At 49.5% G+C, this 57671-nt stretch carries 52 protein-coding genes and 1 other annotated feature (2 of these 53 only partly in view); of the genes, 42 read left to right on the top strand and 10 right to left on the bottom strand.

Annotated features, from left to right (window positions below; all coding sequences use genetic code 11):
• From aspS to QOR60_RS03345, 4 genes are all read left to right on the top strand, one after another.
• Window positions 1-357, top strand: the 3' end of a protein-coding gene (aspS, locus tag QOR60_RS03360; protein WP_283581942.1) for an aspartate--tRNA ligase. Its footprint begins 1407 nt before the window's first position; 357 of the gene's 1764 nt are visible here — the last part of the coding sequence; its start codon lies off the left edge, out of view; it ends in the stop codon at window positions 355-357.
• A 183-nt stretch (window positions 358-540) separates the two neighbouring features.
• Window positions 541-1413 (top strand): YitT family protein, encoded by an 873-nt coding sequence (locus QOR60_RS03355; RefSeq protein WP_283581941.1) that lies wholly within the window; start codon window positions 541-543, stop codon window positions 1411-1413.
• 11 nt (window positions 1414-1424) lie between these two features.
• Window positions 1425-2597 carry a CDP-glycerol glycerophosphotransferase family protein gene (locus QOR60_RS03350; protein WP_283581940.1) on the top strand — a complete coding sequence of 391 codons (1173 nt, stop codon included), beginning with the start codon at window positions 1425-1427 and terminating at the stop codon, window positions 2595-2597.
• Window positions 2598-2607: 10 nt separating this feature from the next.
• On the top strand, window positions 2608-3516 hold the full coding sequence (locus QOR60_RS03345) for a deoxyribonuclease IV (RefSeq protein WP_283581939.1): 909 nt from the start codon (window positions 2608-2610) through the stop codon (window positions 3514-3516).
• Between the two features lie 98 nt (window positions 3517-3614).
• Here the strand turns inward: QOR60_RS03345 and QOR60_RS03340 are convergent, their stop codons facing one another.
• Window positions 3615-5006: an amino acid permease gene (locus QOR60_RS03340; RefSeq protein ID WP_283581938.1), complete on the bottom strand. Its 1392-nt coding sequence runs from the start codon at window positions 5004-5006 to the stop codon at window positions 3615-3617.
• Window positions 5007-5261: 255 nt separating this feature from the next.
• Window positions 5262-6080 (bottom strand): pyruvate, water dikinase regulatory protein, encoded by an 819-nt coding sequence (locus QOR60_RS03335; protein ID WP_283581937.1) that lies wholly within the window; start codon window positions 6078-6080, stop codon window positions 5262-5264.
• A 192-nt stretch (window positions 6081-6272) separates the two neighbouring features.
• On the opposite strand from QOR60_RS03335, the gene rpsU reads away from it, so the two are divergent.
• The 7 genes from rpsU to recO all read left to right on the top strand — a co-directional run bounded on the left by rpsU (window position 6273) and on the right by recO (window position 10641).
• Window positions 6273-6458 (top strand): 30S ribosomal protein S21, encoded by a 186-nt coding sequence (gene rpsU, locus QOR60_RS03330; RefSeq protein ID WP_283581936.1) that lies wholly within the window; start codon window positions 6273-6275, stop codon window positions 6456-6458.
• A 21-nt stretch (window positions 6459-6479) separates the two neighbouring features.
• A complete protein-coding gene (locus QOR60_RS03325) occupies window positions 6480-6926 on the top strand; it encodes a GatB/YqeY domain-containing protein (RefSeq protein ID WP_283581935.1) in 447 nt (148 codons plus the stop codon).
• Between the two features lie 139 nt (window positions 6927-7065).
• A complete protein-coding gene (locus QOR60_RS03320; protein ID WP_283581934.1) occupies window positions 7066-8043 on the top strand; it encodes a PhoH family protein in 978 nt (325 codons plus the stop codon).
• Window positions 8043-8513 (top strand): rRNA maturation RNase YbeY, encoded by a 471-nt coding sequence (gene ybeY, locus QOR60_RS03315; protein ID WP_283581933.1) that lies wholly within the window; start codon window positions 8043-8045, stop codon window positions 8511-8513. Before QOR60_RS03320 ends, ybeY begins: the two co-directional genes overlap by 1 nt.
• Window positions 8503-8898, top strand: a complete 396-nt coding sequence (locus QOR60_RS03310; protein WP_408612544.1) for a diacylglycerol kinase family protein — start codon at window positions 8503-8505, stop codon at window positions 8896-8898. The genes ybeY and QOR60_RS03310 overlap by 11 nt, the downstream gene beginning before the upstream one ends.
• Window positions 8899-8916: 18 nt before the next feature.
• Entirely contained in the window at window positions 8917-9822 is a 906-nt protein-coding gene (era, locus tag QOR60_RS03305; protein ID WP_283581931.1) for a GTPase Era, read from the top strand.
• Between the two features lie 12 nt (window positions 9823-9834).
• Window positions 9835-10641 (top strand): DNA repair protein RecO, encoded by an 807-nt coding sequence (gene recO, locus QOR60_RS03300; protein ID WP_283581930.1) that lies wholly within the window; start codon window positions 9835-9837, stop codon window positions 10639-10641.
• Between the two features lie 8 nt (window positions 10642-10649).
• Here the strand turns inward: recO and QOR60_RS03295 are convergent, their stop codons facing one another.
• The 3 genes from QOR60_RS03295 to QOR60_RS03285 form a co-directional block, all read right to left on the bottom strand.
• Window positions 10650-11462 carry a DUF975 family protein gene (locus QOR60_RS03295; RefSeq protein ID WP_283581929.1) on the bottom strand — a complete coding sequence of 271 codons (813 nt, stop codon included), beginning with the start codon at window positions 11460-11462 and terminating at the stop codon, window positions 10650-10652.
• Between the two features lie 116 nt (window positions 11463-11578).
• Window positions 11579-12340, bottom strand: coding sequence for a DUF975 family protein (locus tag QOR60_RS03290; protein ID WP_283581928.1), 762 nt, complete (start codon window positions 12338-12340; stop codon window positions 11579-11581).
• An 80-nt stretch (window positions 12341-12420) separates the two neighbouring features.
• Window positions 12421-13071, bottom strand: coding sequence for a DUF975 family protein (locus QOR60_RS03285; protein ID WP_283581927.1), 651 nt, complete (start codon window positions 13069-13071; stop codon window positions 12421-12423).
• Between the two features lie 359 nt (window positions 13072-13430).
• Between QOR60_RS03285 and glyQ the strand changes: the two genes are divergently transcribed.
• The 9 genes from glyQ to QOR60_RS03240 all read left to right on the top strand — a co-directional run bounded on the left by glyQ (window position 13431) and on the right by QOR60_RS03240 (window position 23432).
• On the top strand, window positions 13431-14351 hold the full coding sequence (gene glyQ / locus QOR60_RS03280) for a glycine--tRNA ligase subunit alpha (RefSeq protein ID WP_283581926.1): 921 nt from the start codon (window positions 13431-13433) through the stop codon (window positions 14349-14351).
• Window positions 14351-16429: a glycine--tRNA ligase subunit beta gene (glyS, locus tag QOR60_RS03275; protein WP_283581925.1), complete on the top strand. Its 2079-nt coding sequence runs from the start codon at window positions 14351-14353 to the stop codon at window positions 16427-16429. The genes glyQ and glyS overlap by 1 nt, the downstream gene beginning before the upstream one ends.
• 112 nt (window positions 16430-16541) lie before the next feature.
• The gene (gene dnaG / locus QOR60_RS03270; protein WP_283581924.1) at window positions 16542-18386 is read left to right on the top strand and encodes a DNA primase; all 1845 of its coding nucleotides are present in this window, start codon (window positions 16542-16544) and stop codon (window positions 18384-18386) included.
• Window positions 18387-18400: 14 nt separating this feature from the next.
• Window positions 18401-19525, top strand: a complete 1125-nt coding sequence (rpoD, locus tag QOR60_RS03265) for an RNA polymerase sigma factor RpoD (RefSeq protein ID WP_283581923.1) — start codon at window positions 18401-18403, stop codon at window positions 19523-19525.
• A gap of 74 nt (window positions 19526-19599) precedes the next feature.
• Window positions 19600-20310: a tRNA (adenine(22)-N(1))-methyltransferase gene (locus QOR60_RS03260; RefSeq protein WP_283581922.1), complete on the top strand. Its 711-nt coding sequence runs from the start codon at window positions 19600-19602 to the stop codon at window positions 20308-20310.
• Window positions 20294-21130 (top strand): Nif3-like dinuclear metal center hexameric protein, encoded by an 837-nt coding sequence (locus QOR60_RS03255; RefSeq protein WP_283581921.1) that lies wholly within the window; start codon window positions 20294-20296, stop codon window positions 21128-21130. The genes QOR60_RS03260 and QOR60_RS03255 overlap by 17 nt, the downstream gene beginning before the upstream one ends.
• Before the next feature lie 24 nt (window positions 21131-21154).
• On the top strand, window positions 21155-22399 hold the full coding sequence (pepT, locus tag QOR60_RS03250) for a peptidase T (protein WP_283581920.1): 1245 nt from the start codon (window positions 21155-21157) through the stop codon (window positions 22397-22399).
• A gap of 126 nt (window positions 22400-22525) precedes the next feature.
• Complete coding sequence (gene yihA, locus QOR60_RS03245) at window positions 22526-23131, top strand: ribosome biogenesis GTP-binding protein YihA/YsxC (RefSeq protein ID WP_283581919.1); 606 nt, start codon at window positions 22526-22528, stop codon at window positions 23129-23131.
• Window position 23132: 1 nt separating this feature from the next.
• Window positions 23133-23432, top strand: a complete 300-nt coding sequence (locus QOR60_RS03240) for a nucleoside triphosphate pyrophosphohydrolase family protein (protein WP_283581918.1) — start codon at window positions 23133-23135, stop codon at window positions 23430-23432.
• Between the two features lie 48 nt (window positions 23433-23480).
• On the opposite strand, the gene QOR60_RS03235 is transcribed toward QOR60_RS03240, so the two are convergent.
• Window positions 23481-23624 (bottom strand): SPJ_0845 family protein, encoded by a 144-nt coding sequence (locus QOR60_RS03235; RefSeq protein ID WP_283581917.1) that lies wholly within the window; start codon window positions 23622-23624, stop codon window positions 23481-23483.
• A gap of 138 nt (window positions 23625-23762) precedes the next feature.
• Here QOR60_RS03235 and uvrC point away from each other — a divergent pair, with 138 nt between their 5' ends.
• The 3 genes from uvrC (at window position 23763) to QOR60_RS03220 (ending at window position 29081) form a co-directional block, all read left to right on the top strand.
• Complete coding sequence (gene uvrC / locus QOR60_RS03230) at window positions 23763-25541, top strand: excinuclease ABC subunit UvrC (RefSeq protein WP_283581916.1); 1779 nt, start codon at window positions 23763-23765, stop codon at window positions 25539-25541.
• A gap of 62 nt (window positions 25542-25603) precedes the next feature.
• Window positions 25604-26905: a GTPase ObgE gene (gene obgE, locus QOR60_RS03225; RefSeq protein ID WP_283582015.1), complete on the top strand. Its 1302-nt coding sequence runs from the start codon at window positions 25604-25606 to the stop codon at window positions 26903-26905.
• 304 nt (window positions 26906-27209) lie between these two features.
• The gene (locus QOR60_RS03220) at window positions 27210-29081 is read left to right on the top strand and encodes an acyltransferase family protein (protein WP_283581915.1); all 1872 of its coding nucleotides are present in this window, start codon (window positions 27210-27212) and stop codon (window positions 29079-29081) included.
• A gap of 109 nt (window positions 29082-29190) precedes the next feature.
• Here QOR60_RS03220 and QOR60_RS03215 read toward each other — a convergent pair whose 3' ends face one another.
• The gene (locus tag QOR60_RS03215; RefSeq protein WP_283581914.1) at window positions 29191-29469 is read right to left on the bottom strand and encodes a hypothetical protein; all 279 of its coding nucleotides are present in this window, start codon (window positions 29467-29469) and stop codon (window positions 29191-29193) included.
• A gap of 136 nt (window positions 29470-29605) precedes the next feature.
• Between QOR60_RS03215 and QOR60_RS03210 the strand changes: the two genes are divergently transcribed.
• From QOR60_RS03210 to QOR60_RS03185, 6 genes are all read left to right on the top strand, one after another.
• Entirely contained in the window at window positions 29606-31066 is a 1461-nt protein-coding gene (locus QOR60_RS03210) for an NCS2 family permease (protein ID WP_283581913.1), read from the top strand.
• 167 nt (window positions 31067-31233) lie between these two features.
• Window positions 31234-32181 carry a ribonuclease Z gene (rnz, locus tag QOR60_RS03205; RefSeq protein WP_283581912.1) on the top strand — a complete coding sequence of 316 codons (948 nt, stop codon included), beginning with the start codon at window positions 31234-31236 and terminating at the stop codon, window positions 32179-32181.
• A gap of 10 nt (window positions 32182-32191) precedes the next feature.
• A complete protein-coding gene (locus tag QOR60_RS03200) occupies window positions 32192-33001 on the top strand; it encodes an SDR family NAD(P)-dependent oxidoreductase (protein WP_283581911.1) in 810 nt (269 codons plus the stop codon).
• A 10-nt stretch (window positions 33002-33011) separates the two neighbouring features.
• Complete coding sequence (locus tag QOR60_RS03195; protein ID WP_283581910.1) at window positions 33012-33269, top strand: LapA family protein; 258 nt, start codon at window positions 33012-33014, stop codon at window positions 33267-33269.
• A gap of 10 nt (window positions 33270-33279) precedes the next feature.
• Window positions 33280-35610 carry a single-stranded-DNA-specific exonuclease RecJ gene (gene recJ / locus QOR60_RS03190; RefSeq protein ID WP_283581909.1) on the top strand — a complete coding sequence of 777 codons (2331 nt, stop codon included), beginning with the start codon at window positions 33280-33282 and terminating at the stop codon, window positions 35608-35610.
• 15 nt (window positions 35611-35625) lie between these two features.
• Entirely contained in the window at window positions 35626-36153 is a 528-nt protein-coding gene (locus tag QOR60_RS03185) for an adenine phosphoribosyltransferase (protein ID WP_283581908.1), read from the top strand.
• A gap of 83 nt (window positions 36154-36236) precedes the next feature.
• Here QOR60_RS03185 and QOR60_RS03180 read toward each other — a convergent pair whose 3' ends face one another.
• Window positions 36237-38819 carry a YfhO family protein gene (locus QOR60_RS03180; RefSeq protein WP_283581907.1) on the bottom strand — a complete coding sequence of 861 codons (2583 nt, stop codon included), beginning with the start codon at window positions 38817-38819 and terminating at the stop codon, window positions 36237-36239.
• A gap of 262 nt (window positions 38820-39081) precedes the next feature.
• Between QOR60_RS03180 and QOR60_RS03175 the strand changes: the two genes are divergently transcribed.
• Window positions 39082-41166, top strand: coding sequence for a peptidoglycan D,D-transpeptidase FtsI family protein (locus QOR60_RS03175; RefSeq protein WP_283581906.1), 2085 nt, complete (start codon window positions 39082-39084; stop codon window positions 41164-41166).
• Window positions 41167-41234: 68 nt separating this feature from the next.
• Here the strand turns inward: QOR60_RS03175 and QOR60_RS03170 are convergent, their stop codons facing one another.
• Window positions 41235-42200, bottom strand: coding sequence for a hypothetical protein (locus QOR60_RS03170; protein WP_408612543.1), 966 nt, complete (start codon window positions 42198-42200; stop codon window positions 41235-41237).
• Between the two features lie 526 nt (window positions 42201-42726).
• Here QOR60_RS03170 and QOR60_RS03165 point away from each other — a divergent pair.
• From QOR60_RS03165 to QOR60_RS03110, 12 genes are all read left to right on the top strand, one after another.
• Window positions 42727-43989: a peptidoglycan bridge formation glycyltransferase FemA/FemB family protein gene (locus QOR60_RS03165; protein WP_283581905.1), complete on the top strand. Its 1263-nt coding sequence runs from the start codon at window positions 42727-42729 to the stop codon at window positions 43987-43989.
• Window positions 43990-44003: 14 nt separating this feature from the next.
• Complete coding sequence (locus QOR60_RS03160) at window positions 44004-45269, top strand: peptidoglycan bridge formation glycyltransferase FemA/FemB family protein (RefSeq protein WP_283581904.1); 1266 nt, start codon at window positions 44004-44006, stop codon at window positions 45267-45269.
• A gap of 15 nt (window positions 45270-45284) precedes the next feature.
• Complete coding sequence (locus QOR60_RS03155) at window positions 45285-46544, top strand: peptidoglycan bridge formation glycyltransferase FemA/FemB family protein (RefSeq protein ID WP_283581903.1); 1260 nt, start codon at window positions 45285-45287, stop codon at window positions 46542-46544.
• Window positions 46545-46664: 120 nt separating this feature from the next.
• Entirely contained in the window at window positions 46665-48398 is a 1734-nt protein-coding gene (locus QOR60_RS03150) for a CAP domain-containing protein (RefSeq protein ID WP_283581902.1), read from the top strand.
• 141 nt (window positions 48399-48539) lie between these two features.
• Entirely contained in the window at window positions 48540-50375 is a 1836-nt protein-coding gene (gene lepA / locus QOR60_RS03145; RefSeq protein ID WP_283581901.1) for a translation elongation factor 4, read from the top strand.
• 13 nt (window positions 50376-50388) lie between these two features.
• Complete coding sequence (locus tag QOR60_RS03140) at window positions 50389-50763, top strand: hypothetical protein (protein ID WP_283581900.1); 375 nt, start codon at window positions 50389-50391, stop codon at window positions 50761-50763.
• Window positions 50764-50790: 27 nt separating this feature from the next.
• The gene (locus QOR60_RS03135) at window positions 50791-51570 is read left to right on the top strand and encodes a TrmH family RNA methyltransferase (protein ID WP_283581899.1); all 780 of its coding nucleotides are present in this window, start codon (window positions 50791-50793) and stop codon (window positions 51568-51570) included.
• Between the two features lie 98 nt (window positions 51571-51668).
• Window positions 51669-52166: an HD domain-containing protein gene (locus QOR60_RS03130; RefSeq protein ID WP_283581898.1), complete on the top strand. Its 498-nt coding sequence runs from the start codon at window positions 51669-51671 to the stop codon at window positions 52164-52166.
• Between the two features lie 17 nt (window positions 52167-52183).
• Window positions 52184-52513, top strand: coding sequence for a winged helix-turn-helix transcriptional regulator (locus QOR60_RS03125; RefSeq protein WP_283581897.1), 330 nt, complete (start codon window positions 52184-52186; stop codon window positions 52511-52513).
• A gap of 44 nt (window positions 52514-52557) precedes the next feature.
• Window positions 52558-52771 (top strand) — a binding site (T-box leader).
• 47 nt (window positions 52772-52818) lie between these two features.
• Window positions 52819-53865: a phenylalanine--tRNA ligase subunit alpha gene (gene pheS / locus QOR60_RS03120; protein ID WP_283581896.1), complete on the top strand. Its 1047-nt coding sequence runs from the start codon at window positions 52819-52821 to the stop codon at window positions 53863-53865.
• 4 nt (window positions 53866-53869) lie between these two features.
• Window positions 53870-56281 carry a phenylalanine--tRNA ligase subunit beta gene (gene pheT, locus QOR60_RS03115; RefSeq protein WP_283581895.1) on the top strand — a complete coding sequence of 804 codons (2412 nt, stop codon included), beginning with the start codon at window positions 53870-53872 and terminating at the stop codon, window positions 56279-56281.
• Window positions 56282-56363: 82 nt separating this feature from the next.
• Entirely contained in the window at window positions 56364-57257 is an 894-nt protein-coding gene (locus QOR60_RS03110; protein ID WP_283581894.1) for an EamA family transporter, read from the top strand.
• A 61-nt stretch (window positions 57258-57318) separates the two neighbouring features.
• Here the strand turns inward: QOR60_RS03110 and QOR60_RS03105 are convergent, their stop codons facing one another.
• On the bottom strand, window positions 57319-57671 hold the end of the coding sequence (locus tag QOR60_RS03105) for a transglycosylase domain-containing protein (protein WP_283581893.1). 1852 nt of this gene lie beyond the right edge of the window; only the last 353 of its 2205 coding nucleotides appear in the window; its start codon lies beyond the right edge, outside the window; the stop codon is at window positions 57319-57321.

Raw genomic sequence — 57671 nt, 5'->3', positions numbered from 1 at the left:
AAGGCGCATGCCCAGAGTTATGATATCGTGCTGAACGGTTACGAGCTTGGTGGGGGGTCAATCCGGATTCACCAGCGGGACGTGCAGGAGAAGATGTTTAAGGCGTTAGGGTTCACGCCGGAACGGGCGGAGGCCCAGTTTGGTTGGTTCATGGACGCTTTAGACTACGGCTTCCCACCGCATGGCGGCTTAGCACTGGGATTGGACCGGTTCGCAATGCTTCTTGCTAAGCGGGATAATATCCGGGAAGTAATTGCGTTCCCGAAGAACTCCAAGGCGGTTGACCCGTTGACGAACGCGCCGCGGCCGGTGGCCCAGAAGCAGTTGGATGAGTTACACCTCGAGACAGAAGAATAATTACCGGTGATTTAACGGGGGACTGTGACGATGAGTTGCAGTCCTTTCGTTATTTTCGGAAGCTTTAAGGTGAACCGCCTAGGCCGCAACCGGAGTGGAATTAATAAATTTTGACCGGGTGGCTTGTCGGGGTGCTGGTTGTGCGTTATCCTAACGACAGCAAAAGATGAAGGAGTCCCCAACGTGAACGAATTACAAAAAATTTGGAAGCGCCATGCTTACATTTCACGGGCATCGACGGCGTTTATCTATGGTATCTTGGTGTCAGTCGCAATGAATTTCTTCTGGACCCCCGGAAAGATTTATTCGTCGGGGGTGACGGGGGCGGCCCAGCTGGTTGCATCCCTCACCGCACACTGGCAGCACCCGTTGTCTGCGGCTTTAATGTTGTTTGTCCTCAACGTTCCGTTATTTGGGCTCGCCTGGAAGGAAATTGGACACCGGTTTACGGTCTTTACGTTCATTGCGGTTGTTTGTTCAAGTGTCATGATTAAGGTGATTAAGCCCGTGACACTGACGACCGACCCGATTATTTGCTCAATTTTTGGGGCGGTCATCAACGGCTTTGGGACCGGGTTAGCACTGAAAAACGGGATTTCAACGGGGGGATTGGACATTTTAGGATTGACCCTTCGGAAACTAACCGGGAAAAACATCGGGACGTTTAACCTGTTATTTAATGCCTTGATTGTGTTTGCGGCCGGGGCGGTTTATGGTTGGCCGTATGCGTTCTATTCAGCGATGGGCTTGTTCGTCAACGCCCGCGTAATGGACATGGTCTACACCCGCCAGCAAAAAATGCAGGTGATGATCGTGACGACCAAGCCGAAGAGCGTAATTGACTGTATTCAAAACCACCTGCGACGGGGAATTACGATTGTCCACGGTGCTGAGGGAGCGTACAAGCACGATGAGAAGACGATTCTCTTTACCGTTATTTCCCGGTATGAACAACCGGAACTTAAAATGGCGATGGAGGAGTCGGACCCGCACGCCTTTGTTAGCATTGCGGATAACGTCCACATTATGGGGCACTTCTACGAACCGGAACCATAGGGGGCTTCCTGATGAAAAAGATAATTTATTTATGGCTGGTGCGGCTGGTAGCTGGGATGGTTAGAAACCGGACGCCCCGAGAAATCGTGTATGTCATGAGTTTCGGGAATAACCAGGAGTTTATCCGGGCATTGGCACAGCGAGCCCGGCAGTGTGGAACTCCGGTCACCGTGTTATACCGCCCAAATTGTGCGGCAGCGGCGCGGCAGTTAGCCGCTGACGGAATTAGGGCGCAGGTCTTTACGGATGGGTTGCGGTTCCTGGGCCGTCCGTTACGGCTAATCATGAACGCGCGGCTACTGTTTTGTGATAATTACTACGCCTTCTTGGCGGGCTGCCCGTTTAACCACCAGGAAACCACGGTCATCCAGGTGTGGCACGCAAACGGGGCGGTTAAATCCTTTGGATGGGAAGAACCACGGACGCAGCACCGCTCCCGGGCGGATAGGCGCCGGTTTCAGCGGGTATACAATCAGTTTGATGAATACGTTGTTGGTTCTACCCAGATGGCCCGGGTGTTTGCGCAAAGTTACCACGTCCCGGAATCACGGATGCGGGTATTAGGGTACCCGCGCAGCGACCGGTTGTTTGACCGAACATGGCGGCAGCAAACCCCTGCCCGGATATATGACCAATATCCCGAACTCCGGGAAAAGGAAGTTATTCTGTATGCGCCAACGTACCGGGAAGATGCGGCGGGGAAGCCAGCCTTTCAGGTCCCTAACGATTTTGAACAGATTGTGGCGGCACTATCACCCAAACAACGGTTGGTCATTAAGTTACACCCCCACGTTCAGGCTATGGAGCAGGCGTTTGTAAAGCGGTTTGGCCAACAAGTAATGCTGATTCCTGACTTTACTACGGAGGACCTCCTGACGGTCACCGATTGTTTGATTACTGATTATTCGTCGGTGATTTTTGATTATGCGGTGCTTCCTAATGCGGGGCGGATGATTTTTTACTGGTATGATGAAGCTGCGTACCAGCAGCAAGTTGGCCTGCAGCCTGATATGAAGACGTGGCTACCAGGCCCCGTCTGTCAGACTGCGCAGGAGGTCAGCGCGGCGCTTCAGTCCCCAAGTAACCAGGCTAATTTAGCCACGTTTAACGCTCAGTGGAATACAATGAATGACGGAGAGGCAACCAGGCGGGTACTTGATACGTACCTCCCGGTCAATAAATGAGGTGAGAAGAATGTTAATTGGATCACACGTTAAGATGCGCGGGAAGGACATGTTTTTAGGATCAGCGAAGGAGGCGGCCGGGTATCGCGCCACCACAATGATGGTATATACGGGTGCCCCGCAAAATACCCGGCGGAAACCGCTCGAAGAGATGAACATCCCAGCTGGGAAACAGTTTATGCAGGAGCACGGCATTCACGATATCGTTGTGCATGCACCGTACATTGTCAACCTGGGAAACGCCGATCCGCATAAGTTTGCGTTTGCCGTTGAGTTTTTACAAAAAGAAGTGACGCGGGCAGATGCACTCGGGGCACCGCAAATGACCCTGCATCCGGGAGCACATGTCGGTGCCGGTGCCGAAGCGGGGATTGCCAGCATTGCCCGGGGACTTAACGAGGTGTTATCCCGGGAGCAGCACGTTCAAATTGCCCTGGAAACAATGGCGGGAAAGGGGACTGAGGTTGGCCGGACCTTTGAGGAACTGGCCGCGATTATTGACAAGGTGACCTTAAACGACCGCCTTTCGGTCACACTGGACACGTGTCACACAAGCGATGCGGGGTACGCCATTAAGGATGACTTTGATGGTGTTCTCAACGAGTTTGACCACATTATTGGGCTTGACCGGTTAAAGGTGATTCACCTGAATGATTCAAAGAACCCGCAGGGAAGCCATAAGGACCGGCACGAGAATATTGGGTGTGGCACGATTGGCTTTGATGCACTGAACTACGTTGCCCACCATCCGCAACTAACGGATGTGCCGAAGATTTTGGAGACGCCGTACGTTGGCCCGGATAAAAACCATAAGTACGCCCCGTACGGGTTTGAAATTCAGATGCTGACAGCGAATAAGTTTGATCCGGATGTGCAGGAGCATATCCTGGCGGCGAAGGGCAAGTTACTAGAAGAGTAGCTGACCGGTTGAAAATTAGGAGAAAAGATTATAAAAGAAGTAACCCTGGTGGAGGTTTATGCCTTTCACTAGGGTTACTTCTTTGAATTATCACGTTTTTAGTATTTATAATCGGTCCGTTTTCCTAGGCCGTGCCGAACAATGTATACGATGATAAGCGCTGCCAGGATGATCGCCCCCACGCTGACCGAAACGCGGGTGTCAGGATTAATAAACATGAAGATGATAATCACGGCCATAAAGGCGAGCGCCAGGTAATTAGACCACGGGTAAAGTGGCAACTTAAACGGATGACCAGCCATGATTTCCGGATTGTTCTTCCGGAACCGGAGTTCGGCCAAAAGAATTACTAACCACGGAATCATCCCCGGTAACACACTCGAACTAAAGACGACCACAAACAGGTTAGCGGTTGATTTACTGAACGCTGACGACACGAGGTCAAGGATAAAGCCAAGGAGAATCCCGCCTGAAATAGCGAGGATGGCGTTATTCGGAACGAGGCGCTTGGAAAGTTTTCCTAGTTTCTTCGGTGCATCGTTTTCGTGGGCCAGCATGTAGAGCATCCGGCTAGAACTGTAAATTCCTGAGTTTGCACCGGAAAGGGCGGCCGTAAGGACCACAAAGTTAATAATTCCGGCGGCACTCGTAATCCCAATCTTCGCAAACGTCTGGACAAACGGAGAACCGATCGTTCCAAGCTTGTTCCACGGGTAAATGGTAACAATCACCCCGATTGCGCCCACGTAGAAGATTAAGATCCGCCAAATGACGGACTTAACTGACTTAACAACGGCGTGCTTCGGGTCCTTCGCTTCTCCGGCAGAGATCCCGAGAAGTTCAATTCCCTGATATGACCCAACAATAATGGACATTGAAAAGATGAAGCCTTTGACGCCACCGGTGAAGAAACCACCGTGGGCCCACAGGTTACTGAACCCAACGGGATGCCAGTGATTACCAAAGCCCAGAACGATGATAAGTGCTCCGAGAATAATCATGAGGATGATGGTGACAACCTTAATCATGGAGAAATAGAACTCCAGGGTCCCGTATGATTTCGCCGATAGTAGGTTAGTAAGCGTTAAAAACGCGATGACGACTAGTCCTGACACCCAGGCGGGCAGGTGGGGCCACCAGTAGTTCAGGTATTCTGTAGCCGCGATAACTTCGGACATCCCGACAACAATATACTCACAAACATTGGCCCACTTAGCGAGGTAGCCCGCGAGTGGGTGAATGTATTCGGTCGCAAACTGGGCAAAGGAACCCGTTCCGGGGTTGACGTATAGCATTTCTCCCAGTGCCCGCATAATGATATATAGGATTACCCCTACCAGGGCATATCCGAGGATAACGGACGGCCCCGTCCACTTAATGGTTGATGTCGATCCCATAAACAGGCCGACCCCAATCGCACCACCAAGGGAAATCATTTCCAGCTGACCAGGTGATAGGGACCGCTTTAGTTTACGCTTCTCCGTCGCCATAAATTCTCCTCCTCACGCATTGAAAAAGTTAATTCCATTTTACTACAAGTGAATTGAAAAAGAACAATTAAAATGAGATTTCTTTCATTTTATCATCATTTTATTCTTAGATAAAGGTGGAATATGGCCATTAAAAAACGAGCGTGGTAAAAACGCCAAGCTAGACATGTCATAATCTGTCAGCTTTTAGGGTTTATCACGCTCGTTTGGGCACATATAAGGCCAGCAGCGGGAAGAAACTGGAACGTCCCCCAATTATTCATCCTTCGCCGGAAGACTTTCCATAATAAGGGTGGCCGTTTCTTCGATGGACTTGTGGGCAACGTTAATCACGAGACATCCAAGTTCACGGTAGAGGTTGTTGGCGTACTCCAGTTCCTTTGTGATATTGTCCGTGTTGGAGTAGGTCGTTTCAGGATCAAGCCCATACGCAATCATGCGCTCCCGCCGGATGTTATTCAGGACGTCCGGGTCGTTCGTCAACCCGAAGATCTTATCCTTATCTACCCGGTAAATTTCTTCGGGAATTTGTGCTTGGGGGACAAGCGGCAGGTTGGCGACCTTGTAGCCCTGGTTTGCCAGGTAAAGTGATAGTGGCGTTTTGGATGTCCGGGAAATTCCTAATAAGACGATGTCGGCTTTAAGAAAACCGCTCGGATCCTTACCATCATCGTACGTAACCGCAAATTCAATCGCCTTAATCCGGTCGAAGTAGTTTTTATCCGTGGTGTGGTTCATGCTGATTCCGTGGGCGGCGTGCTGGCCCGTCCGGTGTTCGAGCTTTGCCATCAAGGGTGACATGGTATCAAAGTAGTCCAGGTCGTTCTCTTCGCAAAACGTGTTTACGTGGTGGGCGAGTTCGGGATCAACGAGGGTGTGGATGATAAAGGCGTTTGCCCGTTTTGCCCGGTTTAGAATGCCATCGATCATTGATGTTGTCCGGGAAAACGGAAATTTCTCCACCGTAAAGTTGCTATCAGGGAACTGGACAAGGGCCGAATCAACGACGTGCTTAGCAGTTTCACCGAGTGAGTCCGAGATAACGTATACCGGAATTGAATTGTTAGTTGTCATGAAAATCCTCTCCTAAATAAAGCGCTTTTATCCGTGAATATTATACCAAAAAGAAAGCGGTTAGCGTGGGGTGAAAAGGCGGAAAAGATTGTTGACTGGCGTGCATTAACGGGAGTACAATGTAAAAGAACTGTTTAAGTTGGTCGTATGTACAACAACGGTTACATTTAAGCTCGGAGGGAGGGAAACACCATGTCAAAGACAGTTGTTCGTAAGAACGAATCTATTGATGACGCTCTTCGTCGCTTCAAACGTTCCGTTTCAAAAACAGGTACTCTGCAAGAATACCGTAAGCGTGAATTCTACGAGAAACCTAGTGTTCGGCGGAAGAAGAAGTCTGAAGCTGCACGTAAGCGGAAGAATAAGCGGCGCTTCTAGTCGCTCTGGGAGGTTGGCTTAATGAGTTTACTTGATTCATTAAACAAGGATATGGTTGCTGCCATGAAGAGCCACGACAAGGCAACGTTAGGAACGGTGCGGATGTTGAAGGCGGCGGTAGCAAACGAAAAGATTAACCTTGGTCACGACCTCACGCCGGACGAAGAACTGGCAGTCTTGTCCCGGGAATTGAAGCAGCGGAAGGATTCCATTAAGGAATACGAGGAAGCTGGCCGGGATGATACGGTTGCCCAGTTAAAGCAGGAAATTAAGATTGTTCAGGGCTACATGCCTGAGCAGTTGAGCACGGATGAGGTCCGCGCGCTTGTTAGCCAGGCCATTACGGAAGTAGGCGCCACCTCGAAGGCCGACTTTGGGAAGGTAATGAAGGCGGTTATGCCGAAGCTGAAGGGTCAGGCTGACGGAAAGCTGGTCAATCAGTTAGTTAACGAACAGTTAAATAAGTAGATCAGTGTTTGAGGCCACTACCGTAACTGTGAGGGTTGCGGTAGTGGTTTTTTATTCTCCAGCGTCATTGGCCGGATAGGATGATGCGATGTGCTATAATTACGCTGGAATAAATAATGAAGTAAGGGAGATTTTGTGGGTGACGAACACGACGGTTATCGAACGGGAATACCGGCTCGCTAATCCTAAGATTGCGGGGCCATTATTTGGGATTAACGACGAATTTTTGCACCTAATTGAGGAAGGGCAAAAGGTGACGCTTAATCCGACGGGCGAGGCCGTTAAGATTACTGGTTCAGCCGAGGCGGTCCAACGGGTAAAGGCGATTTTCGATGCACTGATTAAGATTCTTAACCAGGGAATTCGGCTGGGGGGACCAGACATTGTGTCGGCAATGACGATGGCCGAGCATCACCGGTTGGAGTACTTCCCCGACTTATATACAACCATTCTCCTTAAGGACGCAAAGGGCCGCCCGATTCGGGTAAAGAATTACGGGCAGCGCCAGTACGTGCAAGCCGTTAAGCATAACGACCTTACGTTTGGGATTGGCCCGGCGGGGACCGGGAAAACGTTTCTGGCGGTTGTCATGGCCGTCGCAGCGCTCAAGCGGAAAGAGGTTGAACGCCTTATCCTGACCCGGCCGGCGGTTGAGGCGGGCGAATCTTTGGGGTTCCTTCCGGGGGACCTCAAGGAAAAGGTGGACCCGTACCTCCGGCCACTGTATGATGCACTGCACGCAATTTTTGGCACTGATCATACCGACCGTTTGATTGAGCGCGGCGTGATTGAAATCGCACCGTTGGCTTATATGCGGGGGCGGACGCTCGATAATGCGTTTGTTATTCTGGATGAAGCCCAGAACACCACGCGCCAACAGATGAAAATGTTTCTAACCCGCCTTGGGTTTGGTTCAAAGATGATCGTTAATGGCGATGAAACGCAGATTGATTTGCCACAGGGACACCGCGCCAGTGGATTAGTAGATGCCCGGCGTGTTTTACGTAACCAACCGCACATTGGGTTTGTTACGTTTGACCAGGCTGACGTGGTGCGGCACCCGGTTGTTTCAGAAATTATTAATGCGTACGCCCAGGCCGCAAAGGAGGAGCAGTAGTGGACTTAGAGATTTATGATGAAACTAAAAAAGTTAGTGCTGAGCGGATTCAGTTAATTAATGACATCCTAAACTTTGCGGGAAAGGCGATTGACCTGCCGGATAATACGGAGATGTCGGTGACACTCGTGGATAACGACCGAATTCACGCGATTAATAAGAAGTACCGGGGCGTGGATAAGCCAACCGACGTCATTAGTTTTGCGATTGAGGATGATCCGGAGGATGATGTGATTATCATGCCGGAAGGGGAGGAACTTCCCCGGAACATCGGCGATATTTTCATTTCAATGGAAAAGGTGGCGGAACAGGCCGCCTACCTGGGGCATTCCGAAGAACGGGAGCTCGGTTTCCTGGCTTTGCACGGGTTCTTACACCTTAACGGGTACGATCACATGAAACCGGAAGACGAAGAAGAAATGTTTGGCTTACAGCGAAAGATTTTGGGGGACTTTGGGCTTGAACGCTAATCAAAACCAAAATAAGTGGAAGAACCACCACTTTATTCAGGCGCTGCGTCACGCCCTTGACGGGGTACGCACAGCGTTTCGGGAAGAGCGGAACCTCCGCTTTCACTGTTGTGCTGCCGTGGGCGTGATTGTCTGCGGTTTTCTTTTCCGGCTAACGTGCTCGGAGTGGCTGTGGCTGCTTGCGGCGGTTACACTCGTGGTAGTAAGTGAACTATGGAATACCGTTGCGGAGAACCTGGCTGACTTGGCCAGTCACCTGCAGCGGGATGAGCTTGCGAAGAAGGCTAAGGACATTGCGGCGGGAGCAGTGCTGGTGGCAGCGGGGTTTGCGGTGCTGGTGGCGGTGTTTGTCTTTGGTCCGCACATTCTGGCACTGGTGAAGTAGCGCTGAAAGGAGAAACTGATGCAGGAAAACTTTCATTCGGGGTTTGTTGCCATCTTAGGGCGGCCTAACGTTGGGAAATCCACCTTTTTAAACCGGGTCGTGGGCCAGAAAATTGCGATTATGAGTGATAAGGCGCAAACAACCCGGAATAAAATTCAGGGGATCTATACGACGGATGGCGCCCAAATTGTTTTCATTGACACGCCGGGGATTCATAAACCGCACAGTCGGCTGGGGGATTTCATGGTGGACACTGCGCTTTCCACCCTTAATGAGGTGGATGCGGTGCTCTTCATGGTAAACGCCACCCAAAAACGGGGGCGGGGCGACGACTTCATTATTAACCGCCTTAAACAGGTGCACCAGCCGATTTACCTGGTGGTTAATAAGATTGATAAGGTCCACCCGAACCAGCTGCCGGAGATTGTGGCGGCCTACCAGAACAGCTTAGATTTTGCGGGGGTGTTCCCAATTTCAGCCCTTGAGGGGAATAACTGTCCCCAGCTGGTGGATGAATTGGTTCACCGGTTACCAGAAGGGCCCCAGTACTATCCGGCCGACCAAATCACCGACCACCCGGAACGGTTTGTGATTAGCGAGTTAATCAGGGAAAAGGTACTGCAGTTGACGCGGGAAGAGGTGCCGCACTCCGTGGCGGTGGTTACCGAGCGGGTTCAGCGCAAGGACGATGAAAAGGTGCTGGTGCAGGCCACCATCGTTGTCGAGCGGAAGAGCCAGAAGGGCATTATCATCGGCAAGGGCGGCAAGATGCTTAAGCAGATTGGTGTCCGGGCCCGGAAGGACATTGAACGGATGCTGGGTGACCGCGTTTACCTGGAGTTATGGGTGCGGGTGCAGCCTAACTGGAAGGACCGGCAGGTTGACCTGCGGGAACTTGGTTACCGGGCAGAAGATTATAAGTAGTGGAGGGTAGGCATGACCATCTACCGGGCAGTTGAATTTCAAGGTATGGTTGTTTCCAGGCGGGACTACAAGGAACGGGACATGCTGGTAACGATGTATACCGACCGGTTCGGTTACCGGACCTTTTACGTGCGGGGAGCGCATAAGCGGGGCTTTCGGCTCGCCGCAGCGATTCTTCCGTTTACGTGGGGCACCTACGTCGGTAACGTCAATGATGATGGGCTATCGTACATCAATGCGGCCAAAAACCTGCAGCAGTGGGCCGGGTTGTACCAGGATATTATGTTAAACGCCTACGGTACGTACCTCCTTGAGCTGACGCAGCATGCGGTGCGGGGCGATTTAGCCCTTGCACAGCAGTGGTTTTCCCGGATTCGCCGGGCGTTAGCCATGATTGACGATGGTTTGGACCCGCAGGTGGTAACAAACATTGTTGAAGTGCAGCTGTGGCGGTGCTTTGGGGTGATGCCGCACCTGACTGATTGTGTGGTGTGCCACGAGCAAACGCCGCCGTTTGATTTTTCCTTGGAAATGGGAGGATTATTGTGTCGTCAACACTGGTCCCGGGATCCCCAGCGGTTGTGCCTCGATGCCCACACAATATATTTTTTGCGGCAGTTTACGGTACTAAACCTCGAGCGGGTAAACCAGATTGACATCCGCCCGGCAACGAAGCGCAACCTACAACTGGTGATTGACCGCGTCTATGACCACTACGTTGACTTGCAGCTCCGTTCGCGGGAGTTTTTACGCAAGATGATGGTGGCGCCAGACTTGCAGGTGCGGCGAAAAGGCGCAAATTCAAATCAGAAAAAATAGGCTGAGGATTAGACTTCCTCAGCCTGTTTTAGAATGATAAACTGCTTCACGGAAAAGCTAGCCGTTGTGTGAACCTGTGCATTAGTTAATCCGGTTTGGTGCTGTTTGTTGTAATCTGCCATCACGTACTTATGGTATTCAGCCATGGTGGTAAACATATACGGTAACGTCCAGAAGAAACCAATGCCGTAGGTGATAATGCTTAGAACAAGCCATCCGAAGAATGACAACATTAACCCCAATAATTCCCATTTATGACCGTCCATTACTTTGCGGCTTAGGGCGATTGCTTCGTTAGCTGTCATGGGTGTTTTATCGTCTACGGCGTCTTGCATAATATAAAGTGCTTGGGAATAAGCAAGGCCCTTAATTAATCCGGGAATGAAAAGAAGAAGGGACCAAAGAATACAACGAACTGTAAATAAAAACCAAGTGGTGATAAAATATCCGCTACGATTATTTTTGAATTGACTGAAAGCAGCCCCCCAAGCATTGTTTGTTTTTTTACCGTTAATTAAATCATAAGTAGCCGCCACAAGTCCTGTTAGAAGAAAGGTTTGAGCAAAGATTGCGGTGATGATTCGCCCATTTGAAATCGAGATATAGTATAGTACTATGCTTATATCATTGAAGATATTATTTGAAGAAAGGGGAGTAGTACAAAACGCGAAACAAAATATGCCAAATATTAAAAAAGCTATAGTAGATAATGACAATATGACGAAAGCAGAGAGAATGTTTATAAGAATAATTTGTAATCCCCAGACCCAGCTTCCCTTTAATTTTTTTCGTGCGGCTAATTTAAGTTTTGCTCTTATCATGTGTTATCCCCCGTTTGTTAATTTATAGTAGTTTTGAAACTGTTTTAATGTTATTAAAAATAAACTGTGAACAGCAAAGTCGTTATAAATGAGTAAATTCTACGGTGAATGACAATTTAGACGGAATAGCTAGCCGTTGTACGTGCTTTTGAACTGATTAGTCCGTTCTGATGATGCTTAGTGTAATCTGCCATCACGTACTTGTGGTATTCAGCCATGGTGGTAAACATGTACGGCAACGTCCAGAAGAAACCAATGCCGTAGGTGATAATACTTAGAACAAGCCATCCAAAGAATGACAACATTAACCCCAACAATTCCCATTTATGGCCGTCCATTACTTTGCGGCTTAGGGTGATTGCTTCCCGGGCCGTCATGGGTGTCCCGTTATCGATGGCATCCTGGATGATGTAGAGGGACTGGGAGTAGGCCAACGCCTTAATCCAGCCGGGAATAAAGAAAAGCAGGAACCAGAGAATATTAAAGACTGTGGATAAAAGCCATGTCTTAAAGAAGCGCCAGCCCCGGTGGTGAATAAATTGGCTAAAGGTGGCCGCAAAAACGTTCTCCGTTTTTTTACCATTAACAAGATCATAGGTGGCAGCTTGCATGCCCGTTTGAAGGAATAGTTGGACGCAGGTGATAATAAATAAAAGAATGGCTGCAATGATCATGAAGATACCAAGAAAGGCATATAGGCCACCATTATCAGGATTAAAAACAAATATGGCAGGGAACGATGTAATTAATAATAATACATAGCCAGCAGCTACCATGATGTTACTTGCGATTCCAAAAATAAGAACGGTGAGGGCGCCCCAGCCCCAGTTTCCCCGTAACTTCTCCTTGGCCGCAGTTTTTAATTCTTTCCATAACATAAAATTCACTCCCCATATGTACTAAACAAAACCTGTTCCAGGAAGCTCCAGAACAGGTTTTATTATAGTATATTAAATCACTAGGCGTTAAAACTGGCCGTTTGCTGACCATCAGTTGATGTCTGCCCCTGCCGCTTTGCGTAATCGTCCATCACGTACTTGTGGTATTCAGCAAGCGTGGTTTGCATGTAAGGAATCAGCCATAGAAAACCAATGAAAAGGGTACAGAATGATAAAATTCCCCATCCTAGGAATGAAAGGCCAAGTACAAAAAATTCCCATTTGTGACCGTCCATTACTTTCCGGCTAAGGGTGATAGCTTCAGTGGCTGTCATTGTTTCCCCTGCATCGGCAGCATCCTGGGCGATATAAATTGCTTGGGAATAAGCAATCCCTTTAATAATTCCAGGAATAACAAGTAGAAACATCCATAAGGTCTGGAAGATACAACTCAATATCCAAGTACTAAAAATCAGCCCAGATCGTTGCCCCTTAACCTGACTAAACGTGGCCATGAAGACGTTATCCGTTTTCTTATCGTTTACTAGGTCGTACGTCGCAGATAACAACCCTAAGCTTAAAAAGGCTGTGATAAGACTAACAACTATCTTGACCCGAAAAACAGGTAGGAATGCGCAGATTACCAAATAAATCAGTGTCACTAACGCACCCCAACCCCAGTTTCCACGCAACTTTTCCTTGGCAGCGGCCTTTAAATCAGCACGTGTCATCAATCAACAACTCCTTTTATGTAATTGAAACGTTAGTAATCCTATCAAATAAAGTGGGGGGGGTCAAGGGCCACCTCCTGATAAACGTTGACATTGCACCGTTTTTTTACTATTCTAGGCGATGGAAAAGTTTAGTGACGACGGATGAGGATGAGCGGTGTCAGCCGTACAGCGAGCCCCGGAAGTGTGAGGGGGCCGGTGAGCCGTTCGGGGCGCTTCCCGAACTAAATTAATTAAGTGCTAACGAAGATAGTTCGCTAGAAATAGGGTGGAACCGCGGTGAAAATCGTCCCTATGTGCCTGCAAAGGGCTCATGGATGATTGGGCTGCGGGTTAATTTTTATATGAGGAGGATACAAATGACAGCGAAGTTATCCGTGCAGGATATCATCCTGACACTTCAGCAGTTTTGGGCGGAACAGGGATGCATGCTCATGCAGTCCTACGATACGGAAAAGGGGGCCGGAACGATGAGCCCGTATACGTTTTTACGGGCGATTGGGCCGGAACCATGGAACGTTGCCTACGTGGAACCGTCCCGGCGGCCAGCTGATGGACGGTATGGTGAAAACCCTAACCGGTTATACCAGCACCACCAGTTCCAGGTATTAATGAAGCCATCACCGCAAAACATCCAGGAGTTATACCTGCAGAGTTTACAGCGGCTGGGAATTGTGGCAACCGAACACGATATCCGGTTTGTCGAGGATAACTGGGAGAACCCGTCAATGGGCTGTGCCGGGGTCGGCTGGGAAGTCTGGCTGGACGGAATGGAAGTCACCCAGTTTACCTACTTCCAGCAAGTCGGTGGTCTTGAAGTGAACCCCGTGGCCGTTGAGGTGACGTACGGGTTGGAACGGTTGTCGTCATACATTCAGGACGTCAACTCCGTCTTTGACCTTGAGTGGGCGGACGGTGTTTTGTACGGCGACATCTTTAAGGAACCAGAATTTGAACACTCAACGTATTCGTTTGATGAAAGCGATCAGGAAATGTTGCTGCAGCAGTTTGACACCTTTGAGAAGGAAGCAAAGCGGCTCTTAGAGTTAAACTTGGTTCACCCGGCATACGACTACATCTTAAAGTGCAGCCACACGTTTAACTTACTGGATGCGCGGGGGGCGGTCTCCGTTACCGAACGGGCGGGGTACCTTTCTCGGATCCGGAACATGGCACGGAAGGTCGCGCGGGTCTTTGTTGCCGAACGAAAGAAGCTCGGGTTCCCGTTGATTAAGGACGAGCAGCTCCGGCAGCAGCTCTTAGCAGAGGAGGAGAAATAATGGCACATACGTTTTTACTTGAAATTGGGGTCGAAGAAATGCCGGCCCACGTGGTAACGCCCAGCGTTCACCAGTTAGCCGACCGAATGGCAGCCTTTCTAAAGGAACAACGGCTCGCTTACGACCAGATCGAGCAGTTTTCAACGCCCCGGCGGTTAGCCCTCAAGGTCACTGGATTAGTCGATAAGCAGGACGATATTTCAACCGAAGCGAAGGGCCCGGCTAAAAAAATTGCGCAGGATGAAGACGGAAATTGGACCAAGGCGGCCATTGGGTTCTCCCGCGGTCAGGGAATGACGCCGGATGACATCTTCTTTAAGGAGTTAAAGGGCACTGAGTATGCCTACGTTAAGAAGTTCGTAGCGGGTAAGCCGGCTGATGAGGTTCTCCAGGACATGGCACCGGTTATTACTAAGATGAACTTCCCGACAATGATGCGGTGGGGAACGCAGGACTTTAAGTTTATCCGGCCAATCCGGTGGCTGGTGGCGCTTCTTGATGACGCGGTTGTTCCGCTGACCATTCGTGATATTTCTGCGGGGAAGGAGTCCCAGGGTCACCGGTTCCTTGGTCATCCGGTAACCATCAAGCAGGCGGCAGATTATCCGGAAGTACTTAAGGATGAGTGGGTGATTGCGGATGCAGCGGCCCGGAAGCAGATGATTACAACGCAGATTGATCAGCTCGCCCAGCAGCATGACTGGCAAATCAACGTTGAACCTGGTCTCCTAGAAGAGGTTAATAACCTGGTTGAGTACCCGACCGTTTTTGCGGGGAACTTTGACGAAAAATACCTGCAGGTGCCGGATGCCGTATTGATTACCTCAATGCGGGACCACCAGCGGTTCTTCTACGTGACGGATCATGCCGGTAAACTGTTGCCGCACTTTGTTTCCGTGCGGAACGGGAACGCCGAGTACCTTGACAACGTGGTTGCCGGAAACGAAAAGGTGCTGACGGCCCGGCTGGAAGACGCCAAGTTCTTCTACGAAGAGGACCAGAAGACCACCATTGCGGACTACGTTGAACAGCTTAAGAAGGTTTCGTTCCACGATAAGATTGGAACCATCTACGAGAAGATGCAGCGGGTCGACAACCTTGCCCAGCAAATCGGGCAACAGGTCGGCTTAACGGCGGATGAGTTAGCCCACCTTCACCGCGCTGCGCAGATTTACAAGTTTGACCTGGTAACCGGGATGGTCGGTGAGTTTGCTGAGCTTCAGGGAACGATGGGTGAGATTTACGCCCGGCTTCAGGGTGAGGACGAGGCTGTCGCGGTGGCCATGCGTGAAGAATACATGCCAACCAGTGCGGACGGCGCACTGCCGCAATCAAAGGTTGGAGCGGTCCTGGCCATTGCTGATAAGCTCGACAGTATTCAGGCCTTCTTTGCGGCGGGGATGCTTCCGAGCGGTTCGAATGACCCGTATGCTCTCCGGCGCCAGGCCCTGGGAATTATCCGGATTATCAAGGACCAGGGGTGGAACCTTGGGGCAACTGCCCTGGAAGGGTTTGTTGATCAGGCTGCTCAGCAGTTGCCAGCACTGTATAAGACGATTCCGGCAACGGAAAACCGTCAGCAAATGACTGCCTTTATGATGGACCGGGTTGCTCAGCTTCTCCACGATACTAAGTACCGCCACGATATTATTGAAACCGTTGTTGCGGGAAAGGACAACGCCTTCCCGGCCATCTTTAAGGCCGCCCAGGTTCTCAGTGACCACAGTGCGGATGCTGACTTTAAGGAAACGATTGAGGCCTTAACCCGGGTTGTTCGGTTAAGCAAGAAGGCCGGAGACTTAGCCGACTTGACGGTTGATCCGGCACTCTTTGAGAATGATTCAGAACGGCAGTTAAACGATGCGGTGGCGGCAATTAGCGCCGGGTTTGCCAAGCAGGATGTTGCCGGAAAGTACGCTGCTTTGGCGGGCTTGAAGGACGTTATTAGTACGTACTTTGATGCCACGATGATTATGAGTGATAACGAGCAGGTGAAGAATAATCACTTGAAGCAGCTGGTGGTAATTGCGCGGTTAACCCGGACACTTGGAGACCTGACCCAGTTAATTGTGAAGTAGTGGCGGCGTGATTCTAAACAGCTAAGGAGTGGACTTTTAGTCCGCTCCTTTTTATAATAGTAGTTACTATAATTGGGTTTAGTAGCGGTATTAGCCCGGAAAGGAGGAACGCGTGGCACGGATACCAACAGCAGTCATTGACCGGATTCGCGACGAGGTCAACATCGTCGACGTTATTAGCAAGTACGTTCAGCTTCGAAAAGAGGGACAAAACTGGTTTGGCCTCTGTCCGTTCCAGACGGAAAACACCCCGTCGTTTTCGGTGCGGGAGGATAAACAGTTTTACTACTGCTTCTCGTGTGGGCACTCGGGAAACGTTTTTCGGTTTGTTCAGGAAATTGAGCACTGTTCGTTTGTCGAAGCGGTCATTAAGGTCGCTGATTTCGCCAACATTCCGCTTGATGATCAGGTGCGCAATGCGGCTAGTAGTGGTCAAAGGACGTCCTTGTCAGGGCCCGACCAACGCCTGCGCAAGATGTATGCGGTGGCTGATGACCTCTATCACCATGTGCTGGTGAATACGGCCTTAGGAGAACCGGCCCTGAAGTACGTGCATGAACGGCACCTTGATGATGAAATTATCGAAGAGTTCCATCTTGGGTTTGCCCCGACAGCCAAGCAGGACCTGCTTGTGGAGGTTTTACACGAACAGGGGTTTAAGGATGACGAAATGCGCAAGTCCGGTCTCTTTGTGACGGGCCGGGACGGGAAGTTACGGGACCGGTTTCTTGGTCGGGTGATGTTCCCCCTGCGCAATGAAAACGGCCACGTAATCGCCTTTTCCGGCCGAATTTTGGAGAAAGCGTCCAACACCCCGAAGTACCTCAATTCACCGGAAACACCGCTCTTTAATAAGCGCCGGGTGCTCTTTAACCTGGACAAGGCCCGGGAAGCAATCCGGCAGGGCGGTGGAGTAATCCTGTTTGAAGGCTTTATGGACGTAATTGCCGCTTACCGGGCGGGAGTTAAAAATGGGGTTGCATCGATGGGGACCAGCTTGACAAACGAGCAGGTGGCCGTCCTTCAGCGCCTTACGACAACGATTAACGTGTGTTATGACGGTGATGAAGCGGGGCAACGGGCAATTAACCGTGCACTTGGATTAATGCTGCCGGTGAAGGGGCTTCAGCTGGGAGTGATTACGTTACCGGCGGGTTTGGACCCGGATGAGTACCTTCAAAAGTACGGGACGGAAAAGTTCCAGCAAACGTTGACGACTACCCGTGAAAGTCCGCTGGCGTTCTTCATGCGGTATTACCGGCAAGGACGTAATTTGGCAAACGAAACGGATCAGTTAGCGTACTTGCAGGACGTGTTGCGGGCAATTGCTCAGGTGGACAACCAGATGGAGGTTGACCTGTACCTGGGGCGGCTGTCCAAGGAATTCCACCTTTCCCAGGAACAGCTTGCCTTGCAGTTGGCGGGGATTCGCCAGCAGGCGGGCGCCCAGCGGCAAGAAGAACGCCAAGAAGCACCGCGGGAGTTTGCACAGCAGTACGCCGCAGCCCCCACACAACGGGAGAAGCTTTCGCGGACCGAACGGGCGGAACGGTTGTTACTCCACCGGATGTTTACTGACGATGCGATTCGGGAGCGGATTTTTGCGGATGACACGTTTACGTTTCCGCACGAGGTCTACGAAGAAATCTACGTTCATTTTCAGGGGTATTTCCAGGACCGTAAGGAGTTTAACGTTGCTGATTTCCTCACCTTGGTGGCTGATCAGCGGCTTGCCCGGGTAATTAATGCGATCGAAATGGCGCATTACCCGGAACCAGCACCGGACGGGGAAGTCGATGATTGCCTTGCGGTCATTAAACATGACTACCCGATAAAGGAAAAAGTTGATAAAATAAAACAGGAGATTGCTGATGCCAAGCGGGCGAATGACCAGGACAGGATTGTGATGCTTCTTACGTCGCTGGTTAAGCTTCGGCAGCAGGAACAAGATGAATAGGGAGGCTGTAAACTGTGGCAAAGGAGAAGAAGGACCAATTTGACAAGGTAGCCTACGAAAAGGCGATCCGGAAACTTGTCCAGAAGTACAAGAAGAGCAAGCAGATTACTTATAACCAGCTAACCGATGAACTGGCAACGCCGTTTCACCTGAATGCCACCCAGATGGATAACCTCATCATTAAGGTGGAGGACGAGGGAATTTCCGTGGTTGATGAAAACGGGAATCCAAGTGAACAAAGCTTAAAGGCCGCAAATAGTGAAGCCGAAAAGGCCCGGAAGGACAAGAATGTTTCCGCCCCGTCAGGAGTTAAGATTAACGACCCGGTGCGGATGTACTTGAAGGAAATCGGCCGCGTTGACCTCCTGACAGCGGATGAGGAAAAGGAATTGGCCCTCAAGATTGAAATGGGGGACGAAGAATCCAAGCAACTGTTAGCTGAAGCCAACTTGCGGCTGGTAGTGTCAATTGCTAAGCGGTACGTTGGCCGGGGCATGTCCTTCCTTGATTTGATCCAGGAAGGGAACATGGGGCTGATGAAGGCCGTTGAAAAGTTTGATTACCGGAAGGGATTCAAGTTTTCAACGTACGCCACCTGGTGGATTCGGCAGGCCATCACGCGGGCGATTGCTGACCAGGCCCGGACAATTCGGATTCCGGTTCACATGGTGGAAACAATCAACAAGTTAATCCGGATTCAGCGGCAGATGCTCCAGGACCTCGGGCGGGAACCAATGCCGGAAGAAATTGGGTTTGAAATGGATATGCCGACCGAAAAGGTGCGGGAAATCCTGAAGATTGCCCAGGAGCCGGTGTCACTGGAAACCCCAATTGGGGAAGAGGATGATTCCCATCTTGGTGATTTCATTGAAGACCAGGACGCAACGAGCCCAGCGGAGCACGCTGCGTATGAGCTTTTAAAGGAACAGTTGGAGAATGTTTTGGACACCCTGACTGACCGGGAGGAAAACGTTTTGCGGTTGCGGTTTGGACTGGATGATGGCCGGACCCGGACCCTAGAAGAGGTTGGGAAGGCCTTTGGTGTGACGCGGGAGCGGATTCGGCAGATTGAAGCAAAGGCGCTCCGGAAGCTGCGGCACCCATCACGGTCAAAGCAGTTACGGGATTTCTTGGACTAGTTGGAACTAAGAATAAGATATCATGGTGAGGCTGAGACGGATGTCCCAGCCTCATTCTTAAGGAGGATGTTAACGTGGATGCACGGCACTTATCAAAGCGCTTAGCAACGGCCGCTGAGTTTGTTCCCGTAGGAGCGCGGTTAGCCGACATTGGTTCGGATCACGCATACTTACCGGCGTTTTTGGCACTTCGGGGCCGGATCGAGTACGCCGTTGCGGGGGAAGTCGTTCGCGGACCGTACCAGAACGCCTGCCGGGAGATTACGCGGGAAGGATTACAGGAAATCATTGTTCCCCGGTTGGCGGACGGCCTAGCAGCAATTAATGCGGATGACCGGATTGATACGGTAACGATTTGTGGCATGGGGGGGCCGTTAATCCGGGATATTCTATCCGCGGGAGCATCCCAACTGCTGCACCATCCCCGGTTAATTTTACAGCCCAACGTGGGGGAGGATAATGTTCGGCGGTGGTGCGTTCATCACGGTTATGGGATTGTTGCCGAACGAATTGTTAGGGAAGACCGCCATACCTATGAGATAATTGTAGCGGATTACGATCAGGGAATCCGGCAGCTTAGTCCGGAGGAAGAACTATTTGGCCCGTTCTTGATGCGGGAGCACGCCGCAGCCTTTGTGGATAAGTGGACTCGCGAGCGCATCAAGCGGGAGCGGATTTTGCACCAGGTGCAGCAAGCGCAAACTCCCGCTGAAGACCGGATTTCCCAGCTCCAATCCCAAATTAAAATGATTACGGAGGTTGTGCCAGATGGTAACGGTAAGTGATGTTGTTGCTCCAATGGAACGGTATGCACCGGCGTGGTTAGCGGAATCGTGGGATCACGTCGGCCTGCAGTTGGGGGATAACCGGCAGGAAGTGCATAGGATGATGGTGACGTTGGATGTGCGGCCGGAAACCGTGGCCGAGGCCGTTGATGCCGGGGTGGACTTGATTTATGCGCACCACCCAGCAATGTTTCATGCGGTGAAGACCTTTGACCTTTCCGTGCCCCAAAACCAGATGTACGCGACCATCCTGCAGCACGGGATTACCGTGTACGCCGCCCATACAAACCTGGATAGTACGGCCAACGGGATGAATGATTGGTTGTGTGCTCAGCTGGGGTTAAAGGACGTCGCCGTGCTTATTCAGCCGGATGCTTCCCAGCGAGCGCACATCAAGGCAGAGCACCGCACCGGATTGTACGGGCTCGGGCGGCTAGGAACGTTACCCCGCCCGTTGACGGCCCGGGAATTTGCGGATTACTGTGAGGAACACCTGGACGTTCCTGGATTACGGTTGATTACCCCTGACCATGACAAGATGATTTCCCGGGTAGCGGTCCTCGGCGGGAGTGGCGCTGGTTTTTATCAGGACGCGCTTGCGCAGGGGGCGGATGCCTATGTGACGGGGGATGTCGGCTATCATACCGCGCATGACATGGTGGCGGCTGGCCTAACGGTGGTTGATCCAGGACACCACATTGAGGTCGTCAGTGCTACGCATATGCGGCAACTCTTTGAGAAGTGGAACCAAGAAAATGAGTGGCACATCGACGTTATTCAGTCTAAAATTAACACTGAACCATTTGAATTTATTAAGTAGGATTTTTAATGAGGTGATTAATTCATGGCAAAATATGAACAACTCGTTCCCCGGTTTTTAAAGTACGTTAAGACGGAAACACGGTCTGACGAGAACTCAACGACAATTCCGTCAACGCAGACCCAGGTGGAATTTGCCAAGGAGCTGGCGGCGGAGTTAAAGGAAATCGGCCTTGATAACGTGCGGATTTCCAAGAAGAGCGGTTATGTTTTCGCCACCCTTCCAAGCAACATTGACAAACCGGTGAAGAAGGTTGGGTTTATTTCCCATATGGATACGGCGGACTTTAATGCGCACAACGTTAACCCGCAAATCTGGGAAAACTACGACGGCGAATCCGATATTAAGTTGGACGAGGAGGGGAAGTATGTGCTGTCCCCGAAGGATTTCCCGAATTTAAAGAACTACAAGGGACAAACGTTAATTACCACTGACGGTTCGACGCTCTTAGGGGCGGACGATAAGACCGGGGTAGCGGAAATTATGACGGCCATGGATTACCTAGTTCACCACCCAGAAATCAAGCACGGTGAAATTGAAGTGGGAATCGGTCCGGACGAAGAAATTGGAACCGGGGCTGACAACTTTGACGTGGATGATTTTGGCGCCGACATTGCTTATACCGTTGACGGCGGCCCGTTAGGAGAGCTTGAATACGAAACGTTCAACGCCGCCCAGGCGAAGATTACGTTTGTGGGGAAGGACGTTCACCCGGCAACCGCAAAGGGCGTAATGATCAACGCCATTAAGTTAGCCGAAGAATTTGACGCTCAGCTGCCAGCCCACGAAGTTCCCGCCGAAACGGAGGGCCGCGAAGGCTTCTACCACGTGCTATCAATGAACGGCACGGTCGACCACGCCGAGATGACCTACATTATCCGGGATCACGACCGGCAGAAGTTTGAAGAACGGAAGCAGCTGGTCAAGGACATTGCTGCTAAGATGAACGCTAACTACGATGAGCCGCGGGTAATCGTTGACATGAAGGACCAGTACTACAACATGCGGGAAGTCATCGAAAAGGACATGACCGTTGTTGACACTGCTAAGCAGGCGATGGAAAACCTCGATATTACACCTGATATTTACCCGGTTCGGGGAGGAACGGATGGTTCGAAGATTTCCTTTATGGGAATTCCAACCCCTAACCTGTTTGCTGGGGCGGAGAACATGCACGCCCGGTATGAATTTACGTCCGTTGAAGTGATGGAAAAGGCCACGGATGTGATTTTAGAGATTGTGCGGTTAGTTGCCGGTGAGGAGAACTAATCCGTAACACAAAAGTAATTTTCCATTAGCAGAGCTAGTCCGCAAGTGGACTGGGCTCTGCTTTTTCTTCCCGGACGTTCCGGGAAGGTATGCTAGAATAACAGCAGGTTAGAAAGGGAGATGCAGATGGAAGTCCACAACGTTGAACTAACAATCAGTGCTGTGCGGCCGGAACAGTATCCGCAGGGAAACTTGCCAGAAATTGCGTTGGCAGGCCGGTCAAACGTCGGGAAATCGTCCCTGATTAATACGCTAATCAACCGCAAAAAACTTGCCCGCACGTCAAGCCAGCCGGGAAAGACACAGACGTTAAACTTCTATAATGTTGAGCACCAGCTTAATTTTGTGGATGTTCCGGGTTATGGGTATGCCCGGGCTTCCAGGCAGGACCGCGAAAAGTGGGGGGCCATGATTGAGGAGTACTTTGCCCAGCGCCAGCAGCTGGCGGGCGTGATTTCCCTGGTGGATTCCCGGCATGCACCAACGGAACTAGACCAGCAGATGATTGATTTCATTCACTATTACCAGTTCCCGTTACTGGTGGTCGGTACAAAGATTGATAAGATTCCACGTAGCCGGCGGAATCAGAGTGAGAGCGTGATTCGGAAGACATTGCAATTGACGGCGGATGATCAACTAGTGCTGTTTTCGGCGGTGGATCGAACCGGGAAGGACGATGTTTGGCGCTGGATTGAACAGCAGTGTAACCTAACAACAAACGGAGGGAAATAAAATGGACTTTGATGATTACCAAAAAGCGGCGAACCGGACACTGTACGGGAACGAGCGGGTGCTGACCAACTGTGCGCTGGGGTTAGCCGGAGAAAGCGGGCAGTTAATTGAGCTGATCAAGGAGTATACCTTCCACGGTGATGAACTTGATCGCGACCGCTTAATTGATGAGATGGGGGACGTTTTGTGGTACCTCTCCCAGATTGCTGAGTGGGCAAAGATCCCGTTTAGCGAGGTGGCCGAGCAAAACATTGATACGCTGAAGAAGCGGTACCCGCGGGGATACGAACGGGAAAATTAATTGGGGAAAAATGGAGGCTGTGACGAGATGGTCACAGCCTCTATTATCTTACTTGGCATCGTCCTTTTTATCTGCTGTTGGTTTCTTTTTGGGGGTGCGCTCATCCTTTCCCCGCTTCTGGTCGTCAGGACCAATGGCAAACTTGTCGAAGAGCTTGTCTAGGTTAGCGTCCCGGGTAATTTTTAGTCCCATTACGATTCCTCCTTTGATAACTGTCAGCGTTAGCGTACCAGTTTTATAAATAAAGCGCAAACGGGAGTTTTTGAACGGGATTTCATTCGCGTTATAATCAGGTGAGATTAATTATTACGAAGGGAGGTTCTGTGCTTTATGGCAACCCAGCACATTGAAAATAAATTAAAACTGTTACCGGACTTACCGGGATGTTACCTGATGAAGGACGTTAATGGCCACATTATATACGTGGGAAAGGCGAAAAACTTAAAGAACCGGGTGCGGTCGTACTTTAAGAGCTCCCACGAGGGGAAGACGGCCCGGCTGGTTTCCCAGATTCGGGACTTTGAAACAATCATTACGTCGACTGACAAGGAAGCCTTTCTGCTGGAAATTACGCTGATTCAAAAACATAAGCCGTACTACAACATCAAGCTGAAGCAGGGAACCGGTTACCCGTACATTAAGATTACCAACGAACGGGACCCGCAGCTCAAGATTGTTAGCCAGGTCAAGCGGGACGGGGGCTTTTACTTTGGCCCGTATCCCAACGTCTATGCGGCAACCGAAACGCTTCACTTGCTGGAAAAGGTTTATCCGTTAAGACACTGTTCTGGTCGGCAGGGACGGCCGTGCCTGTACTATCACATGGGCCAGTGTTTGGGAGCGTGCTTTAAGGACGTTCCTCGGGAGGCGTACGCGAAGAATATCGAAAAAATTAAGAGTTTCCTGAACGGAAACGTCGGTCAGATTAAGCGGGAGCTGCGGGCGAAGATGGAAAAGGCGGCCGCAAACCTCGAATTTGAACGGGCGGCGGAACTTCGGGATCAGCTCAAGTACGTGGCGATGACGGTTGAAAAGCAAAAAATCATTTCCAACGATAATACCCCGCGGGATGTAATTGGGTATTACATGGACAAGGGCTGGCTGTCGTTACAGATTTTTTCAATCCGGCAAGCGCGGTTGATGAAGCGGGAAAAGCGGCTTTTTCCGTGTGTGGACACGCCGGAAGCAGAAATGACGTCGTTTATCCTTCAGTTGTACCAACAGCGTAACCGGATTAAGCCCAAGGAACTCCTGGTTCCAGCTAGTTTGGATGCGGCAATGCTCAGTGATTTACTCGGGATTCCGGTCAGAACCCCGGTGCGGGGACAGAAGCGGTCCCTCCTTGAGATGGCCCAGAAAAATTCGCGGTTAGTTCTGGAAGAAAAGTTCCGGTTGTTGGAACTGGACAACCGGAAGACGGTGGGGGCGATGGACGAGTTGATGGACGTGTTACAGTTGCCTCATGGGCACCGGATTGAGGCGTTTGACCACTCCCACATTCAGGGCCAGGATCCCGTTTCAGCGATGGTATGTTTTATTGATGGTCAGCCCAACAAGAAGGAATATCGCAAGTATAAGCTGCGGGATGTTGACCACGCGGACGAAGCGGCCAGCACGCGCGAAGTGATTTACCGGCGTTACAGCCGAATTTTAAAGGAGCACGGGGAACTGCCGGATTTAATTCTCATGGACGGCGCAGAAACGCAGGTTGCGGCGGCGCAGGATGTGCTTGAAAACCAGCTGGGATTATCGATTCCGGTCGCGGGGATGGTAAAAAATACGCATCATAAAACGGCGGACTTGATGAACGGGGAGTACCAAAAAGTGCAGTTGGACCCGAAGAGTGAGGCGTTTTACCTGTTACAGCGGATTCAGGACGAGGTCCACCGGTTTGCCATTACGTTCCACCGGCAACTGCGGTCCAAAAATTCGTTGTCTTCCCGGCTGGAACAAATTAAGGGGGTCGGGCCGAAGACGCGGATTAAGCTGTTAAAGCAGTTTGGCTCCCTGCGCCACATTGAAGAGGCGTCGCTAGAAGAAATCGAAGCACTAGGAATTTCCGCTAAGGTGGCCAAGGCGATCAAATTAAGCTTGCGGAATGTTCAGTAGCTGATTGGTGGGTGAATTTGGTATAGTAGGACAGGAGATTATACCGGAAAAGAGGGATGGATATGTTTGTTGATCACGTTCAAATTCAAGTAAAAGCCGGAAAGGGGGGCGACGGAATCGTTGCCTTTCGCCGGGAAAAGTTTGTGCCGAACGGTGGCCCGGCCGGCGGTGATGGTGGTCGGGGCGGAAGTATTATCCTCCGGGTTGACGAGGGATTGCGCACCCTGATGGACTTTCGTTATCACCGGATTTTTAAGGCCAAGGCCGGTCAAAACGGGATGAATAAGGGAATGTACGGTCGGGGTGCCCAGGACCTCGTGGTGGCTGTTCCGGGCGGGACAACCGTGACGGATGCTGAGACCGGAAAAGTTCTGGGTGATTTGACTCAAGCAGGTGATGAACTGGTGGTCGCAAAGGGGGGCCGCGGCGGTCGCGGAAACATCCACTTCGCGAGCCCAAAAAACCCCGCACCAGAGATTGCGGAAAACGGTGAACCAGGGCAGGAACGCACGCTTAACCTGGAGTTAAAGATGCTGGCTGACGTGGGGGTAATCGGCTTCCCGTCAGTGGGAAAATCGACGCTTCTGTCAGTGGTAACGAGCGCTAAGCCTAAGATTGCGGAGTACCACTTTACCACGTTAGTACCGAACCTGGGAATGGTCCGGCTGGACGATGGCCGGGACTTTGCCATGGCTGACATGCCCGGGTTGATTGAGGGCGCTTCAGCCGGAATCGGGCTCGGAATTCAGTTTCTGCGGCACATTGAACGGACCCGGGTTCTCTTACACCTCGTTGATATGTCGGGAACGGAGGAACGCGACCCGTACGAAGATTTCTTGAAGATTAATGCTGAGTTGAAAAAGTACGATCCGGCCTTACTAGAACGGCCGCAGATTATTGTGGCTAGCAAGATGGATATGCCGGATGCAGCAGCAAACCTGGAACGGTTTAAAAAGCAGATTGCGGCGGACCATACCCTACCACAAACGCCAGAAATTATGGCGGTGTCGGCCCTCACGCATCAGGGGTTGGACCAGTTAATCCACCATGTTGCGGATGTTCTCGACCAGACCCCGGCGTTCCCGTTATCCACTGCCGAGCAGGAAGAAGCGGTCGAATACACGGCACCGTCACAGGAAGAGCCAGCCTTTACCGTTACGCGAGACGAGGACGGGACCTGGGTTCTTGGCGGAACGCGGTTGCTTAAGCTCTTTAAGATGACTGATTTGAACCACGATGAAAGTCTGATGCGCTTTGCCCGGCAGATGCGGAGAATGGGGGTTGATGACGAGTTGCGGCGACAGGGCGCCAAGAACGGTGATTTGGTTCGAATTGAGAAGTTCACGTTCGAGTTTGTTGATTAGGTAGGATGAAGCTGCCGCTTTCTTACCGATAAATAGCTTTTAGGAATAAACGAGCTGGGTGTAATGCCAAAAGCCACCGCATTACTTGTTGTGCAGGTGGAACGGGGCTGCACTCAGCCCGTTTTTGCTTTAGGATTGGTGGTTAAGTAATAGCAATCACTTCCCGGTGAAACGCAGGCGGAAGGCGGGAAAGAAAATCCTGTAAATTACAGCAAGTTGTTATATTCAACTAAAAGCGAACGCGCTATAATTGGTGGGTGATAACTGATTCCAGGAGAGACTGGGTTGGGATGAGGAGAACAGTATGGAGCAAAAAAAGACGTATATTACGGGATTTGATGGGTTACGTGCATTAGCAGTCGCGTTTGTCATTCTGTACCACCTGTTTGTTTACCAGTTCAAGGGTGGTTTCATGGGTGTGCTAATTTTCTTTGTGTTGTCTGGTTACCTGGTAACAAGTTCGATTATCCGGGAGTGGACAACGACCGGCCGGCTGGACCTGCTTAATTTTTATTGGCGGCGGATTCGGCGGCTGTACCCAGCCCTGGTAGGGGTTCTGGCGGCAACGCTGGGTTACATTGCGTTTTTCCAACGCTCCCTTTTAGTGCACATCAGGGGAGCGGTGATCAGTAACCTGTGCGGGGTGTACAACTGGTATGAAATTGCGCACCATCAGTCGTACTTTGCGCGGTTTGGGGTGCAGTCCCCGTTTACCCACCTCTGGTTTATGGCAATTCAGTTCCAGTTTTTAGTGATTTGGCCCTTCCTGATGGTGTTTCTTTTTAAGTTCTTGCGTGAACGGCGGGGCGCCCTGTTCTTCAGTTTAGTGGGGTTAGCGCTGTTATCAGCCCTTTTGATGGCCGTTTTGTACCAACCAGGGAAGGATCCGTCCCGGGTATACTACGGAACGGATACCCGGATCTTTGCTGTTTTCATCGGAGCAGCGTTAGCGGTTATCTGGCCGTTAAACCGGCTAAAGGCGCGGCTCGACTGGGGGCGGCGAACAGCGTTTGATCTCCTAGGGTTTGGCGCACTGGTTGTAGTGGTTATTATGTGCGGCTTTTGTGATGACGAACGGCCGTGGTTATACCGGGGCGGGATGTTGCTGTTTTGTATTGCAACGGCTGTTCTGATTGCGATGGTTGCCCATCCTGGGGCGGACATGAACCGCGCGCTTTCAAACCGGATTTTTACGTGGATTGGGCAGCGAAGCTACGGAATTTACCTGTACCAGTATCCGGTGATGGTTTTGTTTGAAGCAAAGGTTAACGTTGCTACTCACCCGGTGATTTATGCGTTGATTGAGATTGCGCTGATTCTGGTAATTAGTGATGTATCCTATCACCTAATTGAAAAACCAATTGCCCGGATTAAGTGGGGGCAAATTCGGAGTACAATTCGCGAATTCTTCAAGCGGCATTCCCGGTACGGCTGGCGGCGGTTAGCGTTGGTGCCGGTCCTTGCACTGTTAGCGGTTGGTTTGTACGGCTTCTGTTCGCCGGCACCGAAGCAGCCGAACCCGGAAAACGGCAGTCAGGCACTTCAGCAGGCGATTCAAAAGAACCAGCAGGCGGTGAATAAGCATAACGCAGCCCTGGCGCACGGGAAGAGTGGGCAGCAGGCGGCGAATGCTAGTCAACAAACTTCGGGGCCTAAGTTACCGGCATCGATTCGGTTGACTTCTGCCGAGCAGCAGCAGGCGCAGAAAATGAAAATTACGGCGGTCGGTGATTCCGTTTTGGCGGACTCGTCAGCCGCATTGCAGAAGATTTTCCCACAGATGTTTATTAACGCGAAGGTTGGCCGGCAGGTTGATCAGGCAATTCCGGTTCTTCAGGACTTAAAGAAGCAGGGGAAGCTGAACGGGCCGCTGTTAGTGGTTGAAGGAACCAACGGGCCGTTTACGGATGACCAAATGAAACAAATTATGCAGTTAGCGGGGAACCGGCCCGTTTACTGGGTGAACGTCCATGTGCCAACGCGGCCGTGGCAAAATGAAGTGAATACTAAGTTAACGGCAAGTAAGAAGAAGTACAAGAACTTAACGATTATTAACTGGTACAAGTTTAGTAACGGGCATACCGATTGGTTCTACGCCGATAACGTACATCCAAATCCGTACGGGCTTAACTTCTTCAGTAACTTTGTCGCTAAGCAAATTCTTAAGCACCATTAATTGCAAAGGAATATCTCCGAAGTGATAACGGGTGGAGTGGAAGTAAGAAGCCGAGCGAATTCCATGGTTCGTTGGCTACATTTTTCCGTTCCACCCGTTTGTTTTGGCGTTATTTAATAAGCAAACGGCCCGCAGCAATCCGGTAACCAAAGACCGGGCGGCTGGTTTCCTCCGGTGCGGGTTGCCAATCAAGGTGAAACCCGGGAGCGTAGTGGGCGAGCTGGTGTTGGAGTGCTTTGATGGTGATGGGGTGGGGAGCCGGAACTAGTGTAAGGTGGTCGTGTCCTAACGGTCCCCGGGTTACCGGGACTGCCGGGGTAGTGTCATAATATACCGGTGTTGTTGGAGCGACACCGGTGGTTGCATTCAGAAAATCGTGGATTAACACGGGAAATTCTCCTTTCAAAATTCGTAATTAGTCCATTTTTGCATCAAAATATTAGAATAAAGCATCTTTTTCCCTTAAAGTTCCGAAGAATCTGCGCTATAATGGCACTAACTTTGTGAGATAAGGGGTAGAATTGATGAACAAGTTATTTAAGTTGCGGGAAAACAATACGACCGTTAGTACCGAAATTGTTGCCGGGTTAACAACCTTTTTCGCAATGTCGTACATATTGTTTGTTGCGCCTAATATTTTAGGAACGACGGGAATGCCCCGTCAAGCAATTTTTCTGGCAACCATCATTGCATCGGTTGTTAGTACGTTGATTATGGCGTTTTTTGCAAACGTCCCCTACGTGTTAGCGCCGGGGCTCGGGTTGGCCACCTTCTTTGCGTATACCGTGGTTTTGCAGCTCGGCTTTACATGGCAGCAGGGATTGGCGCTCGTCTTTTTATGCGGGGTAATTGACGTTTTAATTACCGTAACTAAGATTCGGCAGCTGATTATTCAGGCGATTCCGCCGGTATTGCAACACGCAATTGGCGGGGGAATTGGATTGTTTGTGGCTTACATCGGGCTGAAAAACGCTGGCTTTATCAAGTTCATCGTGGATAAGGCGGGAATTACGAGCATTAACGGCGTACCGTACCATCCGGCAGCCACCCACTACGCTGGTGGGGTGCATGCGTTTGTGGCTAACAGTAGTGCTACTCCTGCCCTGGTAAACTTTAACCACGCCGCCCCGCTGGTAGCATTAGTAGGATTGCTAATTATGGTGGTGCTCCTGATGTGGAACGTGAAGGGTGCCATTCTAATCGGGATTATTGCCACGACGATTATCGGAATTCCGTTTGGGGTGACTAATCTCCACGTTGCAGCCGGGGCTTCCCTAGGAACGGCCTTCCATCAGCTTGGAAGCACGATGGGAGCGGCGTTCGGAGCCCAAGGAATGGGCGCACTATGGAGTCATCCCGGCCGGTTATTACTTGCGGTAATGACAATCTTTGCTTTCAGTTTATCTGATATTTTCGATGCGATTGGTACGTTTATCGGAACGGGGATGCGGTCAGGAATCTTTACAACGACTGACCACCAGGCCCTTGATCAGGGAACTGGGATGAACAATAAGATGGGCCGGGCGTTGATTGCCGATGCCGCTGGTTCAATTATTGCGGCCATTTTCGGAACATCAAACGTTGAAACGTTTGTGGAAAGTGCATCAGGAATCGGTGCTGGCGGTCGGACGGGCTTAACGAGCCTTACCGCTGCCGTAATGTTTGCCCTGAGCAGTCTGTTGGCCCCGGTCGTTGCGATTGTCCCGGATGCAGCCACGGCGCCCGCACTGATTGTCGTGGGGGTAATGATGATGGCATCGTTTGCTAATATTAAATGGGCGGACCTTGAGGATGCCATTCCGGCGTTCTTTGCCGCTGGGTTCATGGCCCTGTGTTACAGTATTGCGTATGGAATTGCGGCCGGGTTTATCTTCTACATCTTCGTAAAGTTGGCCAAACGGAAGGTCAAGGAAATCCATCCAATGATGTGGATCTGTACGGCACTGTTTATCCTTAATTTTATTGTGTTAGCGATTATCGAATAGTTTATGGGGAAGAGGTTGAGTGATGCTCAACCTTTTTTTTGCTGTCATTCTGCCTGGGTTTCTTATTTGATGAGAATAACGAAGGGCTGAGGTTTGCCAAAATCCGTGATAAAATGGCTTTGTGTGCCGTTAATTGGCAAATAAAGAGAAATCGGGTACGAAAAATAATGGAAATTGAATTTTTAGGAACTGGTGCTGGCTCCCCAGCAAAGTCCCGCAACGTTACGGCTGCCGCGTTAAAGCTGTTAGATGAATGTAATGCGGTGTGGTTGTTTGACGTTGGCGAGGGCACCCAGCATCAGATTTTACGGACAACGATTCGCCCGCGGAAGGTTACGCGCATTTTTATTACGCACCTCCACGGTGATCATATTTTTGGACTCCCGGGATTTTTGAGTAGCCGGTCATTTCAGGGCGGAAATCAGATGGGCCCGTTAACAATTTACGGCCCCCGGGGAATTCAGGAGTATGTGCGGACGAGCCTGCGAGTATCCCAGACGCATCTGGGGTATCCGCTTAAGTTTGTCGAGTTTGCACCTAACGAAGCGGGAGTTGCCGTTGACGATGAGCGTTTCCGGGTGGAATATGCGCCGCTCGATCACCGGATTCCGTGTGTGGGTTACCGGGTGATTGAAAAGGATTATCCCGGGGAACTGCAGGTTGACCGCCTAAAGGCTGACGGTATTCCGGCTGGACCGGTTTACGGCCAGTTGAAGGCCGGAAAAACGGTAACGCTCGCAGATGGGCGAACGATTTCAGGGAAAGATTACGTTGGGGCGCCGAAAAAGGGCCGGATTGTGACGATTCTGGGAGATACCCGCCAAACAGCGACGATTCGCCAGCTTGCTCACGGGGCGGACGTCCTTGTCCATGAAAGTACGTTTGGGAAGGGCGAAGCGCGGTTAGCGCGGAACTACTACCATTCAACGTGTATTCAGGCAGCGACGGTTGCCAGGGAAGAAGGGGTTAAGCAGCTCCTCTTAACGCATATCTCAGCCCGTTATGTGGGGCCGGCGATTAAGCAGTTAATTAACGATGCCCGGGATGTTTTTCCAGCAACCCGGGTGGTCCGGGACTTCGACGTCATTCCGGTCCCATTTTCCGCTGATAACTAGGAGGAAAGCGATGAATCACTTTCGTCATTCTCAAAGGATTGCAGGCCGGGTTGTGCTGATCATGGGAGCGTCCTCGGGACTAGGCGAGCAGCTTGCGTACGCGTTTGCTGCCGAGCACGCCCGCATCGTTGTTTGTGCCCGGCGGAAGGAACAGTTAACCCGGGTAGCCCGGAAATGTGCCCGGCTATCAGGGCAGCCGGCAACCCTGTTTCTCACGGACGTTGCGAATGCCAGTGAAGTAGTGCGAACAATCGCAGCGGTTGAACGGCAGGTTGGACCAATTGAGATTGGGATCAACTGTGCGGGATTTGGCAGGATGATGCCGGCGATTGAAATGCCCCCGGAAGTTACCGCACAAATGTTTCGGGTTAATACGGTAGGGACCATTACCGCGAGCCGGGAAATGGCCCGGTTAATGGCTGCCCGCCATTCCGGAACGATTGTGAACGTGGCTTCGAGTGCGGGAAAGGTTGCGACCCCCAAAGCGGCGGTCTATGCTGCAACGAAGGCAGCTGTAATTGCCTATTCAAACGCCCTTCGTCTTGAGTTACGGCAGACGGGAGTGCACGTGCTTACGGTTAACCCGGGACCGATGCGCACCCCGTTTTTTGCGCATGCAGGAGCGGCAGCTGATTACCTTGACCAGTTAGGATCGTTAGCCCTAACACCAGAGAAGGTGGCTGCTCAGGTAGTCCGGGCCGTTCTCACGGGTAAACGCGAGTTGAATACGCCGTGGCTGTTTGAGGCGGCTCACCGGGCGTATGATTGGGCTCCCCGGGTAGCAGATTGGTTGACGGCGACGGTGTTTAACAAGAAATAGGGGAATGAAAATGAAACGACAATTGAAATTGATTGGTGCTGTTGTTCTTGCACTAATCGTGGTTATTTTTGCAATGGCTAACTTTCAGCAGGTAACGGTTTACTTCTTGTTTGGAACTGTCCGGCTACCGTTAGTCGTAATTATTGTGGGTGCGCTTCTAATTGGAATGGTTATTACCTTTATGGGAGCGGTGCCGACCATTCTACGGTTGAAAACGCAGAATAAGCGGATGAGCAAGAAGCAGGCCTCCCAGCAAACGGACAAATAGGTGGTAAGTTGTGGTTAAAGCAAAGAGTAAGTGGGTGCCATTAAAGGAGGACCCAGCCGTTGACTACGAGCAGTTGGTCCAGCAAACGGGATTAAATCGGTTAGTAGTTGATTTGTTAGTTGACCGCGGCTACCGGACGGTCGAAACAATTGACGGTTTTTTACACCCGCAGGAGACTGATTTGCATGATCCCTTCCAGATGCATGATATGAAGGCGGGGGTTGAGCGGATTAAGCAGGCCATTGTTGCGGGAGAGAAAATCGTAGTATACGGCGATTACGACGTTGATGGCTTGACGAGTACTGCCATTATGGTTGAAACCCTCGAGCAGCTTGGAGCCAATGTTGAAGCGTACATTCCCGACCGGTTTAAGGACGGCTACGGGCCGAATAAGGCAGCTTATGACCGGTTGATTACTGCGGGCACGCAGTTAATTGTAACCGTCGATAACGGAATTTCTGGAAAAGATGTGATTGCGGATGCGATGAAGCGGGGAGTGGACGTTGTGGTAACTGACCACCACGAACTTCCTGAGGAACTTCCAGTAGCAACCGCGGTGATTCACCCCCGTCATCCTGCCGGTCAGTACCCGTTTGGCGGATTATCTGGTGCGGGCGTTGCCTTTAAGGTGGCATCTGCGCTTTTAGAGGAACCGCCGGCAGAACTTCTTGACCTGGTTGCGTTGGGGACGGTTGCCGACCTTGTTCCGTTAGTGGACGAAAACCGGGCACTTGTCACGTTTGGGCTGGCAGCTTTACGGACAACTTCGCGCCCGGGGTTACAAGCGTTATTGAAGGCGACTAATACTTCGTTTACAGAGATTGACGAAGAAACAATCAGCTATACGTTGGCACCGTGTCTGAATGCGCTGGGACGAATGGAAAGCGCTCAGGAGGGGGTTGAATTACTGACGACCTTCGACCAGGAGCGGGCAACAGCGTTAGCGGAACACCTAACGAAGTTAAATGATCAGCGTAAGCAGTTAGTGGACCAAATTACTACTGAAGCGGGCGAGTATTTGGCCCATAAGAAACATTCCCATGCGGTAAACGTGGTTTGGGGGACTGACTGGCACGAAGGCGTCTTAGGAATTGTTGCAAGCCGGTTAGTTGAGCAAACCGGAAATCCTACCGTGGTCCTAAACTATGATAGTCGGCGGGGAGAAGCAAAGGGGTCTGGCCGGTCGGTTGCAGCCTATAATCTCTTTGCCGCCCTGGATGGTCACCGAGATTTAATGACGAATTTTGGAGGGCACCACATGGCGTGTGGCTTGGCCTGTACTAAGGAAGCCTTGCAGGGCCTGCAAACGGTTCTTGATGAGGAGTACTCCGCACAGGTTACTCGTCCAGAGAAACCCGCATTAACCATCAGTGGTCAGCTTTCGGCCCAGCAGGTGACTTTGAACCTGATTAACGAATTAGCGGTGCTTGCGCCGTTTGGGCCGGAAAATCCTAAACCCGTCTTTGAAATTACCGGAGCAACTCCCCCGACAATTAGCGCAATGGGGAAGGACCAGGAACACCTGCGGGTAACGTTTCAGGAAGCGCGGTTGAATGCCGTCGCCTTTTCGGTTGGGGATACGATTCCGCTTATCAAGCAGGATCGGGCCACCCTGCGGCTTGTTGGCGAATTGAGTAAAAATGTTTTTCGGGGCCGGACGACGCCGCAGGTAATGATTAAGGACATGATGACAACGGAGGCGGCAGAAACGGCCTCTGGTGCGATCAAGGTGGTTGATAACCGGACTCACCGGTGGGGACCAGGGTTATTTACAACCCCAGGGTTATACGTGTGTTTTGACGAACAGCTGGCCCACCAGTTGTGTACCCACCTGCCTTCGCGAAAAGATATAACGGTTTGTTCTGCAACCACGGCGCTAAAGCCGGCAGAAACCCTTACGGTGGTGGATTGTCCAGCTACCCGCGCCCAGCTTAAACGGGTGATGCAGGCGGTCCAACCAGTCGAGGTGCGAATTCTTGCCCATCACAGCGCAGGACGACTAAGTTTGCCAAGTCGGGCACAATTTGGTAAACTCTATAAGTTCGCCCGGCAACATCACCAAGTTGATGTCCGGCACCGGATTGGGGAGCTGGCAACGTACCTTCATCTCCCGGTAACTGACCTAGTGTTCATGATTCAGGTATTACAAGATGCTGGATTAGTGACGGTCAATGCGGGGTTGATGGATGCGCAGTCGACGGATCAAACCGTTGATTTAACGGTGCAACCGCGGTATAAAGCCCGGGCGGATGCGGTGTTGCTTGAGCATCAATTACTGGATAGTTCGGTAAGTGCCCTAACGGCATTGGTACAAGAATTAGCTGGAAAGGCTGCCCAGTAAAGGAGTATTACAAAAATGGCATTAGATTTAAGAAAGTACGTCGCAAGTATTCCTGATTATCCGGAAAAGGGGATTATTTTCCGGGATATTTCACCACTCTTAGCTGACGGTCCTGCTTTTCGGGAAGCAACGGATCAGATTGTAAAGTTTGCTAAGGATAAGGGCGTTGAAATGATTGTTGGGCCGGAAGCCCGGGGCTTTATTGTCGGGGGACCGGTCGCCTACGAGTTAGGGGTCGGGTTTGCCCCTGCCCGGAAGAAAGGGAAGCTTCCCCGTGAAACCGTAAAGGCTGAGTATAGCTTGGAGTATGGAACGTCTGCTCTGTACATGCACAAAGATGCGGTTAAGCCGGGCCAGCGCGTCCTTGTTACGGATGACTTACTAGCTACTGGTGGAACCATTAGCGCGACGATTGACCTTGTTGAACAACTTGGTGGGATTGTCGTTGGGTGTGCCTTTCTAATTGAGCTGACGCAGCTGAAGGGTCGCGAGCGGATTAAGGGGTACGATACGCTGGCACTAATGGATTTTGATGGTGAGTAGTTAGGAATCTTATTAACGATATAAAAAATGGTGGAAACTGAGCAATCAGTTTCCACCATTTTCTCCTCTTTTAAGCAGGATGGTTATTTCCGCATCCGCCGTTTCAAGTCTTCAAATGAGTCACGGAGTTGATATCCAACCCAGGCGATTGCCAGAAGACTGACAAGCAGTCCCACGTAGAAGAACGGCGGGGTGTACGTCATCTTGATAGTATGCTTTCCTGGTTGAACGTTGAACGCCATGAGAGCCTGCTGAACCTTAAAGGTTTTTACCCGGCGGCCGTCAACCCGGACGTGCCAGCCCTTTGAGTACGGAATGGTTGTTGTCACGATGTGCTTGTCGCGTGGAACAGTAATTGTTCCAATAATCTTCCGGGAGCTGAACCGCGTAACGTGGAGGGAATGCCGCTGGACATCCTTAAGCCCTTGGGTAACAGCGTGGTTGTTCATTCGGTACAGCACGAAGTTTTGAAGTTGAACGCTAGGTTGGGTGTAGTCAATTGAAACACTCACCCGTTGGTGTTTGTTCTCACTTGCGACGTTCGCAATCACGGTGTGCCGGAAGCTGCCATCCTGGTAAAGTGGTTGACCATTCAGCGAGACCGTTGCGTTGTTGTTTTGGCTTGCCAGTGCCGCACCAAGCGTTAGGTAGTAGATGTCGTTTGAATCCGGGACAAAGGTCAAGGCAATCTTACCGTCGTTAGCCTGGTTTTTCTTTGAAAAAATTTGGTTAGTAAGTGTATTACCACCGGTCGAATTTGTATACTGAACACCGTTAAAGTCGGCTACTTTGAAGTAACTCCGTTGTTTTTTGTTCCCTAAAACTGCGTTGAGCCACTCGTTTTGGTATGCAATCGGATTATCGTACATTGCCGGCATGTGTTTGATTTTGTCGCCGGCTGCGTACGCAATTCCGGCAGCATACGGGTTTCTAAAGATGGCCGTGTGCGCAGTTGAGTCGACCCGGTCGTAAAGCGTTAGGTTATTAATCTCGGTTAATTGGTTGAGCGGCGGGGTGGTCTGGTTGGTTGTCGGGGCAATGGCGTACTTCATGTTAAGCAGCCCGTCCGACACCACGGTTCCGTTACTGTAAGAAACGTTGTTATCCCCGTCAAGGTCCCCAATTTTGCCGTAAAAGTCAGGGATTGCCTTTTCAAGGGCGGAACTAAAGTACGAACCGGTATGCATGTTAAACGCAATCCCGTCGTTCCGGTCCCGGTTATAAAGTTCACTTACCCGGTAAAAACCGTCATCCAGTTGGTGCAGTTGGCGGCTATCAACGGCTAACTGGGTTGCAGGAACGTCGTAGTCACTCTTTGATAGGTACGTAATACTACCGAGGGAGAGGACAACGTTGGTTCCCATTTCACCCAGAACCGCACAGAAAAGCAAAACGTTTCGAAGATGGACAAACCGGTCAGCCGGCTGAATAAAGAGCAGTAGAAGAATAACAATCCCGAATGCCAGTGAGAGGTAGAGTTCGGTAGGGTTAACGTAGCCAAACTTTTTAATGTTAACGAAGTTGTAGGTGATTATTCCCCCGAATAAGAGCGCGACGATTCCCGCTTGCCACCACGTGATTGTAAGGTGCTCGTTCTTAAACGTGACCGCTGCCAGGAAGACCATCCAGAAGCTAATTACGAATGAGAACCGGCACGGATACCAAACAGGGAACTGAAAGGCGTGCCAGAACAGGACAAGGGGGTCAAACGTCATTGAAACTACAAGAAACACGCTGACTGTCAAAGCAGCCAGCCGTTGACGCCAACTAAACCGGGACGTCAGGAAGTAGACAATGGTTCCAAAGAGGGCCAGGCTACCAACAAAGATGTTCGGTAATCCCCATGACATCTGGTTAAAACTGTAGGCGCCAAGAACCATCTTCGACATAATCTTTGGTAGGAAGAACTGGAACTTGGTAGTCATTGCCTGGGTATAAGCCCCCTTACTGTTAAGCAGGGAGTATGCCGTTGGTAATAGAATAATTGCCCCAATTGCTGCCGCAAGAAGGGAGCGCTTAATGAAAAGCCATCCGTCCTTGAAAAGCTGTTGCCGTGAAATGTGGCGGTTTGCCTCAAACCAGCAGAAGAAGAGCACCAGGAAGATGCAGATCATGTATCCCATGTAGTAGTTGATGACCATCATTAATGCAAGCATTAGGGAGTAGGCATACCTGTTCTTTTCCTCCAACATGTTCATGAGGGTTAGGGCAATCAACGGGAGAAAAATGGCCGCGTCAAGCCAGAGCAAGTTGAGCTGGTTGGCGACGAACCATGCCATTAGTGCGTAACTGGTTGCAAAGGCGGGCACCATTACACCGGTTTGTAGGTTGCGCTTTTTCAATAGGTACCCGAAGGCAAGCCCAGCCAAACCATACTTGAGGACTGTGAGCCACAGGATTCCCGATACAATGCTGTTTCCCGGGAAGAGGAGCAGGATGAGGTTAAACGGGCTTAATAGGTAGTACGCAACGTCACCAAACATTCCGCCCCCAATGGCCTTACTAAAGGAATAGAAGAAGCCACTAGGGTGTAACAGAATGTGCTTAAAGTAACGGAAAAAATCAATGTATTGTTCCCCTAAGTCGACCGTTAAAATTGTTTGGGAGCCAAAGGGGGCCATGTGCCGGTAGATGAAGTACCCCAACATGATGGCTGCAGGACACATGAAACTTAGGATCAATTGATAATGGTCCTTTAGAAATTGTTTAGTACGTTTGATTGCAAAAACCTCCAGTTTATTACCGATAATATTCTTTCCTAGTCTACCACGATTAAGGGGGAGAATAAATTCTGTGAGCTGGGAATTGCACTCTTGGATTTTATTTGGGACGTTCTACTCGTTACCTATAAAATATGGTAGGATGGAGTTTGAACTAACGTCTGAAATCAGGGTGGATGAAGTCCCTGATAAGAGGGAGAAGAGCGGAATGAAGAAATCACTCGGAAAAATTAAGTTTAAGCAACAGAAGAAGGGTACGCGGGACAATAAATCAATTATTCCGTTCCGGCTAAATCTCCTGTTTTTCCTGGTTTTTATGTTGTTTGTAGCGTTAATTATTCAAATGGCGCACCTGCAAATTATGCAAGGAAAACGGTTTGCGGCGGAAGCGGCGAATAATTCGACTAAGGTTGAAACCCGAAATGTCCAACGGGGGATGATTTTTGACTCAACCGGGAAGGTGCTTGTGGGGAACGATTCTTCCCGGGCAATCACCTATACGAAGCCGTTAAACGTAACGGATGCCCAGATGTACCAGGTTGCTAACGAACTCGGGAAATTTCTTTCCGTGGGAACGAACACGCTAAGTTCTGCGCAGAAGGCTGAGTATTATTTAGCTAATCCTAAGAATAATGCCCGCATCGTGAAGAAGATCAGCGGTGCTGATACGATGACCGGCGGGAAGCTGACGAAGGCGGAGCAGGATTATGTTCGTCGCCATCATCTGGGACAAAACCTATCGGCAGCGCAGCAGAATGCCGCAGTGATTTTTAATAAGATGAACGGAGCATTGTCACTATCAACCGTATACATTAAGACGAAGGACGTCAGCGACAAGGAAATGGCTCTTGTTGGTGCGCACATGGCACAATTGCCCGGAATCCAGGTTGGAACGAGTTGGAGTCGGAACTATCCAAATGGGGATTCAATCAAGAGTATCGTCGGAACGGTGACGACCCAAAGGCAGGGACTTCCGGAAAACCAGGTTAATGAACTGTTGGCCGAAGGGTACGCCCGGAATGATAGCGTCGGTTCCAGTTATCTTGAATCGGAGTATGAGAATGTTCTTAAGGGAACTAAGAAGACGATTAAGGTTGAAACTCAGAACAACAAGGTTAAGAAGGAAGTCAAGGAATACGGCGGGCAGAACGGAAGCGACCTTCAGTTAACGATTAATGCTAAGTTCCAGAATGACTTGCAGGGGATTATCCAGAAACAGGTTAATAGTCTTTCTGGTGCTAGTCCGCAATGTCAGGGAGGATATGCCGTTGTTATTAACCCAAATAATGGCGCGGTAATTGGAATCGCAGGAGTTCACCGTGATCCTAAAACAGGTAAGCAATCATCGGATGCATTAGGTACAATTAATCAGGCGTTCGCGATGGGGTCATCCGTTAAGCCTGCGATGGTAATGGGAGGACTCCAGAGCGGGGCTATTACGCCAGAGAATAATACAATTGAGGATACGCCAATTGTGTTGCAAGGAATTGCGCGGATTGCCTCTTGGTTTGATCAAAAAGGTCAAACGATTGATATGAACTTAACTGCTCAACAAGCATTGCAGGTATCCTCTAACGATTACATGGTTAAGCTGATTATGAGAATGGGAGGCTTTAAGTACGCCCCGGGAAAGAAGTTACAGATGCCTGTTTCAATTTTTAGCCAATTACGAAATAATTTTGCCCAGTTTGGTCTAGGGGTAAAGACAGGAATTGATATTCCTGGTGAGACAGCCGGAATGAAAGGAAAGAGTGATAAGAAACATATAGGCCAGGCGTTGTACATGGGTTTTGGGCAGTATGATACGTATACAACCATGCAACTTGCACAATATGTATCAACGATTGCCAATGGCGGGTACCGATTGCAACCTCATATTGTGTCCGCCATTAGAAAGCCAATGAAGAATGGTAAATTAGGTGAAATACAGTATAAGTACTCTCCTAAAGTATTAAATGTCGTTTCAGCAACATCTGCGCAGTGGAACGTCTTAAAAGAAGGTATGTGGGCAGTTGCGCATGGTTCGAGCCAATATACGACTGGGAAACCGCTTGGGGACATAAAGCCAGCCGTTGCAGCTAAGACTGGTCAGGCGCAAACGGTTACTGATGGGCATGATACCTATACGTATGATGCGATTTCATATGCGCCGTATAAAAATCCGCAAGTTGCCGTGGTTGTCGTGTACCCGGGAATTTCGGCTAACGTTAATAACTTTACGGCAGAAATGGATACGACAAAGGCTATTTATAAGGCATATTGGGATGATGTTCAGTCAAGTGATGGCTTTTAACTAGAAATAAAAAGACCGCGTTTTTCGACGCGGTCTTTATATACGTTAAAATGGTGTCAAGTACCTATTTATTTATGAGTTACGACGTTCGGAAAGGTTTTATCAAATAATTTTTCCGATTGAACCGTTCTGGTTCTGATTTTGTATTGCGTAGTTGTAATTCGGTGCTTTGGAAGGCAGTAAGCTAGGAAAAGAGTTTGCGCATCCGTATCATGGTTACACTTGACCGCTGTTTTAAACGACTTATCAATATTTACAGTTCGAACGGCAGTAACATCCTCTTTTAATCCATGAACACCCTTAGCCGTATTAATTAGGACGCCTAAAGTAGCAAGAGCTATGAGTGCTTTTCCACCGAACCGCGGTTGTTGTTGGAAGTATAGCTTAATTAGTGGCATTGAAAAACAGATAAACGGGAAGAAAATCGGGTAGACGTAACGGGGAACAAAAATCGGGCGCATTAAGACAGAAATTAGAAAGCCGAGTCCGATTGTTCCAATCATCGTTCCGCTAATTGCCATAAAGTATAGATTAAACGCCGAATTATCAAGTAGTTTAATTCCGTTAATTAAGACAAATATGAGAACAACTAGAAAGAGAACCGCCAAAATAGAAAACGCATGAAGACCTACAATGTCAGTCAAGTGAACGTAGTAAAAGCTTCCAATATAATCGTAAAGAGAGTTTTTAATCCAGTAACTCCCATGCACGCTTTTTAGTTGGCTGTATGCGATTGTTAACCACGGAATAAAGAGAACGATAAGACCAATTCCGGCAATTGTATATGCTCCGACCTTGTTATAATGACGAGTGTGAAGCGCGTAAAGCCAAAAAAACATAAGGAGAAGCCCTGCGCTAACCGCTGCAAAGTAATGAGTCCAAGCAGCAGCGCCAGCAAAGATGGTAGCGCAAATTATGAATGAAAAGTTTCCAAGGGTCTCAAATTGGTAAATGAAAAACAATTCACAACTAATAAATAATGCTGCCAAGGCGTACATTCTAATGTTGGTCGAATACCAAAGAACCGAGGGCATGAGTAAAGTAAGTACAAAGATAAACAGAGAAGTATGCTTATTCAAAAGGGAAGAAACTATTGAGTTAATAATTAAAATTGTTAAGAAGAAGCAGCCAACAGAAAATAAGCGGCCAATAATTATTTGAACAAACGGGCTACAGTTGCTAATAAAAGTAACCTTAAACAATAGTTTTAATACGAGATAATACAAAGGGGGGTGGACGTCAAGAGCGTCTAGTTGGATAATTGACCAAAAAGAATGCCTAAGAAGTTCGAGAGAATATGTTTCATCCGTATTCGCCAAGTTTAAACGAAGAGACCATATTAATAATAAGACCATACAAATGGTCAATAATATTTTTAAACGAGAAGACTTCTTGTTTGTATTATGTATTGAATGCAACGATATGTTCACTCCTTAATCATGATACCTGTATATTATTACAAAATTCTAAAACGCAGGACGGATAGTGGGTTAAAGGGATGGATATTAGGGACAGATATTATATAATAAACTGGTTAATGTCTACGTGAGGTGATATACCGTGGAATTTAAGAGTGACTTACCATTATCCGAATTTCAGCAATTTGCAGCGCAACATCCGTTAGGAAGATATATGCAAACTTCCGCACAGTTAGCGGTTACTAAGAACAATAAGCCCGTTGGTTGTGTGGGGGTCTATGGCGATAATGGCCATCTTGTTGCGGCAGCTTACTACTTTGTTGACCACGCTAAATTTGGGGATGTTTATTCAATTAAGGGTGGACCATTATTAGATTATTCTGATAGCGTGGTTTTAGATTTCTTTATTCAATCGTGCACTCGTTTCTTCCGTGGACAAGGGGGATTAGCATTTAGAATTACCCCGCCATTAGACGCGGCTGTTTTGGATGACGAGGGGCATACAAAGGCGACCATGAATAATGAGTTGATTAATCACCTTGGCCATCTTGGATTTCGACACGTTGCACAGGAACCAATTAAAGATAATAAATATCCCGGTGTTGGATTGGGGTTTGAATTCAGAAAAGACTTAACTAATATTCACTCGACTGATGAACTCCGGGCAACGTATGCCAAGCAAACGCGGAATGATGTTAAGCGGGCTGAGCGATTGGGTGTTTACGTTAAGCGGTTGGATTATAACGAGTTAGGTGAATTTAAAAAACAAACAGCGTTGACAGCGGACCGGCGTGACTTTGCTGACAAACCGCTTACTTTTTATCAACATGCATATCAGGCATTCGGTGACGATGTTCAGTTTTTGATGGCCCAACTAAATCTAGTAGATTTTATTCGGCGTAACAAGGACGAGATCACTGCTTTATCTGATGAAATTGCCAAGATTGATGATAAGTTGAAGGTAAAACAAACAAAGAAGCTTAACCGGCGACGAGCTGAATTTGAACAGCAAATTCAAAGCAAGCAACGGAATATTCAGCAAGCACAGGCAGAACAACAAAAGTACGGTGATGTTATTACGCTTTCTGGTGGAATGTTTTATACAGAGCCCCAGGAAGTTGCGTATATGTTTAGTTTTAATAACAAGGAATTTGGGAATTATCACGGCCAGGTTTTACTGCAGGACTACATGTTAAACCAGGCGGTTGCTCGAAAAATTCCGACGTATAACTTCTACATGGTTACAGGAAATTTTGATGGCACTGATGGAATCTTAAAATTTAAACAATCTTTCGGTGGCCAGACGTATCAGACGATTGGCTGGTTTGAAAAGCCATTAAGCACGGTTAAATATCAAATTAATCGGTGGCTGAAGAAACTGCTAGGGCGCAGTGACGTTCGGTAATTGAGGAGAAATAAATGAAATTTGTAGCTAATTTGCCATTTGACAAATACGAAAAATTTGAACAGTCTTGTCCAGCTGGAAGGTATATGCAGTCACGCGGGCAATACAATATGAATAAGCTTTCCAAAAAGACGGGCTGCCTTGGTGTTGTTGACGATGATGAGCACGTTATTGCTGGGGCGTTTTACTTTATTGATCATGCCCGAATGGGGGATATTTACTCCGTGTGGGGCGGCCCTTTGATGGACTATGATAACGAAGAACTGGTAGATTTCTTTTTTGACAATGCAGAACGCTTTTTCAAGCAGCAGGGAGCACTAGCTTTTCGGTTTACCCCAGTTTTGGATGTTCAACAACTGGATGATCAGGGCCAAGTCGTTGCTGAATATAACGAAAATGTTCGACAGCATTTAATTAATCGGGGATACCGGAACGTTCCCCAAAATCCCGTTACGGATAACCGAATGCCTAAGGTTGGTTTGGGTTACGAGTACCGGAAGGATCTAAGTAAGATTAACAGTGTAAAAGAACTTCGGGCTACTTACGATAAACGTGCGCGGAACGACGTTAAGCGGGCAGAACGGTTTGGCGTATACCTTGAACGAATTGATTATGACCATTTGGCCGCATTTAAAAAGCATACGGAAGATACGGCTGAACAGCGTGAATATCACGACCAAACGCTGGACTTTTATCAGCATGCGTACAAGGAATTTAAGGACAACGTGGTATTTATTGAAGCGCGTCTAAATCTCGCTGATTTCATTGCTAATAAGGAACAAGAATTGGTGAAGGCGCAACAAGAGGTAGACGAACTCAACGCCAAGTTACAAGATGCCAGTTCAAAGAAGCTAAAAACTAAGCTAAGCCAGGGACGGCAGCAGATTAAAAGCCTAAATAAAGCGCTCACCCGTGCAAAGAATGAGCAAAAGGAAAATGGCGATGTAATTACTTTATCCGGTGGAATGTTTTATATTCAGCCGCAGGAAATTAGTTACATGTTTAGTTTCACTAATAAGCAATTTAGTAACTATTATGGCCAGCATTACTTAATGGACCACATGATGCAGATGGCAATTGAACGGGGAATTCCGACGTATAACTTCTACATGGTAACCGGGAAGTTTGATGGCACGGATGGAGTGCTAAAGTTTAAACAGCTCTTTAAGGGAGCAACGTTCCGGACGATGGGCTGGTTTGAAAAACCGTTACAACCGATAAAGTACGGGATTGACCATGTTGTTAAGACAATTTTGGGCCACGGGAACGACGTAAAGTAGTGGGAGGAACGTGTGATGGAGTTTATCTCAGAGTTATCGCTAGACGAATACGAACAGTTCGGGAAGCAACATCCCCTCGGACGGTTTATGCAGTTACGTGGCCAATACAATATGAATAAGCAATCCAAGAAGGTTGGTTGTATCGGAGTCAGGGAAAATGGCCAATTAGTTGCTGGTTCGACTTATTTTGTTGACCATGCCCGGATGGGCGATATTTATTCGATGTGGGCCGGACCGTTGATGGATTATTCTAACCAGGAATTGGTCAGTTTTTTCTTTGGCGAAGCGGAATGCTTTTTCAAGCAGCAGGGGGCGCTTGCTATTAGGGTGACGCCGCCACTTGATGCGGAACGGCTTGATAACCAGGGAAAGGTGGTTGCCCAGTTTAATCAGTCGCTTGTTGAGCTGATGGTGAATAGTGGATACAAGCACGTTGAGCAGCATCCCGTTACGGATAACCGGATTCCGTTAATCGGATTAGGGTACGAGTACCGAAAGGATTTACGGCCCATTCATTCGGTCGATGAATTACGGGCAACGTACAGCAAACAAGCACGAAATGATATTAAGCGTGCCGAGAAGCTGGGGGTATACATTGACCGCTTAAGTTATGACGAATTGCCAGAATTTAAGAAGCAAACGGCTGCCACGGCTGAACGGCGTTCTTTTGCGGATAAGACGCTGCATTTTTATCAGAGTGCGTACCAAGAATACGGTGATGATGTTTATTACCTAATGGCACGCTTGAACTTGGATGATTTTATCGCGCGGAATAAAAAAGAGATTGAGCAATTGCAGCAGAGCATTGACAAGGTTGATGCGCGCCTTGAGAAGAAGGATACGCCTAAATTGCAACGGCGTAAAAATGAGTTTTTGCAACAAATCAAGGGTAAGCAGCGGAATATTACCCAGGCCGAGGATGAGCGGAAGACGTATGGTAATGTGTTGACGTTATCAGGTGGAATGTTCTGTACTCATCCACAGGAGTTAGCGTACCTGTTTAGTTTTAATAATAAGCAGTTTGGTAATTATCATGGCCAGTATCTCCTTCAGGACTATGTGATGCAGATTGCGTTAAAAAAGCATATTCCAACATATAATTTTTACATGGTAACGGGAAACTTCGATGGTAGTGATGGTGTGTTAAAGTTTAAACAATCATTTGGCGGAACACCGTACCGAACGATTGGCTGGTTCGAAAAGCCGTTAAAGCCAATGCTGTACAGGGTTAATCAGGTGATTAAAACGCTTATCGGACACAACGACGAACGGTAATTTAGAAAAACTAATAAGGTTTGTAACTAAAATGTAATGGGGGGGGGTACCCTCATTTGTTGTATGATGAGTATGTTAGATGAGAGCTACATAGGTTTGATTTATTCGGAGGTATTCTTTATGAAGAAGAAGAAGCAATTATTAACAGCGGCAGCCGTTGGAGCAGCCACGGTTGCTGCCGGAATGGGCGCAGCTAACGTTCATGCTGACTCTGTTACGGTTACCAAGCAACACATTGGTGACGAAACCAAGGTCACAACGACAACGCACCACGATGGCAAGAGCCAGTCACAGATTTCAAGTGACAAGGCGGCCGTTGCTAGTCAAAAGAAAGTTGTCAGCAGCGCTAAGGCCAGCATGGACAGCGCCCAGAGTGTTGTCAACAACGACAAGACCAAGGTAAGTTCAGCGCAGGCTAACGTTAACAGCGCTAAGTCCAAGTTAGACAGTGCCCAGTCCAAGGTTAACGAACCATCCTCACTAAAGAACGATATGTCCAAGCAGTCGCAGCGGATTAGCAGTGACAAGACGGCAATCGCTAACAAGCAAAACGATGTGAAGAATGACCAGACCAAGGTTGCGCAGGACCAGCAACACAAGTTAACACCAGAACAGCAGTCCAAGATTGCTGCGGACAAGCAGGCGGTGACCGATGCGCAAAACAAGGTTAACCAGGATGAGCAGAATGTTAAGAAGGCGGAGACACAGAATCCTGTTAGTTTAACTGACAAGGAACAGGCTGCTTTGAATGAAATCAATAAGTGGCGCACGCAGAACGGCCTTGCTCCGCTGAAGGTTGCCGATAATCTCCAAAAGTACGCTGAACAGCGGGCAAAGGATGGCGCAAAAGAGAATCCGGATTGGCAAGGCCAAAATAATCAAATTCATGCAATGGGGTATCCTGAAAAGAATGGTGTTGCTGGTGATGTTTCTGTTGGTTCGATATTTGGTGGTGGCAATGGAACGGATATGGCCGATATTTGGTATAACGATCCAAAGGGTATCAATATAGATTGGCCTGCCAAGCCGCATCACAACATGATGATGAATCCAGCCTACGGTAGTATTGGAATTGCTGAGTATGATGGTGGTTGGGTAGCAGTTTACGCCGTCGGTAATCCTGTTGGTTTAAGTAATGCGGATAACTCAGCCTTAACCGCTGCGCAAAACCAGCTGAAGAACGACCAGCAGGCTCTGCAGAATGCGCAAAACCAGCTGAACAATGACGAACAGACTTTTGGCGTTAAGCAGTTAGAGAACGACCAGAAGCAGTTACAACAGGATCAGCAGGACCTGAACAATCTGCAGAACGACTTGCAGAACGCGCAGAATCAGCTGGACAACGACCAGAAGACGTTGAACAGTATCACTCCAGCGGACATCGCTAACGCCAAGAAGGCCCTGGCAGACGCTCAGAACGATTACAACAACGCGGTTCAGGCACTCAACCAGGCTCAGGCCCAGGAAAACGCGGACCAGGCAACCTTAGCTAAGTACCAGACTGCATACCAGTCTGCTCTGCAGAAGCTGGACGAATTAGAAGCCGCATTGAAAGCGGACGAACCGTACAACACAACGTCCGTTCAGTGGATTAAGGATCAGCAGCCAATGACGAGTGCTGAAATTAGCAGCCACTACGTTATGCGGTCAACCGCAAAGGCATCATACAAGAGTGGGGACGCCGATGTTGTGTACGCTGACACGGTAACGGCTAACAAGCAGGCTACTAAGAAGGCCCTGCCAGACACTGGTGATGCCCAGAATAGTGCTGCATCAATGGCCGGGATTCTGGGATTAGGATTAGCCGGAATCTTAAGCATGTTTGGTTTAGCTGAGCGGAAGAAGCGGAACTAAACCTAAGAACTATTCATTTTCGTATCAAGCAGAAAGCTACCGTTACGGCGGTGGCTTTTTGTTTACAATGAGAAATTGACTGGTTTCCCCCAGACTTACTATAATAAGAACAATGACGATTGAACGGAAGGTAGGAGCACGATGGACTTAAAAGCAATGCAGGAGCGGCAGCGCCACATCCGCAATTTTTCGATTGTAGCCCACATTGATCACGGGAAATCAACGCTTGCCGATCGGATTCTTGAGTTAACCGATACTGTTTCCAAGCGGGAAATGCAGGACCAACTGCTGGATTCAATGGACCTTGAGCGGGAACGGGGAATCACGATTAAGTTGAATGCGGTGGAACTGCATTATACGGCAAAGGACGGGGAGACGTATATTTTTCATCTGATTGATACCCCCGGCCACGTGGACTTTTCGTATGAGGTTTCCCGGAGCCTTGCAGCGTGTGAAGGGGCATTGCTGGTCGTTGATGCGGCTCAAGGGGTCGAGGCGCAAACGTTAGCAAACGTGTACCTGGCCCTGGACGATGACCTGGAAATTTTACCTGTAATCAATAAGATCGATCTTCCATCGGCGGAGCCCGAAAAGGTGCGCCAGCAGATTGAGGACGTCATTGGGCTCGATGCCAGTGACGCCGTATTAGCCAGCGCCAAAAAGGGGATTGGAATTGAGAAAATCCTCGGGCAGATTGTTCACCAGGTGCCCGCACCAACGGGTGATTTGCAGGCGCCGTTAAAGGCATTAATCTTTGATTCGGTTTACGATGACTACCGGGGCGTTGTTCTAAGCGTCCGGATTGTTGAGGGAACCGTTCAGGCCGGCGATCGGATTAAACTGATGAATAGCGGCGCAGAGTACGAAGTCACCGAAGTGGGCGTAAACTCCCCGAAGCCGTTAAAACGGGACATGTTAATTGCCGGGGATGTTGGGTACATCACTGCCAGCATTAAGAATATCCAGGACACGCGGGTGGGGGATACCGTTACTAATGCGGATCATCCGACCGAGAAGCCGTTAGCCGGTTACCGGGAAATGAGCCCGATGGTATATTCTGGGCTATACCCCACGGATAACGCTAAGTATAACGATTTACGGGACGCCCTCGAAAAACTGCAGCTGAACGATGCGGCCCTTGAGTTTGAGCCCGAAACTTCCCAGGCACTGGGCTTTGGGTTCCGGTGTGGGTTCCTCGGCTTACTCCACATGGACGTGATTCAGGAACGGTTAGAGCGGGAATTTAACCTGAGTTTGATTACCACTGCCCCATCAGTAACCTATGACGTTGAACTAACAAATGGGCAGCATAAGGCCGTGGCTAACCCGGCAGAAATGCCCCCCGCAACGGAAATCAAGCAGATTAACGAGCCCTTTGTAAAGGCGACAATTATGGTACCTAACGACTATGTTGGGGCGGTAATGGAATTGTGCCAACGGAAACGGGGCCAGTTTGACACGATGGAGTATCTCGACGACTACCGGGTAAATGTTATTTACGACATGCCGTTGTCGGAAATCATCTTTGATTTCTTTGATAGGCTCAAGTCGAGTACCCGTGGTTATGCGTCACTTGACTACGAGTTGAACGGGACACGGCCGAGTGAACTCGTGAAAATTGATATTCTGCTCAATGGCGATAAGATTGACGCCCTAAGTTTTATTGCGCACAAAGAGTTTGCGGAAAAACGCGGGCGGGAAATCGTAATGAAGTTAAAGAAGATTATTCCGCGGCAAAACTTTGAAGTCCCGATTCAAGCAGCGATTGGTGCGAAAATTATCGCCCGGACCAATATCAAAGCATACCGGAAAGACGTTACGGCCCGCATTCATACCGGGGATCCGGACCGGCGGGCGAAGTTGTTAGAGAAGCAGAAGCGGGGGAAAAAGCGGATGAAGGCCATCGGGAAGGTGGACGTTCCGCAGGAGGCCTTTATGGCAGTGTTGAAGACGGACGAAGAGCTTGATAACAAGTAAGGGGCGAGCACTTATGGGAAAACAACCAGCGCAGCGGTATGTGCAACCGAAAAATGTTCGTGAAGCAATGACGGTGATCCAGGATTTGTTTAACCAGTATCGTCACGCGCCCGTCACCCCCGAACTGTTAAACTATCATGACGGTCTTATTCAGCGCCTCCAGTCGGATATTTTCGTTGCAGCTTTACGGGAAAACAACCCTGCGCAGCAGAAACAGTTGGGGACAATGATTCAGGCGATGAAGGCGTGGCGGCAAATCCGGGTAAGTGGCCAGCCGTTTAACGGTAAAATGAAGAACTTTAAGTTAGTTACGAATAACGGCCCGCATTTCAAACAGCACGTTCATAAGATTAAGGGAAATCATAACTACCGTGGTGTGCGGCATTAGTTGAAGCGAAAAACGGAGGAAATATTTATGGTAGAAGAGATTACTGCCCCAGGAAACCGCCGGGTTAAGGATTGGGCAAAGTTACAGACTAGTCGGGGACGGAAGAAGCAGCACCGGTACTTACTGGAAGGATGGCATCTGGTAAAGGAAGCGTTAGCTGCACAGGTGGTGATCAACGAACTGATTATTGTTGCTGACGAAATTAGCTTACTGGATGATTTATCAGTTCCGGGGGACTGTGAAGTGGTCACAATTACCCGTGAAATTGCCCAAAAAATTAGTTCAACACCGAGTCCGCAGGGGGTCTTTGCGGTGGCGCCTCTCGTTGACCAGCAACCGGTGACACCCAGCCAAGCTCAGGGCGCATGGCTTTTCCTTGATGGGGTACAGGACCCAGGAAACATCGGGACGATGGTGCGGACGGCGGATGCGGCCGGCTTTAACGGGGTTGTTTTTGGCCCCGGAACGGCGGATTACCACCAGCCGAAAATTATGCGTTCGATGCAGGGCAGCCAGTTTCACCTGCACCTGGTGACAACGCCCGATTTAGGGGAGTGGGTCACCACGTTTAGGGATCGCAAAATCCCGGTTTTTGGGAGTGAACTAAACGTAAATGCGCGGGATTACCGCACTGTTGGCCAGCATCAGGATTTTGCATTGGTAATGGGGAACGAAGGAAACGGCATGAGTGCTGATTTGCTTCACCAAACAGCGATGAACCTCTATATCCCGATCGCCGGGCAGGCAGAATCCCTAAACGTTGCGGTTGCGGCTGGAATTTTGATGTTTCAGTTAATTGGCGGTTAAGAATCAATAACACTGCTAGTTTACGCTTGAATTTTTAGCAGGCACGGGCTACGATACGCATTGAAGCGGTTATTTTGCTGACAAAGGAGTAGTTATTCATGAAACAGGGAGAATGGAAGGCTGATCCGGTGTACGTCGGGTATGTCCGGGACTTACTCGAACGCCCGGAGGTTCAACGGTTAGCAAACTTTGTTCAGCACCACGCAACAACGCGGCTGGAACATTGTATTACGGTTTCTTACGAGAGTTATCGGATTGCTCGCCGGCTCCACCTTGATGCCCGGGCAACTGCGCGGGCAGGGTTATTGCATGACTTGTTTTACTATGACTGGCGGACAACCAAGTTTAGCTTAGGAACACATGCCTGGATTCATCCCCGGATTGCCCTGCGGAATGCGGAAAAGATTACGCCGTTGACCGCAAAGGAACGTGACATTATTGTCAAGCATATGTGGGGAGCAACCATCGTTCCGCCGAAGTACCCTGAGGGTTACGTGGTAACGCTTGTTGATAAGTATGCCGCAATTGAGGAATATAGTACCCATGTATTAATGGACACAAAACACCTGGTTCAGCAGCAGTTACCAATTAAATAACTGAAAGGAAGAATGTAATGCAGACTGATTTTCAATTATGCCCGAAATTTACGAAGATTTTTAGTATTCTTGGTAAGAAGTGGAACGGATTGATTATTGATGTTCTCCTAACGGCGGGACCACAGCGTTTTCGCGATTTAGCGGCTAAAATTAATAAGTGTAGCGATCGTGTTTTGGTTGAACGGTTAAAGGAATTAATCAAGGAAGGGCTTGTTGAAAAGGTGGCCGTTGAGGGCTGCTGCCGGGAGCAATATCAGTTAACTAAGCGGGGGCAGGATCTCCAAGCGATGATGACGGCTCTCCACGAATGGGCTGATAAGTGGTATACGGCTGATGACTGCGAGTAACTTGACGCCTCCTGGGCTAGCAGGTTAAAATTTAAACGAAGATTTTAAAGGCAACGATGGAAAAGAGTAGTCGTTTGGCGAGTTCAGAGAGGGGCCGGTGCTGGAAGGGTCCCCTCAATAAGCGATGAAGTTCACTTCCGGAGCTACTGTTGGGAGTTAATTAACGAAAAACAGTTCGGGACGCCCGTTATCCGTAAAGAGTGTTGGTGATTAGTTGTCGCCAAAACTAGGGTGGTACCGCGAAGCCTCGTCCCTATTTGGACGGGGCTTTTTTTATTTGCCTTTATCTGGAAAGGAGTAGACTGATGGATTTAACAACACAACTAAAACAATTGCGGGATGAAGGACTTGGCGCAGTGCAAGAAGCAACTGAACTTAAACAGTTAAATGAAATCCGGGTTCATTTTCTTGGTAAAAAGGGCCCGATTACGGCGGTTTTGCGGGGAATGAAAGAAATTGATCCGGCAGAACGGCCGCAAGTGGGAAAGTTTGCTAACGAGGTACGTGATGCACTCCAGCAGGCAATTGCAACGAAGCAGGATGAACTGGAAACGGCACAGATGGCAGCCAAGCTTGAAAAGGAAACCCTGGACGTAACCCTGCCCGGAACACCAGTTAAATCCGGAGCGCCCCATGTTTTGCAACAGATTATTGACGAAATCGAGGAACTTTTCCTGGGGATGGGTTACCAGGTAGTCAATGGTCCTGAAGTTGAAGAGGAACATTATAACTTTGAAATGATGAACCTGCCGAAGGATCATCCGGCGCGGGACATGCAGGATACGTTTTACATCACAAAGGATATTTTGATGCGGACCCAGACATCTCCGGTTCAAGCGCGGACCCTGGAAAAACACGACTTTAGCCAGGGACCGCTTAAGATGATTTCTCCCGGGAAGGTTTATCGCCGGGATACGGATGATGCAACCCATTCACACCAGTTCCACCAGATTGAGGGGCTTGTGGTTGACCGGCACATTACCATGGCTGACCTGAAAGGGACCCTCCAACTGTTGGCCCGGAAGATGTTTGGGGCTGACCGGAACATCCGGATGCGGCCAAGTTACTTCCCGTTTACCGAGCCATCGGCAGAAGTTGATGTTTCGTGTTTCAAGTGTGACGGTCAGGGATGTGCTGTTTGCAAGCAGACCGGCTGGATTGAAGTGTTAGGCGCCGGAATGGTTCACCCAAACGTTCTGTCAATGGCAGGCGTTGATCCGGAAGAGTACGGGGGCTTTGCCTTTGGCTTGGGTCCGGACCGATTTGCGATGTTGAAGTACGGGGTCGATGACATTCGGAACTTCTATCTGAATGATGAACGTTTCTTGAAGCAGTTTGCACGGAAGGGATAAACAAATGAAAGTTTCAACGAAGTGGTTAAACGAATACGTGAACGTTGCCGACCTTAAGCCGGAAGAGTTGGCGGAAAAGATTGAGCGGACAGCTGTTGAAGTTGACGGAACTAGTCGACGGGAAACAGGTTTAAAGAAGATTGTGGTGGGGCACACCCTTAAGGTTGAGCAGCACCCGAATGCAGACCATCTGCATGTTTGTCAGGTTGATGTTGGCGAAGATGAACCGTACCAGATTGTTTGCGGGGCGCCGAACATTGCTGCGGACCAAAAGGTCATTGTTGCGCTTCCAAATTCGCGGATTGCAGGCAATGAGAAGATTAAGAAGGGGAAAATGCGCGGCATCGTTTCAATGGGGATGATTTGTGCCCTGCAAGAGATCGGTTTTCCGGAAGCAGTTGTCCCGCAGGAATACGTGAATGGGATTTATGTGTTACCGGACGATGCTGTCCCAGGAGACCCCGTTTTTAAGTACCTGGGAATGGACGAAGATATCATTGACGTTGACATTACACCAAACCGGGCGGATATGCTGAGCATGCGGGGCGTTGCTCGGGAAGTGGGTGCAATGTACGACCGGCCAGTTAATTTGCCGGAGGTTAGCGTTAAGGAAGATGACGGTGTTAAAGTCGATTCGTTACTGAGTGTTGCTGCTGACGAGCAGGTGGCCCCAACGTATCTGACCCGCGTTATTCGGAACGTCCACGTGGCCCCGAGTCCGCTGTGGTTGCAGATTCGGTTGTGGAATGCGGGAATTCGGCCAGTGAATAACGTTGTCGATGCAACTAACTATGCTCTGTTGGAGTATGGGCAACCGCTCCACGCCTTTGATTACAATGAAATTGCTGGGAAGCAGTTGACGGCCCGGCAGGCGCAGGAGGGTGAAAGTCTTACAACGCTTGACGGAACGGAACGGAAACTGAAGACCGGCGACGTGGTTGTTGCGGACGCTAACGAAGTGGTTGCGTTAGCAGGTATCATGGGTGGTGCCCGGACGGCAGTTACGAATGATACCGCAGACGTTGTTCTTGAAGCGGCGGTCTTTAACCCAACGGCAATTCGGAAAACATCCCGGCGAGAGAACCTCCACACTGAAGCGGCAATGCGGTTTGAACGGGGAATTAATCAGGCTGCAGTGGTTGCGGCCCTCGATGCGGCGGCTCAGCTAATTATGACGAACGCTAACGGGCAGGTTGCTCAGGGAATCTTGGAGGCTACCCGGCACACTGCCACCGATGTGACCGTGACGGTGTCACTGCAGCGCATTAATGATGTGCTGGGAACCAAACTAACAGCAACTGAAGTGACTGCAATATTCAAGCGGCTAGGGTTTACCGTCACGGAAAAGGCGGGCACGTTTACCGTAAGCATCCCGCCGTTCCGGTGGGATATTAGTCTTCCGGCCGACCTAATCGAAGAGGTTGCCCGGATTTATGGTTACGATAACCTACCTGCAACGTTTCCGGTTGGGGCGACAACTCCGGGAGCTCGTACTCCTAAGCAACGGTTTATTCGTTCAATTCGACAGGCGTTGCAGGAGGCCGGCTTGGACCAGGCAATTTCGTATGGGCTGACAACCGCAACGAAGGCACAACGGTTTATGTTTGCGCCGGCCACGGCCACTGAATTAGCCTTCCCGATGAGTTCTGACCGGACGACAGCGCGGATGAACCTGCTGAGCGGGTTATTAGACGATGCAGCGTACAACGTCCACCGGAAGGTTCAGGATGTGGCCCTATACGAACAGGGGCGGGTGTTCCTTGGCGATGGCGAACATGTTCGTCCACAGGAAGTGGAACACGTTGCTGGAGTATTAACGGGCTTATTCCGTCAGCCAGGATGGAACCAACCCAAACAACCAGTTGATTTTTACGTTGCAAAGGGGATTGTTGAACACCTTCTTCGTCAATTAGGAATTAGCGGAGAACGGTATGTTTCGGTTAGTTCCCATGCTGAAATGCATCCGGGCCGGACTGCAGATGTATACGTTGGTGAGACGTTCGTTGGCTTTGTGGGTGAGGTTCATCCAGACATCGCTAAGGAAAACCATCTCAAACGCACGTACGTCTTTGAACTTGATGTAGACGCACTTTTCCACCTTCCAAAGGATGAGCAGCAGTATACCGCCGTTTCCAAGTTCCCAGAAGTGACGCGGGATATTGCGTTAGCCGTTCGGACAGACGTAACAAATGAGCAGCTTACGCAGTGCATCGTTAAAAACGGCGGTGCGCGCCTTACAGACGTGCGGCTCTTTGATGTTTACCAGGGTGATAAGATGGCGCCAGGTATGAAGTCGCTAGCATACACACTGGTTTACCGGGACCCAACGAAGACGTTGGTTGATGAGGATGTTAACCGGTCGTTTAATAAAATTATCCGGAAGTTGCAGGATGAATTTGACGTTGAGGTGCGGTAGGTTTAAGTTAAGGAATGAATGAACTAAAGGTCGTAGCGGTGGCTATGACCTTTTTGGTGTATGAACTATGGGAGGAATGGTTATGAAAGGGCGAAAGTGGCCGTGGGTTCTCCTGGGAATCATGTCAACGACATGTTGGGGGATTTCTGGAATCTTTGCTAAGATGTTATTCGCGATTAGTCCGCGGGTTTCACCGATGATTGTGACACAGGTGCGCATGATTATCGGGGGAATCGCCATTTTGCTAGTTGGTTGGTTAGCGGGCAAACATCCGTTAAAAATTTGGCACCGGTGGCACGACGCGGGAACAATTATTAGTTACGGAATCTTAGGGCTGATTCCCGTTCAGCTATTTTACTTTATGGCGGTAAAGGCTGGGAACGCTTCGATTGCAACGATTCTTCAGTTTATCGGCCCGTTTTTCATCATGTTATACATGGCGGTACGGCACCATGAAATTCCGTCGCGGTTGGAGGTAATTAGTGCGGTTGCTGCCTTTATTGGGGTGGTGGTCGTGGCAACCAACGGGCGGTTTACGCAGCTGGCAATCACACCGTTAGTCTTAATTTACGGGCTCATTTCAGCCGTGGGGGTCGCAACGAACACGTTGATTCCGCGGTCGTTGTTAAAGAACTTCTCATCCATGGAAATTACGGGGTGGGGGCTGGTGATTGCAGGGATTGGCCTTGAAGTTGTCTCACCAACCCGAATAACGTTTGCGTTAACTCCGCGGGTATTAGTAATGTTTTTGATGATTATCATTATTGGAACCGTGATTCCGTTTATTACCTTTACAACCGTGTTAAAGTACATTTCCCCGACAGTTGCCAGCATGTTGGATGCCTTCGAGCCCCTTACAGCAACAGTGGGTTCGGTGCTTGTTTTGGGCTTGCATTTAAGCGTAGCAACGATCATTGGTTCATTAGTGATCATTGTTGCCGTAATTGGGTTAAATTATCAGCCAAACGAAGAGTGATCTTACAGTCATTAGGGTAAAGAACGCCCCCACGCATCGTACGTGGGGGCGTTAATTGACCCTAATGATTGGAATCATTTTGGGGCGAATTATCTCCTTGATTGTTGTTATTAACCTGTGAAACGGCAGAACTATTCCCATCTGAATTCGAATGGCTCATGTCGAAGTTAAAACTCATGCTAAACGAGTGGCCGTTGTCGTGGCCGCTATGTGAGAACGCCCCGGATGAATTACCCGCAAAAATATCAGGATCAGGATAATCAATCCAGTAGAGCTGTTTAACGCCATTCAGCGTTTTGACCCCCACGCTTGATGGCCGAACCCAGTCGGTGTTTGTAGTAAACTCTGACAGATACTGGAGTTCGTTTTTAACAACATAGTGCGATAGACGTGCGTCAGTTGTTAAGTAACATC

It is taken from the genome of Ligilactobacillus hohenheimensis (genome assembly GCF_947381805.1).
In the GTDB taxonomy this organism is placed as follows: Bacteria; Bacillota; Bacilli; order Lactobacillales; family Lactobacillaceae; genus Ligilactobacillus; species Ligilactobacillus hohenheimensis.
Note: the sequence above shows the minus strand (reverse complement) of the source record. Positions and strands in the feature narration are given on the sequence as shown.

Bases quoted from the DNA above. Each gene is read 5' to 3' on its own strand.
- QOR60_RS03175 (WP_283581906.1), top strand. From the start codon at position 39,082: ATGAAGAAATCACTCGGAAAAATTAAGTTTAAGCAACAGAAGAAGGGT.
- QOR60_RS03160 (WP_283581904.1), top strand. From the start codon at position 44,004: ATGAAATTTGTAGCTAATTTGCCATTTGACAAATACGAAAAATTTGAA.
- QOR60_RS03325 (WP_283581935.1), top strand. From the start codon at position 6,480: ATGAGTTTACTTGATTCATTAAACAAGGATATGGTTGCTGCCATGAAG.
- QOR60_RS03285 (WP_283581927.1), bottom strand. From the start codon at position 13,071: ATGACACGTGCTGATTTAAAGGCCGCTGCCAAGGAAAAGTTGCGTGGA.
- QOR60_RS03140 (WP_283581900.1), top strand. From the start codon at position 50,389: ATGGGAAAACAACCAGCGCAGCGGTATGTGCAACCGAAAAATGTTCGT.
- QOR60_RS03220 (WP_283581915.1), top strand. From the start codon at position 27,210: ATGGAGCAAAAAAAGACGTATATTACGGGATTTGATGGGTTACGTGCA.
- yihA (WP_283581919.1), top strand. From the start codon at position 22,526: ATGGAAGTCCACAACGTTGAACTAACAATCAGTGCTGTGCGGCCGGAA.
- QOR60_RS03295 (WP_283581929.1), bottom strand. From the start codon at position 11,462: ATGATAAGAGCAAAACTTAAATTAGCCGCACGAAAAAAATTAAAGGGA.
- obgE (WP_283582015.1), top strand. From the start codon at position 25,604: ATGTTTGTTGATCACGTTCAAATTCAAGTAAAAGCCGGAAAGGGGGGC.
- QOR60_RS03345 (WP_283581939.1), top strand. From the start codon at position 2,608: ATGTTAATTGGATCACACGTTAAGATGCGCGGGAAGGACATGTTTTTA.
- pheS (WP_283581896.1), top strand. From the start codon at position 52,819: ATGGATTTAACAACACAACTAAAACAATTGCGGGATGAAGGACTTGGC.
- recO (WP_283581930.1), top strand. From the start codon at position 9,835: ATGACCATCTACCGGGCAGTTGAATTTCAAGGTATGGTTGTTTCCAGG.
- era (WP_283581931.1), top strand. From the start codon at position 8,917: ATGCAGGAAAACTTTCATTCGGGGTTTGTTGCCATCTTAGGGCGGCCT.
- QOR60_RS03255 (WP_283581921.1), top strand. From the start codon at position 20,294: ATGGTAACGGTAAGTGATGTTGTTGCTCCAATGGAACGGTATGCACCG.
- QOR60_RS03340 (WP_283581938.1), bottom strand. From the start codon at position 5,006: ATGGCGACGGAGAAGCGTAAACTAAAGCGGTCCCTATCACCTGGTCAG.
- rnz (WP_283581912.1), top strand. From the start codon at position 31,234: ATGGAAATTGAATTTTTAGGAACTGGTGCTGGCTCCCCAGCAAAGTCC.
- QOR60_RS03155 (WP_283581903.1), top strand. From the start codon at position 45,285: ATGGAGTTTATCTCAGAGTTATCGCTAGACGAATACGAACAGTTCGGG.
- QOR60_RS03335 (WP_283581937.1), bottom strand. From the start codon at position 6,080: ATGACAACTAACAATTCAATTCCGGTATACGTTATCTCGGACTCACTC.
- QOR60_RS03170 (WP_408612543.1), bottom strand. From the start codon at position 42,200: ATGCCCTCGGTTCTTTGGTATTCGACCAACATTAGAATGTACGCCTTG.
- QOR60_RS03200 (WP_283581911.1), top strand. From the start codon at position 32,192: ATGAATCACTTTCGTCATTCTCAAAGGATTGCAGGCCGGGTTGTGCTG.
- glyQ (WP_283581926.1), top strand. From the start codon at position 13,431: ATGACAGCGAAGTTATCCGTGCAGGATATCATCCTGACACTTCAGCAG.
- pepT (WP_283581920.1), top strand. From the start codon at position 21,155: ATGGCAAAATATGAACAACTCGTTCCCCGGTTTTTAAAGTACGTTAAG.
- QOR60_RS03195 (WP_283581910.1), top strand. From the start codon at position 33,012: ATGAAACGACAATTGAAATTGATTGGTGCTGTTGTTCTTGCACTAATC.
- QOR60_RS03125 (WP_283581897.1), top strand. From the start codon at position 52,184: ATGCAGACTGATTTTCAATTATGCCCGAAATTTACGAAGATTTTTAGT.
- QOR60_RS03150 (WP_283581902.1), top strand. From the start codon at position 46,665: ATGAAGAAGAAGAAGCAATTATTAACAGCGGCAGCCGTTGGAGCAGCC.
- QOR60_RS03135 (WP_283581899.1), top strand. From the start codon at position 50,791: ATGGTAGAAGAGATTACTGCCCCAGGAAACCGCCGGGTTAAGGATTGG.
- QOR60_RS03290 (WP_283581928.1), bottom strand. From the start codon at position 12,340: ATGTTATGGAAAGAATTAAAAACTGCGGCCAAGGAGAAGTTACGGGGA.
- QOR60_RS03110 (WP_283581894.1), top strand. From the start codon at position 56,364: ATGAAAGGGCGAAAGTGGCCGTGGGTTCTCCTGGGAATCATGTCAACG.
- QOR60_RS03130 (WP_283581898.1), top strand. From the start codon at position 51,669: ATGAAACAGGGAGAATGGAAGGCTGATCCGGTGTACGTCGGGTATGTC.
- QOR60_RS03185 (WP_283581908.1), top strand. From the start codon at position 35,626: ATGGCATTAGATTTAAGAAAGTACGTCGCAAGTATTCCTGATTATCCG.
- pheT (WP_283581895.1), top strand. From the start codon at position 53,870: ATGAAAGTTTCAACGAAGTGGTTAAACGAATACGTGAACGTTGCCGAC.
- glyS (WP_283581925.1), top strand. From the start codon at position 14,351: ATGGCACATACGTTTTTACTTGAAATTGGGGTCGAAGAAATGCCGGCC.
- QOR60_RS03180 (WP_283581907.1), bottom strand. From the start codon at position 38,819: ATGTGTCCTGCAGCCATCATGTTGGGGTACTTCATCTACCGGCACATG.
- lepA (WP_283581901.1), top strand. From the start codon at position 48,540: ATGGACTTAAAAGCAATGCAGGAGCGGCAGCGCCACATCCGCAATTTT.
- QOR60_RS03240 (WP_283581918.1), top strand. From the start codon at position 23,133: ATGGACTTTGATGATTACCAAAAAGCGGCGAACCGGACACTGTACGGG.
- QOR60_RS03210 (WP_283581913.1), top strand. From the start codon at position 29,606: ATGAACAAGTTATTTAAGTTGCGGGAAAACAATACGACCGTTAGTACC.
- uvrC (WP_283581916.1), top strand. From the start codon at position 23,763: ATGGCAACCCAGCACATTGAAAATAAATTAAAACTGTTACCGGACTTA.
- QOR60_RS03235 (WP_283581917.1), bottom strand. From the start codon at position 23,624: ATGGGACTAAAAATTACCCGGGACGCTAACCTAGACAAGCTCTTCGAC.
- rpsU (WP_283581936.1), top strand. From the start codon at position 6,273: ATGTCAAAGACAGTTGTTCGTAAGAACGAATCTATTGATGACGCTCTT.
- QOR60_RS03350 (WP_283581940.1), top strand. From the start codon at position 1,425: ATGAAAAAGATAATTTATTTATGGCTGGTGCGGCTGGTAGCTGGGATG.